The sequence below is a fragment of the Pseudarthrobacter equi genome (genome assembly GCF_900105535.1).
Taxonomy (GTDB): Bacteria; Actinomycetota; Actinomycetes; order Actinomycetales; family Micrococcaceae; genus Arthrobacter; species Arthrobacter equi.
Genome location: NZ_LT629779.1, coordinates 1244085 through 1301755 on the forward strand (window position 1 = coordinate 1244085; position 57671 = coordinate 1301755).

At 64.7% G+C, this 57671-nt stretch carries 41 protein-coding genes, 1 tRNA gene, 3 rRNA genes and 1 riboswitch (1 of these 46 only partly in view); of the genes, 32 read left to right on the forward strand and 13 right to left on the reverse strand.

Annotation, left to right across the window (positions count from 1 at the left end; genetic code table 11):
* From treS to BLT71_RS05730, 7 genes are all read left to right on the forward strand, one after another.
* Positions 1–822, forward strand: partial view of a maltose alpha-D-glucosyltransferase gene (gene treS / locus BLT71_RS05700; protein WP_091718340.1) — the final stretch only. 975 nt of this gene lie to the left of the window's left edge; 822 of the gene's 1797 nt are visible here — the last part of the coding sequence; the start codon falls outside the window, past its left edge; its stop codon occupies positions 820–822.
* A 1-nt stretch (position 823) separates the two neighbouring features.
* Positions 824–4543 carry a 1,4-alpha-glucan branching enzyme gene (locus BLT71_RS05705; protein ID WP_091718342.1) on the forward strand — a complete coding sequence of 1240 codons (3720 nt, stop codon included), beginning with the start codon at positions 824–826 and terminating at the stop codon, positions 4541–4543.
* Positions 4544–5034: 491 nt separating this feature from the next.
* Positions 5035–6555 (forward strand): 16S ribosomal RNA (locus BLT71_RS05710).
* Between the two features lie 489 nt (positions 6556–7044).
* A 23S ribosomal RNA gene (locus BLT71_RS05715) occupies positions 7045–10172 on the forward strand.
* Positions 10173–10347: 175 nt separating this feature from the next.
* A 5S ribosomal RNA gene (rrf, locus tag BLT71_RS05720) occupies positions 10348–10464 on the forward strand.
* Together the 16S, 23S and 5S rRNA genes form the textbook arrangement of a ribosomal RNA operon.
* A 631-nt stretch (positions 10465–11095) precedes the next feature.
* Entirely contained in the window at positions 11096–11587 is a 492-nt protein-coding gene (locus BLT71_RS05725; protein WP_091718344.1) for an SRPBCC family protein, read from the forward strand.
* 62 nt (positions 11588–11649) lie between these two features.
* On the forward strand, positions 11650–13020 hold the full coding sequence (locus tag BLT71_RS05730) for an FAD-binding oxidoreductase (RefSeq protein ID WP_091718346.1): 1371 nt from the start codon (positions 11650–11652) through the stop codon (positions 13018–13020).
* A gap of 3 nt (positions 13021–13023) precedes the next feature.
* Here BLT71_RS05730 and BLT71_RS05735 read toward each other — a convergent pair whose 3' ends face one another.
* The 4 genes from BLT71_RS05735 to BLT71_RS05750 form a co-directional block, all read right to left on the reverse strand.
* Positions 13024–14442, reverse strand: a complete 1419-nt coding sequence (locus BLT71_RS05735) for a DUF4032 domain-containing protein (protein ID WP_091718348.1) — start codon at positions 14440–14442, stop codon at positions 13024–13026.
* Positions 14443–14566: 124 nt separating this feature from the next.
* Positions 14567–15649, reverse strand: a complete 1083-nt coding sequence (locus BLT71_RS05740; protein WP_091718350.1) for an ABC transporter ATP-binding protein — start codon at positions 15647–15649, stop codon at positions 14567–14569.
* A 220-nt stretch (positions 15650–15869) separates the two neighbouring features.
* Positions 15870–16700, reverse strand: a complete 831-nt coding sequence (gene otsB, locus BLT71_RS05745; RefSeq protein WP_091718352.1) for a trehalose-phosphatase — start codon at positions 16698–16700, stop codon at positions 15870–15872.
* Positions 16690–18192, reverse strand: coding sequence for an alpha,alpha-trehalose-phosphate synthase (UDP-forming) (locus tag BLT71_RS05750; protein WP_091718354.1), 1503 nt, complete (start codon positions 18190–18192; stop codon positions 16690–16692). Before BLT71_RS05750 ends, otsB begins: the two co-directional genes overlap by 11 nt.
* A gap of 179 nt (positions 18193–18371) precedes the next feature.
* On the opposite strand from BLT71_RS05750, the gene BLT71_RS05755 reads away from it, so the two are divergent.
* The 5 genes from BLT71_RS05755 (at position 18372) to BLT71_RS05775 (ending at position 23632) form a co-directional block, all read left to right on the forward strand.
* Positions 18372–19247 carry a DsbA family protein gene (locus tag BLT71_RS05755; protein ID WP_091718356.1) on the forward strand — a complete coding sequence of 292 codons (876 nt, stop codon included), beginning with the start codon at positions 18372–18374 and terminating at the stop codon, positions 19245–19247.
* A gap of 187 nt (positions 19248–19434) precedes the next feature.
* Positions 19435–19511, forward strand: a tRNA-Thr gene (locus BLT71_RS05760).
* A 115-nt stretch (positions 19512–19626) separates the two neighbouring features.
* Positions 19627–20049, forward strand: coding sequence for a ChaB family protein (locus BLT71_RS05765; protein ID WP_091723843.1), 423 nt, complete (start codon positions 19627–19629; stop codon positions 20047–20049).
* 137 nt (positions 20050–20186) lie between these two features.
* On the forward strand, positions 20187–22355 hold the full coding sequence (locus BLT71_RS05770) for an elongation factor G-like protein EF-G2 (protein ID WP_091718357.1): 2169 nt from the start codon (positions 20187–20189) through the stop codon (positions 22353–22355).
* An 11-nt stretch (positions 22356–22366) separates the two neighbouring features.
* A complete protein-coding gene (locus BLT71_RS05775; RefSeq protein ID WP_091718359.1) occupies positions 22367–23632 on the forward strand; it encodes an MFS transporter in 1266 nt (421 codons plus the stop codon).
* Between the two features lie 86 nt (positions 23633–23718).
* On the opposite strand, the gene mmsB is transcribed toward BLT71_RS05775, so the two are convergent.
* The 3 genes from mmsB to chvE form a co-directional block, all read right to left on the reverse strand.
* Complete coding sequence (gene mmsB, locus BLT71_RS05780) at positions 23719–24999, reverse strand: multiple monosaccharide ABC transporter permease (protein WP_091718372.1); 1281 nt, start codon at positions 24997–24999, stop codon at positions 23719–23721.
* 4 nt (positions 25000–25003) lie between these two features.
* Positions 25004–26533: a multiple monosaccharide ABC transporter ATP-binding protein gene (mmsA, locus tag BLT71_RS05785; protein WP_091718374.1), complete on the reverse strand. Its 1530-nt coding sequence runs from the start codon at positions 26531–26533 to the stop codon at positions 25004–25006.
* A 109-nt stretch (positions 26534–26642) separates the two neighbouring features.
* Positions 26643–27773, reverse strand: coding sequence for a multiple monosaccharide ABC transporter substrate-binding protein (gene chvE, locus BLT71_RS05790; protein WP_172829911.1), 1131 nt, complete (start codon positions 27771–27773; stop codon positions 26643–26645).
* A gap of 399 nt (positions 27774–28172) precedes the next feature.
* Here chvE and BLT71_RS05795 point away from each other — a divergent pair, with 399 nt between their 5' ends.
* From BLT71_RS05795 to BLT71_RS05820, 6 genes are all read left to right on the forward strand, one after another.
* A complete protein-coding gene (locus BLT71_RS05795; protein WP_091718376.1) occupies positions 28173–28889 on the forward strand; it encodes an L-ribulose-5-phosphate 4-epimerase in 717 nt (238 codons plus the stop codon).
* Between the two features lie 35 nt (positions 28890–28924).
* Positions 28925–30445 (forward strand): L-arabinose isomerase, encoded by a 1521-nt coding sequence (gene araA / locus BLT71_RS05800; protein ID WP_091718378.1) that lies wholly within the window; start codon positions 28925–28927, stop codon positions 30443–30445.
* Positions 30446–30484: 39 nt separating this feature from the next.
* On the forward strand, positions 30485–31513 hold the full coding sequence (locus tag BLT71_RS05805) for a LacI family DNA-binding transcriptional regulator (protein WP_091723846.1): 1029 nt from the start codon (positions 30485–30487) through the stop codon (positions 31511–31513).
* A 92-nt stretch (positions 31514–31605) separates the two neighbouring features.
* Positions 31606–31797 (forward strand): hypothetical protein, encoded by a 192-nt coding sequence (locus BLT71_RS05810; RefSeq protein WP_091718380.1) that lies wholly within the window; start codon positions 31606–31608, stop codon positions 31795–31797.
* A 104-nt stretch (positions 31798–31901) separates the two neighbouring features.
* Positions 31902–32204, forward strand: a complete 303-nt coding sequence (locus tag BLT71_RS05815) for a DUF4193 domain-containing protein (protein WP_056078542.1) — start codon at positions 31902–31904, stop codon at positions 32202–32204.
* Positions 32205–32477: 273 nt separating this feature from the next.
* Positions 32478–33029 (forward strand): AMIN-like domain-containing (lipo)protein, encoded by a 552-nt coding sequence (locus BLT71_RS05820; protein ID WP_091718382.1) that lies wholly within the window; start codon positions 32478–32480, stop codon positions 33027–33029.
* 80 nt (positions 33030–33109) lie between these two features.
* On the opposite strand, the gene BLT71_RS05825 is transcribed toward BLT71_RS05820, so the two are convergent.
* The gene (locus BLT71_RS05825) at positions 33110–34663 is read right to left on the reverse strand and encodes an APC family permease (RefSeq protein WP_091718384.1); all 1554 of its coding nucleotides are present in this window, start codon (positions 34661–34663) and stop codon (positions 33110–33112) included.
* Positions 34664–34885: 222 nt separating this feature from the next.
* Here BLT71_RS05825 and BLT71_RS05830 point away from each other — a divergent pair, with 222 nt between their 5' ends.
* Complete coding sequence (locus BLT71_RS05830; RefSeq protein ID WP_091718386.1) at positions 34886–35365, forward strand: Dps family protein; 480 nt, start codon at positions 34886–34888, stop codon at positions 35363–35365.
* 110 nt (positions 35366–35475) lie between these two features.
* On the opposite strand, the gene BLT71_RS05835 is transcribed toward BLT71_RS05830, so the two are convergent.
* Positions 35476–37035: an MFS transporter gene (locus BLT71_RS05835; RefSeq protein WP_091718388.1), complete on the reverse strand. Its 1560-nt coding sequence runs from the start codon at positions 37033–37035 to the stop codon at positions 35476–35478.
* Between the two features lie 85 nt (positions 37036–37120).
* Here BLT71_RS05835 and BLT71_RS05840 point away from each other — a divergent pair, with 85 nt between their 5' ends.
* From BLT71_RS05840 to BLT71_RS05855, 4 genes are all read left to right on the forward strand, one after another.
* Positions 37121–37657 carry a TetR/AcrR family transcriptional regulator gene (locus BLT71_RS05840; protein ID WP_091718390.1) on the forward strand — a complete coding sequence of 179 codons (537 nt, stop codon included), beginning with the start codon at positions 37121–37123 and terminating at the stop codon, positions 37655–37657.
* A gap of 96 nt (positions 37658–37753) precedes the next feature.
* Positions 37754–37850: riboswitch (glycine riboswitch) on the forward strand.
* A 187-nt stretch (positions 37851–38037) separates the two neighbouring features.
* Positions 38038–40917, forward strand: a complete 2880-nt coding sequence (gcvP, locus tag BLT71_RS05845; protein ID WP_091718392.1) for an aminomethyl-transferring glycine dehydrogenase — start codon at positions 38038–38040, stop codon at positions 40915–40917.
* Positions 40910–42058 carry a glycine cleavage system aminomethyltransferase GcvT gene (gene gcvT / locus BLT71_RS05850; protein WP_091718394.1) on the forward strand — a complete coding sequence of 383 codons (1149 nt, stop codon included), beginning with the start codon at positions 40910–40912 and terminating at the stop codon, positions 42056–42058. The genes gcvP and gcvT overlap by 8 nt, the downstream gene beginning before the upstream one ends.
* Before the next feature lie 6 nt (positions 42059–42064).
* Positions 42065–43522, forward strand: a complete 1458-nt coding sequence (locus BLT71_RS05855) for an L-serine ammonia-lyase (protein ID WP_091718397.1) — start codon at positions 42065–42067, stop codon at positions 43520–43522.
* A gap of 49 nt (positions 43523–43571) precedes the next feature.
* Here the strand turns inward: BLT71_RS05855 and BLT71_RS05860 are convergent, their stop codons facing one another.
* A complete protein-coding gene (locus BLT71_RS05860; protein WP_091718399.1) occupies positions 43572–44117 on the reverse strand; it encodes a TspO/MBR family protein in 546 nt (181 codons plus the stop codon).
* A 217-nt stretch (positions 44118–44334) separates the two neighbouring features.
* Here BLT71_RS05860 and BLT71_RS05865 point away from each other — a divergent pair, with 217 nt between their 5' ends.
* The 3 genes from BLT71_RS05865 (at position 44335) to BLT71_RS05875 (ending at position 48418) form a co-directional block, all read left to right on the forward strand.
* Positions 44335–45408 (forward strand): lipid II:glycine glycyltransferase FemX, encoded by a 1074-nt coding sequence (locus BLT71_RS05865; RefSeq protein WP_091718402.1) that lies wholly within the window; start codon positions 44335–44337, stop codon positions 45406–45408.
* 108 nt (positions 45409–45516) lie between these two features.
* On the forward strand, positions 45517–46830 hold the full coding sequence (locus BLT71_RS05870; RefSeq protein ID WP_091718404.1) for a peptidoglycan bridge formation glycyltransferase FemA/FemB family protein: 1314 nt from the start codon (positions 45517–45519) through the stop codon (positions 46828–46830).
* 52 nt (positions 46831–46882) lie between these two features.
* Positions 46883–48418, forward strand: a complete 1536-nt coding sequence (locus tag BLT71_RS05875; RefSeq protein ID WP_231994461.1) for a threonine/serine exporter family protein — start codon at positions 46883–46885, stop codon at positions 48416–48418.
* A gap of 81 nt (positions 48419–48499) precedes the next feature.
* On the opposite strand, the gene BLT71_RS05880 is transcribed toward BLT71_RS05875, so the two are convergent.
* Positions 48500–49339, reverse strand: a complete 840-nt coding sequence (locus BLT71_RS05880) for a siderophore-interacting protein (RefSeq protein WP_091718406.1) — start codon at positions 49337–49339, stop codon at positions 48500–48502.
* Between the two features lie 14 nt (positions 49340–49353).
* On the reverse strand, positions 49354–50124 hold the full coding sequence (locus BLT71_RS05885; protein ID WP_091718408.1) for a uracil-DNA glycosylase: 771 nt from the start codon (positions 50122–50124) through the stop codon (positions 49354–49356).
* A 132-nt stretch (positions 50125–50256) separates the two neighbouring features.
* Here BLT71_RS05885 and BLT71_RS05890 point away from each other — a divergent pair, with 132 nt between their 5' ends.
* From BLT71_RS05890 to groL, 5 genes are all read left to right on the forward strand, one after another.
* Positions 50257–50610, forward strand: coding sequence for a DUF3263 domain-containing protein (locus BLT71_RS05890; RefSeq protein ID WP_091718410.1), 354 nt, complete (start codon positions 50257–50259; stop codon positions 50608–50610).
* 45 nt (positions 50611–50655) lie between these two features.
* Complete coding sequence (locus BLT71_RS05895) at positions 50656–51300, forward strand: LytR C-terminal domain-containing protein (RefSeq protein WP_091718413.1); 645 nt, start codon at positions 50656–50658, stop codon at positions 51298–51300.
* Positions 51301–51486: 186 nt separating this feature from the next.
* Positions 51487–51693 (forward strand): cold-shock protein, encoded by a 207-nt coding sequence (locus tag BLT71_RS05900; RefSeq protein WP_015936110.1) that lies wholly within the window; start codon positions 51487–51489, stop codon positions 51691–51693.
* A complete protein-coding gene (locus BLT71_RS05905; RefSeq protein ID WP_091718415.1) occupies positions 51693–52964 on the forward strand; it encodes an ABC transporter substrate-binding protein in 1272 nt (423 codons plus the stop codon). Before BLT71_RS05900 ends, BLT71_RS05905 begins: the two co-directional genes overlap by 1 nt.
* A gap of 289 nt (positions 52965–53253) precedes the next feature.
* Positions 53254–54882, forward strand: coding sequence for a chaperonin GroEL (gene groL, locus BLT71_RS05910; RefSeq protein ID WP_091718417.1), 1629 nt, complete (start codon positions 53254–53256; stop codon positions 54880–54882).
* Positions 54883–54971: 89 nt separating this feature from the next.
* Here groL and BLT71_RS05915 read toward each other — a convergent pair whose 3' ends face one another.
* The gene (locus tag BLT71_RS05915; protein WP_091718419.1) at positions 54972–56282 is read right to left on the reverse strand and encodes an ABC transporter substrate-binding protein; all 1311 of its coding nucleotides are present in this window, start codon (positions 56280–56282) and stop codon (positions 54972–54974) included.
* Positions 56283–56537: 255 nt separating this feature from the next.
* Here BLT71_RS05915 and BLT71_RS05920 point away from each other — a divergent pair, with 255 nt between their 5' ends.
* Positions 56538–57671: a ribonuclease HI family protein gene (locus BLT71_RS05920; RefSeq protein ID WP_091718421.1), complete on the forward strand. Its 1134-nt coding sequence runs from the start codon at positions 56538–56540 to the stop codon at positions 57669–57671.

Here is a 57671-nt window from a genome sequence, read left to right on the forward strand (position 1 = left end):
GCCCAGTGGGGCACCTTCCTGCGCAACCACGATGAACTGACGCTCGAAATGGTCACCGCTGACGAGCGCGCTGCGATGCTCGGCTGGTACGCGCCGGACCCGCGCATGCGCGCCAACATCGGTATCCGCCGTCGGCTGGCCCCGTTGCTGGACAACTCGCGGGCTGAGATTGAGCTGATCAACGCCCTGCTGCTGTCTCTGCCGGGCAGCCCGTTCCTGTACTACGGGGACGAGATCGGCATGGGCGACAACATCTGGCTTGAGGACCGTGACGCCGTCCGCACACCGATGCAGTGGAACCCCGACCGCAACGCGGGCTTCTCGCACGCGGACCCGGGAAAGCTCTACCTGCCGCCCATCCAGTCGCTGGTCTACAACTACAGCATGGCCAACGTGGAGGCCGAGGCCGCGCACTCCGGATCGCTGCTTCGCTGGACCCGCCAGATCCTCAGCGTCCGCCGGAACCACCCGGCTTTCGGCCTCGGCGCCTTCAAACATGTCGAAGCCGACCACGACGCCGTCCTGGCCTACCTCCGGGAATTGCCGGAGGGTAACTCCGCAGGATTGAACGGCGAAACGGTCCTCTGCGCCTTCAACCTCTCGCAGCATCCCGTGGCCGCCACGCTGCGGGTGCCCGAATACGCCGGCCGGGGACTGCGTGATGTCTTCGGCGGCCAGGTCTTTCCGGGGATCAACGACGACGGGACACTGACGCTGACCCTCGGCAGCCACGATTTCTTCTGGCTCCGGCTCCGGTCGGCGACGTCCAGTCCGTCGTCGCCCTATACACAGGCACTGCCCATCCTGTCGATAGAGAATTGATATGAACCAGCCAATACTTACTCCCGCCCTGACCACGCTCCTCAAGGAATGGCTTCCGAAGCAGCGATGGTTCCCGGTCAACAGCCCCGACTTCGAGATGTCGCAGGCAGGCAGCCTGGGCATCGAGGACCCTTCGGGGCATGCTGGGCTCGCGGTGTTCCTGCTCAAGATCACCACCGGCCCGTCCGACGGCGGCGGCCGCACCTTGGTGGTGCAGGTTCCGTTGAGCTTCCGGGCGGCACCTGCGGCCGGCATGGAACGTGCGCTGGTGGGACAGGCCGCCGGAACAGACCCGTCGAGGACCTGGGTTTACGACGCCCTCCACGACCCCGACTTTATCGGCGGCTGGCTGGAACTCATCCGGCACGAAGCCGCGGCACGCATCGGGGTGGCCACGGGCTTCAAGGCATCCGGAAACTACAGGCTCCCCACCGCCCACGGAGTGGTCAAGGTGCTGTCCGGCGAGCAGTCCAACACCTCGGTGATTGTTGACGACGGCGAGTCCGCGGCCATCGTGAAGTTCTTCCGGACACTGTCCGCCGGAACCAACCCCGAAGTTGAAGTGGGCGCTGCCCTCACCGCCGCCGGCACCTCGGAGGTCCCCGCCACACTGGGCTGGGTCCGGGGAGAATGGCTGGAGAACGGCACCAAGGCAGGCGGGACCGCGAGGGGCACCCGCCCGGTGCAGGGCGAGCTGGCAGTGGCGCACGAATTTCTCGCCGGCGGACTGGATGCCTGGCGGCTCGCCGTGGATGCAGCACGCGCAGGCAGGGACTTCACCGCCGAGGCACGCGCCCTCGGCGCCGCCACCGCCACCGTCCACCGCCGGCTCGCCGAAACGCTCGGCCGCTCAGAAGCGGCCGGGTCCGGCCAGGACATCGCGGCAGGAGTAGCCCGGCGTATCCGCACGGCCTGGGCCGAGGCCGGTCCCGCCGTCGGCCCCTATGACGAAGCACTGGGTGCCCTTCTTGACGGGCTCGACGGCACCAGCGCAGGTCCGCTGCAGCGGATCCACGGTGACCTGCACCTGGGCCAGATCCTGCAGGTGCCCGCAGCAGGCCGAACTGAAACGCTCACCGCCACTGAAGCGGAGCCCCGCTGGGCCATCCTCGATTTCGAGGGCGAGCCACTGCGACCCATCGACGAGCGGAACGGCCCCGACGTGCCCTTGCGGGACGTCGCCGGCATGCTGCGCTCCTTCGACTACGCGGCCGGAGCCGCCCAGCGCGAGCAGGAAGGCGCCCACGTACCAGCGTCCTGGGTTGACGACTGCGCCGACGCGTTCCTCGGAGGCTACGCGAGTGTCACTCCCGGCACCGTGGACCGGACGTCACCGCTGTTTGTGGCATTGTGGCTGGACAAGGCGCTGTACGAAGTTGTTTATGAAATGCGTAACAGGCCCGACTGGCTGGCGATTCCAGTAAGCGCCTCCAGACGGCTCCTGGGCGGTAACGGCGCCGGCGACACCGCCGGCGCAGCATCGGAAGGTAACGAAATGACAGGCACAGCACGAACAGGACGGCCGGGGGCTCCGCTCCCGGTGGACGACGGCACCCTGGGCAAGATTGCCAACGGTGAACACCACGCGCCGCACTCCGTACTGGGGGCGCACCTGGATGACTACGGTCACGTCACCGTCCGCACGGTCAAGCACCTGGCGGAAGCCGTCAGCGTCATCACCGCTGCAGGGGAAGTGCCGATGCAGCACGAGGCCCATGGGGCCTGGGTGGCTGTACTTGAACCGAGCGAGCACGGGCACGTCCCGGACTACCGCCTGTCCGTCACGTACCCCGGGGCCGACCCCGTCACGGTGGACGAGCCCTACCGGTACCTGCCCACAGTGGGGGAGGTGGACCTCCACCTCATCGGGGAAGGCCGCCACGAAAAGCTCTGGCAGGTCCTGGGCGCACACGTCCAGCATTACAAGTCCTCGCTGGGGGATGTGGACGGTGTTTCCTTCGCCGTGTGGGCCCCCAATGCCCAGGCCGTCCGCGTAAAGGGCGACTTCAATGGCTGGGACGGACGCGAACACTCGCTCCGCTCACTGGGCTCCTCCGGTGTCTGGGAACTCTTCATCCCCGGGGTTGTAGCAGGGGCGTGCTACAAGTTCGAGATCCGCACCAAGGCTGGCTACTGGGTTGAAAAAGCGGACCCGATGGCTTTCGGAACCGAGGTCCCGCCGCTCACGGCATCCCGCGTGGTGGAACCGTCCTACGCCTTCAAGGACGACGAATGGATGCAGGCCCGGGCCGAGCGCGACCCGCATAACTCGGCCATGAGCGTCTACGAGGTCCACCTCGGATCCTGGCGCCTGGGGCTTGGATACCGTGAGCTGGCCAAGGAGCTCGTGGACTACGTCAAGTGGCTGGGCTTCACGCACGTGGAATTCATGCCGGTTGCCGAGCACCCCTTCGGCGGTTCCTGGGGCTACCAGGTCACCTCCTACTTTGCCCCGACCTCCCGGTTCGGCCACCCCGACGAATTCCGCTACCTGGTGGACACCCTGCACCAGGCCGGCATCGGTGTCCTGCTGGACTGGGTCCCTGCCCACTTCCCCAAGGATGCATGGGCGCTGGCGCAGTTCGACGGCCAGCCCCTGTACGAGCACGCCGACCCCACCCTGGGCGAACACCCCGACTGGGGAACGCTGATCTTCGACTTCGGCCGGACCGAGGTGCGCAACTTCCTGGTGGCGAACGCACTGTACTGGCTGGACGAGTTCCACATCGACGGCCTGCGCGTGGATGCCGTGGCGTCCATGCTCTACCTGGACTACTCCCGTGAGGAGGGGCAGTGGCGGCCCAACCGGTTCGGCGGGCGGGAAAACCTTGAAGCGATCTCCTTCCTCCAGGAAGTCAATGCCACGGTCTACAAGACCCACCCTGGTGCTGTCATGATCGCCGAGGAGTCCACGGCGTTCCCCGGCGTGACCGCACCCACCAGCCACGGCGGACTGGGATTCGGCCTGAAATGGAACATGGGCTGGATGCACGATTCCCTCAAGTACGCCTCCGAGGACCCGGTCAACCGCAAATGGCACCACGGCGGCCTGACGTTCTCGCTGGTTTATGCCTTCACGGAAAACTTCCTGCTGCCCATCAGCCACGATGAAGTTGTGCACGGCAAGGGCTCGATGCTTCGCAAGATGCCGGGGGACCGTTGGCAGCAGCTGGCGAACCTGCGCGCTTTCCTCGCCTACCAGTGGGCACACCCTGGTAAGCAGCTCATCTTTATGGGCACCGAGTTTGGCCAGGAAGCGGAGTGGTCGGAGCAGCACGGACTGGACTGGTGGCTCGCTGAGATCCCCGCCCATAAGGGGATCCAGTTGCTGACCAAGGACCTGAACGAGCTCTACACGTCCACGCCATCCCTGTACGCCCGAGACAACGAACCCGCCGGGTTCCAGTGGATCAACGGTGGCGACGCTGACCGGAACGTTCTCTCCTTCATCCGCCGTGATGCGGACGGCAACCCGGTGGTTTGCGCCATCAACTTCTCCGGAGCGCCGCACGCCGGCTACACCTTGGGTGTTCCCCAAGCAGGTGCCTGGAGCGAAGTGCTCAACACGGACCACACCACGTACGGAGGCTCCGGCGTCCTGAACACCGGAGAGCTGAAGGCCACGGATGAAGGACAGGACGGGCAGCCGGCAACGCTGACCGTCACTCTTCCTCCGCTCGGTGCATCCTTCTTCACTCCGGGCGCGCCAGCCGCTCCGTAGGCGTTTCGGCCCAACAGCCCGCTGCTGTTTAGGCGCACGACAGGAGGCCCAGAATCCCCGAGATTCCGGGCCTCCTGTCGTATGCAGGCTGCATGAAGGGAGACCCAACGGTGGCCGGGTTGGCCTTCCCGGCAAAGGGGTGGTAGAGTTTATTTCCGCGCTGCTCCACGGAGTCAGACGGAAAACCGACCACCAAGCCTCATGGCGATGAAGGTCGGGAAACGCCGGTTTGACAAGTAGGAAGCAGCCGGGTAAGTTTGGAAAGTTGCTCCGGAGCGATCTTGAACTGGAAATGTTTGGGTGGTGCCGGGTGTGTCTGTTGTTTGAGAACTCAATAGTGTGCCAAGTTTGTTGATACCAATTTTTTATTGAATTGGTTGATTGTGCTGTGCCGCCACCCCGTGGTGTGCATGGTGTTTTTAGCTGGTTTCAAATTTTGTGCAGCCTGGTTCCGCGTTATTTCCGTGGTGCTTGGTTGTGTCTGTTTTACTTCAACGGAGAGTTTGATCCTGGCTCAGGATGAACGCTGGCGGCGTGCTTAACACATGCAAGTCGAACGATGAACCTCACTTGTGGGGGGATTAGTGGCGAACGGGTGAGTAACACGTGAGTAACCTGCCCTTGACTCTGGGATAAGCCTGGGAAACTGGGTCTAATACCGGATATGACCTTCCATCGCATGGTGGTTGGTGGAAAGCTTTTGCGGTTTTGGATGGACTCGCGGCCTATCAGCTTGTTGGTGGGGTAATGGCCTACCAAGGCGACGACGGGTAGCCGGCCTGAGAGGGTGACCGGCCACACTGGGACTGAGACACGGCCCAGACTCCTACGGGAGGCAGCAGTGGGGAATATTGCACAATGGGCGGAAGCCTGATGCAGCGACGCCGCGTGAGGGATGACGGCCTTCGGGTTGTAAACCTCTTTCAGTAGGGAAGAAGCGTAAGTGACGGTACCTGCAGAAGAAGCGCCGGCTAACTACGTGCCAGCAGCCGCGGTAATACGTAGGGCGCAAGCGTTATCCGGAATTATTGGGCGTAAAGAGCTCGTAGGCGGTTTGTCGCGTCTGCCGTGAAAGTCCGGGGCTCAACTCCGGATCTGCGGTGGGTACGGGCAGACTAGAGTGATGTAGGGGAGACTGGAATTCCTGGTGTAGCGGTGAAATGCGCAGATATCAGGAGGAACACCGATGGCGAAGGCAGGTCTCTGGGCATTAACTGACGCTGAGGAGCGAAAGCATGGGGAGCGAACAGGATTAGATACCCTGGTAGTCCATGCCGTAAACGTTGGGCACTAGGTGTGGGGGACATTCCACGTTTTCCGCGCCGTAGCTAACGCATTAAGTGCCCCGCCTGGGGAGTACGGCCGCAAGGCTAAAACTCAAAGGAATTGACGGGGGCCCGCACAAGCGGCGGAGCATGCGGATTAATTCGATGCAACGCGAAGAACCTTACCAAGGCTTGACATGAACCGGAAACGCCTGGAAACAGGTGCCCCACTTGTGGTCGGTTTACAGGTGGTGCATGGTTGTCGTCAGCTCGTGTCGTGAGATGTTGGGTTAAGTCCCGCAACGAGCGCAACCCTCGTTCTATGTTGCCAGCACGTGATGGTGGGGACTCATAGGAGACTGCCGGGGTCAACTCGGAGGAAGGTGGGGACGACGTCAAATCATCATGCCCCTTATGTCTTGGGCTTCACGCATGCTACAATGGCCGGTACAAAGGGTTGCGATACTGTGAGGTGGAGCTAATCCCAAAAAGCCGGTCTCAGTTCGGATTGGGGTCTGCAACTCGACCCCATGAAGTCGGAGTCGCTAGTAATCGCAGATCAGCAACGCTGCGGTGAATACGTTCCCGGGCCTTGTACACACCGCCCGTCAAGTCACGAAAGTTGGTAACACCCGAAGCCGGTGGCCTAACCCTTTTGGGGGGGAGCCGTCGAAGGTGGGACTGGCGATTGGGACTAAGTCGTAACAAGGTAGCCGTACCGGAAGGTGCGGCTGGATCACCTCCTTTCTAAGGAGCACCTATAACCGCTCATGCCGACGCTTGTTGGTGGTGGGGGTTGTCAGGAGTAATGCCCGTTGCACGGACGAATGTTTCGTGGCGGGTGCTCAAGGGTGGAATATCAACGAATAGGTGCCTGGTGGCACGGACTGTTTGCTAGTACGGACTGATCCCTTTGTGGGGGTGGTCCTGGAACGTGGGTGGTTTGGTCTGCTGGGTAGTGTTTGGCACACTGTTGGGTCCTGAGGCAACAGGACCGGGGAGGGCCCTTGGGGTTCTTGTCGGTACTTTGTTTCTGGTTTCCCTGCTGCACCGATCATGCACGTGTTGTGTGTGGGGTGTGTGGTGTGGGGTTGTTGTTTGAGAACTACATAGTGGACGCGAGCATCTTGTATAAGAAGCAATTTCCAAGATAAATGAACCTGGATCTGGTTCGTGCGCCTTTGGGTGTGCGGGACAGTTTTCGTGGTTCTCTCGAAATTAGTTTTTGATCTTTGTGGTCAAGTTTTTAAGAGCACACGGTGGATGCCTTGGCATTAGGAGCCGAAGAAGGACGTAGGAATCTGCGATAAGCCTGGGGGAGTCGATAACCGGACTGTGATCCCAGGGTGTCCGAATGGGGAAACCCCGCCAGGAGCGCGAGTTACCTGGTGACCCGCATCTGAACACATAGGGTGCGTGGAGGGAACGCGGGGAAGTGAAACATCTCAGTACCCGCAGGAAGAGAAAACAATAGTGATTCCGTTAGTAGTGGCGAGCGAACGCGGATCAGGCTAAACCGTTCCATGTGTGATAGCCGGCGGGCGTTGCATGGTCGGGGTTGTGGGACATTACGTGTCAGTTCTGCCGGGCTGACGGGGTGTGGGTGTGCGTATAGGTGAACGGTCTTGAAAGGCCGGCCAGAGAGGGTGTTAGTCCCGTAACTGTAATGCGTTGCACCGCCTTGTTGATGTATCCCAAGTAGTACGGGGCCCGAGAAATCCCGTGCGAATCTGTCAGGACCACCTGATAAGCCTAAATACTCCCTAATGACCGATAGCGGACCAGTACCGTGAGGGAAAGGTGAAAAGTACCCCGGGAGGGGAGTGAAACAGTACCTGAAACCGTGTGCTTACAATCCGTCGGAGCAACCTTAGTAGTTGTGACGGCGTGCCTTTTGAAGAATGAGCCTGCGAGTTAGTGTTACGTCGCGAGGTTAACCCGTGTGGGGCAGCCGTAGCGAAAGCGAGTCTGAATAGGGCGTTTGAGTGGCGTGATCTAGACCCGAAGCGAAGTGATCTACCCATGGCCAGGTTGAAGCGACGGTAAGACGTCGTGGAGGACCGAACCCACTTCAGTTGAAAATGGAGGGGATGAGCTGTGGGTAGGGGTGAAAGGCCAATCAAACTTCGTGATAGCTGGTTCTCCCCGAAATGCATTTAGGTGCAGCGTTGCGTGTTTCTTACCGGAGGTAGAGCTACTGGATGGCTAATGGGCCCTACAAGGTTACTGACGTCAGCCAAACTCCGAATGCCGGTAAGTGAGAGCGTAGCAGTGAGACTGTGGGGGATAAGCTTCATAGTCGAGAGGGAAACAGCCCAGACCACCAACTAAGGCCCCTAAGCGTGTGCTAAGTGGGAAAGGATGTGGAGTTGCGAAGACAACCAGGAGGTTGGCTTAGAAGCAGCCACCCTTAAAAGAGTGCGTAATAGCTCACTGGTCAAGTGATTCCGCGCCGACAATGTAGCGGGGCTCAAGTACACCGCCGAAGTTGTGGCATTCAAATATTAGCTAAGCCCTTGTGGTTCAGGCGTTTGGATGGGTAGGGGAGCGTCGTGTGGGCAGTGAAGTCGCGGTGGAAACCAGCGGTGGAGCCTACACGAGTGAGAATGCAGGCATGAGTAGCGAAAGACGGGTGAGAAACCCGTCCGCCGAATGATCAAGGGTTCCAGGGTCAAGCTAATCTGCCCTGGGTAAGTCGGGACCTAAGGCGAGGCCGACAGGCGTAGTCGATGGACAACGGGTTGATATTCCCGTACCGGCGAAAAACCGCCCATGTTGAACAGGGGATACTAACTGCCCGAGACCTGCCCGATCACCCTTGTGGTGTGAGGGTTTTGGTGGAGCGCAGGACCTGATCCTGGGAGGCAAGCGTATTAACAGGTGTGACGCAGGAAGGTAGCCGAGCCGGGCGATGGTTGTCCCGGTCTAAGGATGTAGGGCGAGTGGTAGGCAAATCCGCCACTCATGATGCCTGAGATCTGATGGGACCCCCGTTTGGGGGGATTTGGTGATCCTATGCTGCCGAGAAAAGCATCGACGCGAGGTTTTAGCCGCCCGTACCCCAAACCGACACAGGTGATCAGGTAGAGAATACTAAGGCGATCGAGAGAATTATGGTTAAGGAACTCGGCAAAATGCCCCCGTAACTTCGGGAGAAGGGGGGCCCCAACCTTGATACACCCTTGCGGTGTGGAGGGGATCGGGGCCGCAGAGACCAGGGGGAAGCGACTGTTTACTAAAAACACAGGTCCGTGCGAAGTCGCAAGACGATGTATACGGACTGACTCCTGCCCGGTGCTGGAAGGTTAAGAGGACCGGTTAGCCGTAAGGCGAAGCTGAGAATTTAAGCCCCAGTAAACGGCGGTGGTAACTATAACCATCCTAAGGTAGCGAAATTCCTTGTCGGGTAAGTTCCGACCTGCACGAATGGAGTAACGACTTCCCCGCTGTCTCAACCATAAACTCGGCGAAATTGCAGTACGAGTAAAGATGCTCGTTACGCGCAGCAGGACGGAAAGACCCCGAGACCTTTACTATAGTTTGGTATTGGTGTTCGGAGTGGCTTGTGTAGGATAGGTGGGAGACGTTGAAGCCCGGACGCCAGTTCGGGTGGAGTCATCGTTGAAATACCACTCTGGTCACTTTGGACATCTAACTTCGGCCCGTAATCCGGGTCAGGGACAGTGCCTGATGGGTAGTTTAACTGGGGCGGTTGCCTCCTAAAAAGTAACGGAGGCGCCCAAAGGTTCCCTCAGCCTGGTTGGCAATCAGGTGTCGAGTGTAAGTGCACAAGGGAGCTTGACTGTGAGAGAGACATCTCGAGCAGGGACGAAAGTCGGGACTAGTGATCCGGCGGTACATTGTGGAATGGCCGTCGCTCAACGGATAAAAGGTACCTCGGGGATAACAGGCTGATCTTGCCCAAGAGTCCATATCGACGGCATGGTTTGGCACCTCGATGTCGGCTCGTCGCATCCTGGGGCTGGAGTAGGTCCCAAGGGTTGGGCTGTTCGCCCATTAAAGCGGTACGCGAGCTGGGTTTAGAACGTCGTGAGACAGTTCGGTCCCTATCCGCTGCGCGCGCAGGAAATTTGAGAAGGGCTGTCCTTAGTACGAGAGGACCGGGACGGACGAACCTCTGGTGTGTCAGTTGTACTGCCAAGTGCACCGCTGATTAGCTACGTTCGGATGGGATAACCGCTGAAAGCATCTAAGCGGGAAGCTCGCTTCGAGATGAGATTTCCATACACATTTATGTGTGAGAGGCCCCCAGCCAGACCACTGGGTTGATAGGCCGGATGTGGAAGCGAGGACTAACGACTCGTGAAGCTGACCGGTACTAATAGGCCAACAACTTACACCACACAGATAAATACATAACTCTGCTTGCGTCCACTATGTGGTTCCCAACCAACAACCCTTTGTTGGCGGAACCAAACCACAATTGAATACAACACCACACACCTGCCCCAGGGCAGGAATGTTGTAACCACAAATTTCCCACACCACCCCCACGGGGTTGGTGACGGGTAGAAGGGTTACGGCGGTCATAGCGTGGGGGAAACGCCCGGTCCCATTCCGAACCCGGAAGCTAAGACCCACAGCGCCGATGGTACTGCACCCGGGAGGGTGTGGGAGAGTAGGACACCGCCGGACAAACATTGAGTAGGGCCCTGACACACACCATGTCAGGGCCCTACCACTTTAACCACCACACACCACACACCCACCACCCAAACCTGGACGCCGTCCTTACATAAACCCCCGCCCAGTCGTCGCGGCACCCACCCCGATGCGGGCTCACTTTGGCGGCTCTGGTCCGAACGCCCGCCCACTCGCGGCGGCTCCCACCAGACCCCCGCTCAGTCGTGGCGGCTTATGCCCGGACCCCCGCCCACTCGTGGCGGCTCCCACCCTGACCCCAGCTCAGTTCTGGCGGTTCCCACCAGACCCCCGCTCAGTCGTGGCGGCTTATGCCCGGACCCCCGCCCACTCGTGGCGGCTCCCACCCTGACCCCAGCTCAGTTCTGGCGGTTCCCACCCGGACCCCCGCTCACTACAGCTGAAAGCGCGTCGGAAGGGGAACCACCACGAGTGAGCGCTCGTCACAGGGACAGCCACCACAAGTGAGCGCGCGTGCGAAGCGTAACCACCACAAGTGAGCGCGCATCCGACGAATACCCGCCACAAGTGAGCGCGCGTCGCAGGAGGGCGGGATAGAGCAGGGCAGAGGGGGACAACAGGGCGGTGGGGGAGCGGGCTGCTGTTCAGCGTAAAGTTGATCAGCATGAGCAGCCTCTTCAGCCACAGCCAGGAACCGTCCGGGATCAGCGGGGAAACCCCTTCTGAGGTACTGGATGCAGTGGTCAGTTCCATTGTGGTTCCTGGTGGGGTGGCCCATGCGTTCGCTGGCTTTACCGACCACACCCACCTGTGGTGGCCGCTCGAGGAGCACGGTATCTATGGGGCCGGCTCCTATGTGGAGTTCGAAGAGAACCTGATCCTTGAAACGGCAGACGACGGCCGGACGAGCATCTGGGGGACCCTCGACGACTGGCAGCCCCCATTCTCGTTCCACGCCACGTGGCACCCAGGTACAACGGCCCTCTGGTCTACGGAACTTCGCGTCGTGTTCCAGCCCGTCGATGCTGGCACCGAGGTGCGCGTTCTCCACGACGGGTGGGAGGGCGCCGAAGATCCTGGCCCCACCCGTGCGCAGTACGCGGACGACTGGCCCGGCATCCTCGCGCGCTTTGCCCGCTTCATGGGAGCCGAGTAACCGGCGTTCTGCAGCGCCCCTAGACTGGAGAAGACATGGGGGCGACGGCAGCTGGAGGCTTGATGGTGAACGTACTGGATGCATTGACGGAGAGCGTCAAAGCCGGGCAGGTTGTCACGGCGGACGCGTATCTCCACCGGTACGCAGTGGACCAAGCACCGGTTACCGACTTCCAACTGCCGCTGGCCGTGGTGTTCCCCGAGTCTGTGACCGACGTGCAGTCGGTGATAGGAGCCTGCGCGGCTGCCGGCATCACCGTGGTGCCTCGTGGTGCGGGGACCGGAGTCTCAGGTGGCGCCCATGCCACCCGGAACTGCGTTATCCTCTCCCTGGAACGCATGAACCGCATCCTGTCCATCAATCCCGACGATGAGACGGCAACCGTGGAACCCGGCGTGGTGAACGCAGACCTGAATGATGCCGTGGCCCCGCACGGACTGATGTACGCCCCTGACCCGGCCAGCTTCCGCAGCTCGACCATAGGCGGCAACGTCGCCACCAACGCGGGTGGACTGCGCTGCGCCAAGTACGGTGTCACCAGGGACTCGGTGCTCGCCCTGGACGTGGTGCTCGCCGACGGGTCCCTGATTCACACAGGCCATCAGACCTTCAAGGGAGTGGCTGGCTACGACCTCACCGGGCTGTTCGTCGGTTCTGAAGGCACCCTGGGCATCGTTGTAGGCATCACCGTACGGTTGAAATACCTTCCCCGCGACGTTCACACCATCGCTGCCTTCTACCCCGGCTTCCGCGCAGCCGCTGCGGGCGTCCTGGCGGTGGGCAGGGCCCGGGTCCAGCCAGCCATCATGGAACTGCTCGACGGCGGGACGCTGGCGCAGCTGGACGAGCTGCACGGTTCAGACCTTACTGCCAGGGGACGCGCGCTCCTCCTGGTGCAGACCGACGGCTTCGGTGCGGCCGCGGAAGCGGAAGTGGTGCGCGGGGTACTCCGTGCAGGCGGAGCTACCGTCACGACGGAAGCCAGCGCCGAAGCGGAGCGGCTGGTAGAGCTGCGCCGGCACAGCCGGGGCGCCGAAGTTGATGATGAGTACCGGGTGGGCGAGGATGTGGCCGTGCCCCGCTCGCGCCTGGTGGATTATGTCGCCGCGTTGGAATCCATGGCAGCTGAACACCAGGTCAAGCTGAAGGTGGTGGCCCACGCCGGTGACGGCAACCTGCATCCCACTTTCTGGATCGATCGACAGGGTACCGGCGTTGACCCGGTGGCCATGGAGCGGCTCCAGCGCGCCCTGGATGACTCCATCACTGCGGCTCTCTCCATGGGCGGTACCATCACCGGCGAGCACGGCGTGGGCCAGTACAAGCTGCGGTGGCTCGGCCAGGAACAGCCGGAGCCCGTCCGGGAGATACAGCGCCGGATCAAGGACCTGTTCGACCCGGCCGGGATCCTGAACCCAGGGAAGGCGATCTAGGGGCTAGTCGTCCGAGTCCGGGTACTCGTCAGCGGACTCGTCGCCGCCGTAACGGGATTCTTCGGTTTCCACCTCAAGGATCTTCAGGAGCTCGGTGTCCGGGTTCAGCATGATGGCTGCCTCGTCACGGCGGTGCCGGAGGATCGAGTCGATGTACGACTGGACGGCCTCGGCCAGGGGGATGTGGCGTTCCTGCTTCTCTGACATGTACCAGCGGTGCTCCAGCACTTCATGCACCGCCTCTGCCGGTTCCAGCTTTCCGGACAGGTCGCGCGGGATCGACCGGACGATCGGTTCGAAGATCTGGCTCACCCAAAGGTGTGCGCTGTACTCCTCGTCCATCTCCGGGTTGTTGTCCGCCCGGAACGAATCCATGTCGTTCAGGAGGCGGCGGGCCTGGTTCTCCTGGGCGTCCAGGCCGGTCAGCCGCAGGAGCCTGCGCTGATGGTGCCCCGCGTCCACCACCTTGGGCTGCAGCTGAATGGTGGAACCGTTCTGCGTGGTTTTGATGGCATATTCCTCGACGTCGAAGCCGAGTTCGTTGAGCCTGCGGATGCGCGCGCCCACCCGCCAGCGTTCCCCGAGTTCGAAGGATTCCTTTTCGGTCAGCTCCGCCCACAGCCGCCGGTAGCTGTCCATGATCAGTTCACTGGTGGCGACAGGGTCCACCTTTTCCTCGATCAGGCCGCCGTCCAGCAGGTCCATGAGTTCCCCGGCGATATTGACCCGGGCAATTTCGAGATCGTATTCCCGCTGGCCGAGGGACAGGTCCGGGTACAGCTCGCCCGTCTCCGCGTCGACCAAATAGGCGGCAAAGGCTCCCGCGTCGCGCCGGAACAGGGTGTTGGACAGCGAAACGTCACCCCAGTAGAAGCCAATAAGGTGCAGCCTGACCAGCAGCAGGGCCTGGGCATCAATGAGGCGCGTCAGCGTGTCCTTACGCAGCATCTGCGAGAACAGCGCACGGTACGGCATCGAAAACTTCAGGTGCCGGGTAACCAGCACAGGGTTGAGCGGACGGCCGTCCAGTGTGGTCCGGCCGGTGATCACCGCAACGGGCTCCACGCAGGGCACATCCAGCCGGGCCAGCTTCCGCAGCATGTGGTACTCGTGGCGCGCAACATGCTCGGAGGTTTCCTTGATGGCAATCACCGATCCGCCCAGGTGCGCAAAGCGCACAATGTGGCGGGAAATGCCCCGGGGGAGGGCGGCGAGGTTCTCGGCTGGCCAGTCCTCCAGTGCGATGTGCCATGGCAGGTCCAGCAGCTCAGGATCGGCGGCCGCCGCGGTAATGTTCAGCGAGCTTGCGACCGAGGCGGCCTTGTTGTCGTCGGCGCTGGCGGCGGTGAACCGCGGCAGTTTTCCGATCTGACCGTAGTCGGTGGGTTCGTCGTGCCACTGGGCGCTGTGTTCCTCGGTCATGGACTCAATTCTTCCGTACATGGGCGTGCCCGGCTAATCCTTCGCGGGACGGTTAACGGCCGACGGCGGCCCGCACCATTGCGAATGGGTGCGGGCCGCCGTGGGTTGTTAGGAGCCGGTGGGACTAGTCGCCCAGGCGCAGGCCGGTCTTGGTGTCGAACAGGTGCACGTGGCCCGACTGCGGACGGACGTAGATGGACTCGCCCTTCATCGGAGGACGGCGACCGTCGACGCGTGCCACGATGTCGTGGTCCTTGCCGTCGAGGGTGGAATGGCCGTAGACGTAAGCGTCGGCGCCGAGCTCTTCGACAACGTCGACCTCGACCTTAAGGCCCTCACCGTGGGGAGCGGTCTCCAGGTCCTCGGGGCGGCTTCCGACGGTGACCGTGGAGCCGTGTGCTTCTTCGAGGACGTCGCGCGGCACGGGGTAGACGGTGCCACCGAACTGCACACCGCCGTCGACCACGGGAAGTTCCAGCAGGTTCATGGCGGGGGAACCGATGAAGCCGGCAACGAAGACGTTCTTCGGGCGGTCGTACAGGTTGCGCGGGGTGTCCACCTGCTGCAGCAGGCCGTCCTTGAGGACCGCAACGCGGTCACCCATGGTCATGGCCTCGACCTGGTCGTGGGTGACGTAGACCGTGGTGACGCCCAGGCGGCGGGTCAGGGAGGCGATCTGAGTGCGGGTCTGGACGCGGAGCTTGGCGTCAAGGTTGGACAGCGGCTCATCCATGAGGAAGACCTGCGGGTTACGCACGATTGCGCGGCCCATGGCAACACGCTGGCGCTGGCCGCCGGAGAGTGCCTTCGGCTTGCGGTCCAGGTACTGCTCGAGGTCAAGGAGCTTGGCGGCTTCGCGGACACGCTCTGCGCGCTCTTCCTTGGAGATGCCGGCGATCTTCAGTGCGAAGCCCATGTTGTCCGCCACAGTCATGTGCGGGTACAGGGCGTAGTTCTGGAAGACCATTGCGATGTCGCGGTCCTTCGGGGGGACATCGGTGACGTCGCGGTCACCGATCAGGATGCGGCCTGCATTGACGTCCTCGAGGCCTGCGAGCATGCGCAGGGAGGTGGACTTACCGCAACCGGAGGGTCCAACGAGGACCAGGAATTCGCCATCGGCGATGTCGATGTTGAGCTTATCGACGGCGGGCTTATCTGTGCCCGGGTACAGACGCGTAGCGTTATCAAAAGTAACTGTAGCCACAGTTATCAATCCCTTCACCGGCAGGTACGTGCCGGACGATCCGTTGTGAATGGTTCATGTTTGTTCAGTTTTGTGTTGCATGATGCATTCCGGCAGAGCCGGAGCGCATCGAGTGACGCCGCACGGTTCTTGTGCGCCACATCACAAGAAAGAGTATGGCAGAACCTTCGCTCTTTATCGCAAATGTTACGAACGTCACACGATAGGCGTTGCCGATCGATTAGCCCGCAGGCGTTCCGTCGCCTTCGCCCACGGCGGAGCTCCGAGCCGCAAGCAGTGCCTCAAGCAGCTCTGCCACATGGATCGGAGCCTCTACCCGGTACTGCGCCTGGGTGAAGTCCAGGCCTACCTTGACCCCCACATCCCCCGGTCCAAGCCGGGCGAAGGCGTCTTCGTCCGTGGTGTCGTCCCCCGCGAACAGTATGGCGGTCGCTCCCGCCGCCTGGCGAAGGAACGCGACTGCTTCGCCCTTGGAGGCGTGCACCACGGAAGTTTCCAGAACCCGCTTGCCGTTCTTCAGGAACACGCCCTTGCGGTCCTCAAGCAGTGAGCGTGCGGCGGCGACGGCGTCCTCGGCGACGTCATCCGCAGCCTGCCGCGTGTGCAGCACCACGCCTGCCGGCTTGTCCTCGAGCATTGTTCCGGGGGCTTCCCCGGCGATCCCGGCGAGGATGCCCCGGACCTCGGCCAGCAGCGTCCGCTGGTCTTCGTCCAGTTCGAGGCCTGCGGACTCCGGGCCCAGCCAGGCTTCGGCGCCGTGGCTGCCGATGAGCAGCGACTCGGCCGGCGGCGAGGCCACGCCGCGCAGCGAGGCGAGGGCGCGCCCCGAGATGAGTGCCGTCGTCGTGCGCGGAAGCGCCGCCAGCCCGGCAAAGGCGGCGGCCGCGCGGGGGAGCGGCCGTGCATCGTCCGCATGCGGCACGATCGGTGCCATGGTGCCGTCGAAGTCCATGGCCACCAGGAGTTGGTCAGTGGCGGCGATGTTCCGTACGGCTTCCCGCAGTTCGGGTGTCAGGGCGAGCGGCGCTGCAGTACCTGGTTCAGGAGTCATCGCGGACCACCTTCTCGTTCAGGGCCCGCAGGAAGTCGGCCGACCATAGGTCCACATCGTGTTCCAGGATCTGTTTGCGCATGGCGCGCATGCGGCGCCCGGCTTCGCGCGGAGTCATCTCGACGGCGTTCATGATGGTGTTCTTCAGTCCGGCGATGTCGTGCGGGTTGATCAGCAGCGCCTGCTTGAGTTGGTCCGCCGCGCCGGCGAATTCGCTGAGGACCAGGGCGCCGTCGTTGTTGTTGCGGGCGGTGACGTATTCCTTGGCCACCAGGTTCATGCCGTCCCTGAGGGCGGTGACCAGCATGACGTCGGCTGCAAGGTACAGGGCCACCATTTCCTCCACCGGGTAGCTGTGGTGCAGGTAGCGGACGGCGGTGTTCTGGATGGTGTCGTAGGTGCCGTTGATGTGGCCCACGGTGCCTTCCACTTCCTCGCGGAGCAGGCGGTACTGCTCAACCCGTTCCCGGCTGGGGGAGGCCACCTGGATAAGGGTCGCGTCTCCCACGGACAGCCGGCCGTCCGCCAAGAGCTCCTCGAAGGCCTTGAGCCGGTGCCGGATGCCCTTGGTGTAGTCCAGCCGGTCCACGCCCAAGAGGATGGTTTTTGGGTTGCCCAGGTCCTGGCGGATCTGCCGTGCCCGCTCGATGATGTCCGGCCTGGCAGCAAGTTCGCTGATCTGCTTGACGTCGATGGAGATGGGAAACGCCTGTGCACGGGCGATATGGGTGATCTGGCCGTCGTGGCCCTTGACGTGCACCTGCTGCTGCTTGACGCTGGCGCCAAGGAAGCGCCGGGCCGAGCGCATGAAGTTACCGGCGTCGCTGACCCGCTGGAAGCCCACCAGGTCCGCGCCGAGCAGTCCGTCGATGATGGCGTGCCGCCACGGCAGCTGGGCGAAGATCTCCGGCGGGGGAAACGGGATGTGGTTGAAGAACCCGATGCGGAGGTCCGGCCGTGCCTGGCGGAGCATACGCGGAACAAGCTGCAGCTGGTAGTCCTGGACCCAGACGGTGGCGCCCTGGTCCGCATGGTGCACGACGGCGTCCGCGAACCTTTGGTTGACCTTGCGGTAGGAATCCCACCAGGTGCGGTGGAACTCGGGCGGCGCGATGACGTCGTGGTACAGCGGCCACAGCGTCGCGTTCGAGAAGCCCTCGTAGTACAGTTCGACGTCTTCGGTGCTGAGCTGGACCGGAACGAGGTCCATGCCGCCGTGGCTGAACGGCTTCACCGTCTCGTCGGGAGCGCCGTGCCAACCCACCCAGGCGCCGTCCGTCTTGGTCATCATCGGTGCCAGTGCGGTCACCAGGCCGCCCGGGGAGCGGCGCCAGCCGGACCCGTCGTCACCGCTGTCGCCCGGGGCGACGCGGTCAACGGGCAGCCTGTTGGAGACCACCATGAAGTCGTACTTCGTGGCCTGGCCGTGGCCGGATGCGGCCTTTCCTGACGGCTCTGCTGTGGCAGGTTTTTCCTGGACGGGTGTTTGCATTGCGGCCCCCTGGGGTTGCTTGTGCCTCTAAGCCACCCTAGCCGTGCGGAATCATCCGTGCTATTCGTCCGTTGGTCAACCCGGGCGGATAGTTGAAGGGGCAAGCTCTCAGCTTTCTCCCCTAAAATGGTGGAAGTGCCACGAAGTGGTCCCTCCACGTCGACCGACCCAAGGAACACATGAGCCCCGGAAACGAAGTACGTAAGTCGAAAGCTGAGCGAACCGCGGAGGCGCGGGAAAAAGCGCGCCAGATCCGTGAGGCCCAGCTGAAGAAGGACAAGCGCAACAAGCTTCTGATCGGCTGGGGCATCGTGGTGGCCGTGGTCGCCATCCTGGTGGTTGTGGGACTGGTGGTCACCACCAGCATCAAGCAGAACACCCCCATCGCGGACCAGGGACCTGTACCCGCGAACGGCAACGCCAACGGCGGCGTGACGCTGGTTGCCAACACCGGCGTGAAATCAACGGACTCCGCAACGGTGGACATGGCCAAGGTACCGGCCAAGCCGGACACGCAGCCGAACCCCGTCGTTGCCCCGGGCGCTGAAGCCGAGGCCGGCCAGCCCGTGAAGGTTGTGGCGTACATCGACTTCATCTGCCCTGTCTGCAAGCGGTTCGAGAGCACCTACAACGAGGCCCTCACCGGCCTGCGCAACGACGGAAAGATCAGCCTGGAATACCGGCCGCTGGGCTTCCTGGACCGCCAGTCCAGCACCAACTATTCATCCCGGGCAGCCAACGCGGCAGCGTGTGTAGCCGACAAGGCGCCGGAGAAGTACGCCGAATATGTCGACACCCTCTTCGCCAACCAACCTGCCGAAGGCAGCGCCGGCCTCTCCGATGACAAGCTCAAGTCATTGGCCAGCGACATTGGTGCAGACATCAACAGCTGCGTTGACGACAAAACGTTCCGCCCGTACGTCAAGTACTCCACCCAGCTCGCATCCAACATCGGTATCACCGGTACGCCCACCATCTTCGTGGACGGCAAGCAGTGGGACGGCAGCTCGGACCTGAACGCCGAGATCCAGACAGCCATTGCAGCGAAGGGCTAAGACCCCTTAGCGTCCGCCGGCCCGCTTCCGGAATTTCCGGGAGCGGGCCGGCTGCATTAAGGGCCGGCGGTCGGCTTCGTCCCCGGCCGCGTGACAAGGGTCCCAGCCCGCGAGCCTGCCGTTTTTACCACCGGCAGCACTTGGGCTACGCTTATCTGGCGCCGTCAGGCGCCGCCCGCAAGGGCACGCCTCCTTAGCTCAGTTGGCCAGAGCACCGCTCTTGTAAAGCGGGGGTCGTCGGTTCGAATCCGACAGGGGGCTCCACTCATGCACGGGACGCCGGTTTCCCGGCTTTTCCTCCTTTCACCGCCCCGCCTTTCCAGGGTTAAGCTGATGTCATCCGAATGATCAGCCTGCTGATGAATGGAGGATGGCTGCCATGCCCAAGACCGGCAAGAACCACCATGCCCGCAAGGACGAACTTCCCTCGACCCTGCAGCGTTCCGACCAAAAGGCCCAGGACACTTTCGCCAAGACGTACGACTCCGCCATAGAGTCCTACGACGACGAACGCCGGGCAGCGCGGACGGCCTACTCTTCCCTGAAGCACAGCTACGAGAAGGTGGGCGACCACTGGGAAGCCAAGGACAAGAAGGGGCCGTCGGACAAACGGGCGGAAGAGAAGGGCGCCGGATCCTCCACGCCCACGGCAGGAGGCGTGGATGCCAACGCCTCGAAGGAACATCTTTACGAACTGGCCCGGAAACTGGACGTCAAGGGCCGCTCCAGGATGGACAAGAAGCAGCTGGTCCAGGCAGTGCAGAAAGCCAACGACGCCGCCACGCGCAAGGCCAGGTCCTAGTTCCTCCGGCAGGGGAGGGACAGCGGACGGCATCCTGGCCGCAGCGCCGTCCGGGCCCTTGCCCTAACGCCTCCCAGGGTGTCGAATTTGAGGACACGCTAGGACGGGTTGCACGGCAAAGATGCCAGGAGGTTCCCATGTCGGTGAAGAGTGCCAAAGACACGGCCAGGGCTGCAGGCGGCCGGAATGGGACCGAACCACGCCGAACCGATTCTGCCGCCCGCATCGCGGCGCTGGAACCGGCCAGCATCCGGAACATCGCCCTGATCGGGCACTCCGGGGCCGGCAAGACCCTGCTGATTGAAGCACTTCTTGCTGCCAACGGCATGATCACCCGCAAAGGCTCCATAGCCGAGGGGACCACGGTAGGCGACTCCGATCCCGCTGCGGTCCACCAGCAACGGTCCGTCACGCTCTCCCTGGTGCCCCTCCTGCTGGACGAAACCAAGGTCAACCTGCTGGACACACCCGGCTACCCCGACTTCATCGGGGAAATGCGGGCGGGCCTCCGCGCAGCGGACGCCGCCCTTTTTGTTGTTTCAGCCGTCGACGGAATTGATGCCACCACCACCGCGCTGTGGTCGGAGTGCGCGCACCGAAGGCTTCCGCGCGCAGTGGTGATCACCCGGCTGGACCACCCGAGGGCGGATTACGACGGCGTCCTCGCGGAGTGCCGGAAGGCATTCGGCGACGCCGTCCTCCCGCTCTACGTCCCGGTTGGTTCCGGCGGCGAACGTACCGGCCTGCTGGGACTGCTGTCCGGAACGGTCACGGACTACACCCCGGGGGAAAGCCCTTCCGACCGGGACGCACCCGCCGATGACACAGCGGCTGCGGCCGAGGCCCGCGGAGAGCTCATCGAGGGCATCATCGCCGAAAGCGAAGACGAAACCCTGATGGAGCGCTACCTGTCCGGCGAGGACATCGATACAGGCGTGCTGATCGAAGACCTGGAGACCGCCGTGGCCCGTGGTTCGTTCCATCCGGTCATCCCCACTTCCGCGGTCACCGGCCTGGGAACGTCGGAACTGCTGGACATGCTGGTGCGCGCGTTTCCCCCGCCCACTGAGGCGGGCGTTCCGGAGGCGACAGACCTGGAGGGCCGGCACGGCAGGTCCCTGGGCTGCGACCCGTCGGGGCCGTTGGCCGCCGAAGTGGTGCGAACCTCCAACGATCCCTTCCTGGGCCGGATCTGCCTGGTGCGCGTGTTCTCGGGAACCCTGCGCGAGGACTCGCCGGTGCACGTCGGCGGGCACGGCCTGGCGGACCGGGGGCACCAGGACCACGACACCGATGAACGCGTCACGCACCTGTACTCGCCGCTGGGAGCCACCCTGCGGCCGGTGCCGTACTGCGTGGCGGGGGACCTGTGCGCCCTGGCCAAGCTGGGGAGCGCCGAAACCGGTGACACCATCTCATCCCGGGACGATCCGCTCATGCTCGCCACCTGGGAGATGCCCGAACCGCTCCTTCCCGTGGCCGTGGAAGCCGATTCCCGCAGCGACGAGGATGCCCTGGCCCGGAGCCTGGGGAAAATCGCCGCCGGTGACCCCACTATGCGGGTGGAACGCAACGCTGAAACGCACCAGCTGGTCCTGTGGTGCATGGGGGAGGCGCATGCCGACGTCGTGATGGACAGGCTCCGTGAGCAGGGCGTGAAGCTGCACCCCGTGGACGTGGTGACACCGCTGCGGGAAACCTTCGCGGGCCCGGCCACCGGGCACGGACGCCACGTCAAGCAATCCGGGGGCCACGGGCAGTACGCCGTGTGCGACATCGAAGTGGAGCCGCTGGACCGGGGCGCCGGCTTCGAATTCGTGGACAAGACGGTGGGCGGTGTCATCCCGGGGACGTTTATCCCTTCCGTGGAGAAGGGGGTCCGTGCGCAGATGGAGAAGGGTGTATCCGCAGGGTTCCCCGTGGTGGACGTGCGCGTGCGGCTGGTGGGCGGCAAGGCCCACAGCGTCGATTCGTCCGACGCCGCGTTCCAGGCTGCCGGTGCCCTGGCCCTGCGGGAGGCGGCTGCGGCAGGCAGGATCCAGCTCCTTGAGCCGGTCTCGGCCGTCAGCATCACCGTGGCGGACGAGCACGTGGGACCCGTCATGAGCGACCTCTCCGGCCGCCGGGGCCGGCTGACCGGCACGACGTCGTCGGGCGGGGGACTCACTGACATCAGCGCCGAAGTGCCGGACCAGGAACTGCTGCGCTACGCCGTCGAACTCCGCGCCCTCACCGCCGGTACGGGCCGTTTCAGCCGCAGCTACCTGCGCCACGACCCCGTGCCGCCCGGCTTCAGCCCCACCTGAACCGGGCCCTGATGAATCCGGCCGCCCGCAAGATCCAGAGCGTCTACCTGGTGCTGACGCTCGGGAACACCCTTGCGGCGTCCTTCATCTGGGGGATCAACACGCTGTTCCTGCTCGACGCCGGCCTGAGCAACCTGGAAGCCTTCGCCGCCAACGCTTTCTTCACTGCAGGCATGGTGCTGTTCGAGGTCCCCACCGGGGTAGTGGCAGACAGCTGGGGCCGCCGCGCTTCGTTCCTCCTGGGAACCGTGACTCTCGCCGGCTCCACGTTCCTCTACTACCTGCTGTGGCAGTACTCAGCGCCGTTCTGGTGGTGGGCCGCAGTCTCCGTGCTGCTCGGCCTGGGATTCACCTTCTTCTCCGGCGCGGTGGAAGCCTGGCTGGTGGATGCGCTGCAGTACTCCGGCTACGACGGCACCCTCGAGGTGGTGCTGGGCCGGGGCCAGATGGTGTCCGGGGTCGCGATGCTGGCGGGATCCGTTGCCGGCGGCGTCATCGCGCAGGCCACCAACCTGGGCGTGCCCTTCCTGCTGCGGGTAGCAGTGCTGATGGCCATGTTCGTTGTGGCCTTCCTGCTCATGCACGACGTCGGATTCACCCCTGAGCGCTCGGCCCGCCCCCTCGCCGCCACCCGCGCCGTCCTCAAGGCTTCCGTGGACGGCGGGCTCCGCCATCCGCCCGTCCGGTACATCATGCTGGCCGCCCCGTTCACGCAGGGCGTGGGCATCTACGTGTTCTACGCCCTGCAGCCGTACCTCCTGCAGCTCTTCGGGGATCCCCGCGCCTACGCCGTGGCCGGGCTTGCCGCTGCCATTGTGGCCGGGGCCGACGTGGTGGGCGGATGGATGGCGCCGCGGGTCAGGAAACTGGTCCACCGGCGGACCACGGTGCTGATCGTCAGCAACGTGGCCAGCGCACTGATCCTCGTGGCGCTCTTGTTCACCACCACGTTCTGGCTGGCCCTGGCGCTGCTCATGCTGTGGGGGATGGTGGGTTCGGCTGGTATCCCGGTCCGCCAGGCGTACCTGAATGACATGATCCCCTCCAAGCAGCGGGCAACGGTGCTCAGCTTCGACTCCCTCATGGGTTCCAGCGGTGGAGTGGTGGTACAGCCCTCGCTGGGACGGGCCGCGGACCTTTACGGGTACCCGGCCTCCCTCGCCGTGAGCGGGGCCGTGCAGCTGCTGGCCGCACCCTTCATCCTGATGAGCCGGCGCCAGCGCTCGCCGGCAGACACCGCCACGGAGCTGGCTGCCCCTGAGGAATCGACGGGGTGAGCCGGTGCCGCACGGAAAAGCCCCCGTTGCCTGGACATGGTCCAGGTCAACGGGGGCCTTCCTTTCGTACAGGTCTGCAGCGAGTGCTACTGGAGGCCTGCCTTCACAGTTTCGTTGGAAGCCGGAGCCGGCTTTTCCTCTGCGGGCGGCGGACTGGTCTTCAGCTTGAAGCGCTTTCCAATGCCGCCGCCGCCACCGCTGCGGTTCTTGTTGAAGATGTCGAACCCGACGGCGACAAGAAGCACCAGGCCCTTGATGAGCTGCTGGTAGTCGGTGCCAAGGCCCAGGATGGACATGCCGTTGTTCAGGACGCCCATGATCAGGCCACCGATCATGGCCCCGGCCACGGTTCCGATACCGCCGGTGACAGCGGCGCCGCCAATAAATGCTGCGGCGATGGAGTCGAGTTCGAAGCCGGTTCCGCCGGCCGGCTGTGCCGAGTTGAGGCGGGCAGTGAAGACGAGGCCGGCCAGTGCGGCAAGAACACCCATGTTCACGAAGAGGCGGAAGGTAACGGCTTTGGTCTTGATGCCGGAAAGCTCAGCCGCGTGAAGGTTCCCGCCGATGGCGTAGGTGTGCCGCCCGAAGACGCTGTTGTTCATGAGGGCGGTGTAGGCGATCACCAGTGCGGCCAGGACCACCAGGACGATCGGCGTGCCCCGGTAGGACGCCAGCAGGAAGGTGATGATGAGCATGAGCAGCGCAGTGAACGCGGTCTTGATGATGAACCAGACCAGGGGTTCGCTCTCGAGATCGAACTTCCGGCGGATCCTGCGCTCCTTGAAAGCCTGGATCAGCAGGGCAACAGTGGCACCGACACCCAGGATGACGGTGAGCCATTCGAGCACGGAGGTACCCCCGGAGATGTCCGGAAGGAAGCCTCCGCCCAGGGCCCGCAGCTCCGCGGGGAAGGGGGTGATCTGCTGGTTCCTCAGGGTGATGAGGGTCAGCCCCCTGAAGATCAGCATGCCCGCCAGCGTGACGATGAAGGCCGGAATCCCCACGTAGGCGATCCAGTATCCCTGCCAGGCGCCCACCAAGGCGCCAACCAGGAGGCAGGCGGGGATGGCGGCCCACCATGGCCAGCCCCAGTGCACGATCATGACGCCTGCGACGGCGCCGATGAATCCGGCCACCGAGCCCACGGAAAGGTCGATGTGTCCGGCGATGATCACCATCACCATGCCGATGGCAAGGATGAGGATGTAGCTGTTCTGGACCACCAGGTTGGTGACGTTCTGGGGTTGCAGCAGGATCCCGCCTGTAAGCCCCTGGAAGAGCAGGACGATCAGGATCAGGGCAACGAAAATGCCAACCTGGCGGAGGCGGCTTGTGAGGAATCCGAGCGATTCTCGTAGGGCGGACATTTCGCTATTCCTTCTCTTTGGTCATGTAGTGCATCAGGGTTTCCTGGGTCGCTTCTGCAATGGGCACTTCGCCGGTGATATGGCCGGCCGCGAGGGTATAGATGCGGTCGCAGATGCCCAGCAGTTCGGGAAGTTCTGAGGAAATCACAATGACTGCTTTTCCTTCGGCCGCGAGTTTGGCAATGATCGTGTAGATCTCGTACTTGGCGCCGACGTCGATCCCGCGGGTAGGTTCATCGAGGATGAGCACATCGGGGTCGGAGAACATCCATTTGCTCAGCACTACCTTCTGCTGGTTTCCACCGGACAGCTTGCCGGTGATGGCGGCCACGGAGGGAGCCTTGATGTTCATGCTCTTGCGGTAGCCGTTGGCCACCACGGTCTCCTGGTTCTTGTCCACGAAGCCGCGCTTGGCGAGCTTGCGCAGTGCAGCCAGGGAGATGTTCCGTTTGATGTCCTCGATGAGGTTCAGACCGTAGTGCTTCCGGTCCTCGGTGGCGTACGCGATGCCGTGCCGGATGGCGTCAGACACCGTGGAGGTGTTGATTTCCTCGCCGTATTTGTAGACCTTGCCGGAGACGGTGGTTCCATAGGTCCGGCCGAAGACGCTCATGGCAAGTTCGGTGCGGCCGGCGCCCATGAGGCCCGCCAGCCCTACCACTTCGCCCTTCCTGACGTGCAGATTTGCGTTGCGGACCACCATGCGGCTGTGATCCTGGGGGTGGCGAACGGACCAGTCCTCGATCCTCAGGACCTCGTCGCCGATGTTGGGCTCACGTTCCGGGTACAGGCTCTCCAGGTCACGGCCCACCATGCCGCGGATAATCCGCTCCTGGGTGATCTGGCCTTCGTCGAGCCGCAGGGTTTCGATGGTCTTACCGTCCCGGATGATGGTAACGGCGTCAGCCACTTTCCGGATCTCGTTGAGTTTGTGGCTGATGATGATGCTGGTGACGCCCTGGCCCTTCAAGTGGAGGATCAAGTCCAGCAGATGGCCGGAATCCTCGTCGTTGAGAGCGGCGGTGGGCTCGTCAAGGATCAGCAGCTTCACTTCCTTGGAGAGGGCCTTGGCGATTTCAACCAGCTGCTGCTTGCCAACGCTGATGTGCTGCACGGGGGTGACAGGATTTTCGTCCAGGCCCACACGGGCCAGCAGCTTTGCTGCCTCAAGGTTGGTCTTGCGCCAATCCACCCAGCCGTTGGTGGCCTGTTCGTTACCCAGGTAGATGTTCTCGGCTATGGACAGGAACGGGCTCAGGGCCAGTTCCTGGTGGATGATGACAATTCCGCGCTTCTCGCTGTCCGAGATGCTGGAGAAGTTGCAGGGTTCGTTTTCGAAGAGGATCTCCCCGTCGAAGGTGTTGTGAGGATAGACGCCGGACAACACTTTCATGAGCGTTGACTTCCCGGCTCCGTTTTCACCGCAGATGGCGTGGACCTCGCCACGGTTCACGTCCAGGGTGACGTCCTGCAGCGCTTTCACGCCCGGGAACGTCTTGGTGATTCCTCGCATTTGAAGAATGGGTGTGTTCATCGTCAATTCCCACTGACTGGTCGAAAGGTTGGCCGTCCTGCTGCTGCAGAAGGCTGCGGGAGGAAGCTGTGGCCGGACTCCGGGTCCGGCCACAGCCGCCGGACGCTGACTACTTGACGTCGGAGTCCTTGTAGTAACCCGAGTCGATCAGTTCCTTCTTGTAGTTGTCCTTGGTGATGATGACGGACTTCAGCAGGAAGGCAGGGACCACCTTGACCTTGTTGTCGTAGGTCTTGGTGTCGTTGGTTTCCGGCTCCTGGCCCTTGAGGACGGCGTCGACCATCTTGACGGCCTGGGCGCCGAGCTGCCGCGTGTCCTTGAAGATTGTGGAGTACTGCTCACCGGCGACGATGGACTTCACGGAACCCTTTTCGGCGTCCTGGCCGGTGACTACGGGGAGGCTTCCCTTGGCGTAGCCGCCGGTGCTGGTGAGGGCCGAGATGATGCCGATGGACAGGCCGTCGTAAGGGGACAGGACGCCGTTCAGCTTGGTGCCGGAGCTGTAGGCGGAGGTGATGATGTCCTCCATGCGCTTCTGGGCAACGGGCGCCTGCCAGCGGAGGATCGCTGCCTGCTCAAACTTGGTCTGGCCGCTGGGGACCTTGAGGGTGCCTGCATCCAGGTACGGCTTGAGGGTGTCCATGGCGCCGGTCCAGAAGAAGTTGGCGTTGTTGTCGTCGGGGCTGCCCGCGAAAAGCTCGATGTTGAACGGACCCTTGCCGTCCACCTTCTTGCCGCTGGCATCGACCAGGCCCAGGCCGGTCAGCAGCGAAGTGGCCTGCTGGACGCCGACAGTGTAGTTGTCGAACGTGGTGTAGTAGTCCACGTTGGGCGTGCCGTTGATAAGGCGGTCATACGCGATGACCTTGACGTTCTGCTCCTTGGCCTTGGCCAGGACGTCGGTCAGGGTAGTGCCGTCAATGGCGGCAACGATCAGGGCCTTGGCGCCCTTGGTCAGCATGTTTTCGATCTGCGACACCTGGGTGGGGATGTCGTCATTGGCAAACTGGAGGTCCGTCTTGTAGCCGAGGTCCTTCAGGGACTTTTCGACGTTGGCGCCATCTGCAATCCAGCGTTCGGAGGTCTGCGTAGGCATCGAGATGCCGACCAGTGAATCACTGGGGTTGGCCGCAGCACCGCTGGATTCGCTGGTTCCGCCGCGGGAGCCGCAACCGGTAGCACCCACCGTCAGGGCGAGGACAAGGGCCACCGCGCCCATCAGTTTTTTGATTCTCACCATTATCTCCTTCCGCGGCAGCACTGCCACGAAGTGTTGTTGGATCAGGCAGCACCCGTGCTGCCGGTCCTGGCCACATTGTTGATGTGTCGGTTCAATATAGACCCATTTGTGAACGCTAACAAGAGACCGGAGCGGGAATTTCGGAAACCTTTCGGCTCCGTTGACTTCTACTTTGTTAGCGTTCACACTTGCTGCAACACTTAGCACTACCCGACCCCCTACAGAACCCGGTAATGAGGCGCTGCCTCCCGGACGGAGGCACCACATGCCAGATTCGTTGTTCCCTTCCAGCCCCGGGCCCGGCCACCGCGATGACGGGACGATCTCCGGCGTCCGGCGCCCAATCCCGGGGACCACGCCGTCGGCCGCTGTGTCCGAAGCTCCCGTGGAGATGTCCGCATGAGCGCCGGAGCAGGAATCCTGGAGACCATTGCCCGGGTCCGGCAGGAAGTGTGCTCGCTGCATGCCGAACTGACCCGGTATGAACTGGTGGTGTGGACCGCCGGCAACGTCTCGGCCCGCGTGCCCGGAACGGACCTTATGGTCATCAAGCCCTCCGGCGTCGCCTACCAGGACCTGACCCCGGAGCAGATGATCGTCACTGACCTGCACGGCACTCCCGTACGGGGCACCAATGTCGGGGCCGGAGGCACCGTCGATTGGGGCAATCCGCCGTTGTCGCCCTCGTCCGACACGGCGGCGCACGCCTACGTGTACCGGCACATGCCTGAAGTGGGCGGCGTGGTGCACACGCACTCCACCTACGCCACCGCCTGGGCTGCACGGGGTGAGGCCATTCCGTGCGTGTTGACCATGATGGGTGATGAATTCGGCGGATCCATCCCGGTGGGACCGTTCGCCCTGATCGGTGACGACTCGATCGGCCACGGCATCGTGGAGACGCTGAAGAACTCCAATTCCCCGGCAGTCCTCATGCAGAACCACGGCCCGTTCACTATCGGCAAGGACGCCAAGTCTGCGGTGAAGGCTGCTGTGATGTGCGAGGAAGTGGCCCGCACGGTGCACATCGCCCGGCAGCTCGGTGACCCGTTGCCCATCGACCAGGGCCACATCGACTCCCTTTACGCCCGCTACCAGAACGTCTACGGCCAGTAACGCCTGTAGCCGCCAAGAACTTTCCAGGAGAACCCATGAGTACCGCAGCAAACACTTCCCTTGACGGCTATGAGGTCTGGTTCCTCACCGGCAGCCAGCACCTGTACGGCGAGGAGGTCCTCAAGCAGGTGGCCGCCCAGTCGCAGGAGATCGCCAACCGGCTCAACGCCTCCTCCGAGGTCCCGGTACGGATCGTGTGGAAGCCGGTCCTGACCGATTCCGATGCCATCCGCCGCACCGCGCTGGAGGCCAACTCGGACGATTCGGTCATCGGCGTGACGGCGTGGATGCACACGTTCAGCCCGGCCAAGATGTGGATCCAGGGCCTGGACCTGCTCCGCAAGCCGCTGTTGCACCTGCACACGCAGGCCAACCGTGACCTGCCCTGGGCGGATATCGACTTTGATTTCATGAACCTGAACCAGGCCGCACACGGCGACCGCGAGTTCGGCTACATCCAGTCCCGGCTGGGCATCGCCCGGAAGACCGTCGTCGGGCACGTCTCCAACCCCGAGGTGGCGCGGCAGGTGGGTTCGTGGCAGCGCGCCGCCGCGGGCTGGGCCGCTGTCCGGACCCTGAAGCTGACCCGCTTCGGCGACAACATGCGCAACGTTGCCGTCACCGAAGGTGACAAGACGGAGGCCGAGCTGCGTTTCGGCGTCGCGGTCAACACCTGGTCCGTGAACGAACTCGCCGACGCCGTGCACGGCGCTCCGGAGTCCGACGTCGACGCCCTCGTTGCCGAGTACGAGGACCTTTACGAGGTGGTGCCGGAGCTCCGCAAAGGCGCGGACCGGCACGACTCGCTGAGGTACGGCGCCCGCATCGAACTCGGCCTGCGCAGTTTCCTCGAAGCCAACGGGTCCGCCGCGTTCACCACCTCCTTCGAGGACCTTGGCGCACTGCGCCAGCTCCCGGGCCTGGCCGTGCAGCGGCTGATGGCTGCCGGCTACGGCTTCGGTGCCGAAGGCGACTGGAAAACGGCCATCCTGGTCCGCGCCGCGAAGGTGATGGGCGGGGACCTGCCCGGCGGTGCGTCCCTGATGGAGGACTACACGTACCACCTGGAACCCGGCGCGGAGAAGATCCTCGGCGCGCACATGCTGGAAGTGTGCCCCTCCCTGACTGCGTCGAAGCCGCGGCTGGAAATCCACCCGCTCGGCATCGGCGGCAAGGAAGACCCCGTGCGGCTGGTCTTCGACGCCGACGCCTCCCCGGGCGTCGTCGTCGCGCTGTCCGACATGCGGGACCGTTTCCGCCTGGTGGCCAACGCCGTGGACGTGGTCCCGCTGGACCAGCCGCTGCCCAACCTGCCGGTGGCCCGCGCGCTCTGGGAGCCCAAGCCGGACTTCGCCACGTCCGCCGCCGCCTGGCTCACCGCCGGCGCCGCACACCACACGGTCCTGTCCACCCAGGTGGGCATGGACGTGTTCGAGGACTTCGCCGAGATCGCCAAGACTGAACTGCTCACCATCGACGAAGACACCACCATCCGCCAGTTGAAGAAGGACCTGAACTGGAACGCCGCCTACTACAAACTGGCCGGCGGGATCTGATCCGGTGGCACGGCTCAGGTGCCGGCCCCGGTGGCTGCCATGGACACGGACCCAGTGACGGACAACAGGCCACGCCGGTTGCCCAGGCTCGAGGACGTGGCGGAACTGGCCGGGGTCTCGCACCAGACCGTGTCACGGGTGGTCAACAACCACCCGAGCGTCAGCCCCGGGACCCGGGGAAAGGTGGAGGCGGCGATCGCCACACTCGGCTACCGCCGCAACACCGCCGCCCGGAGCCTGGTCACCCGGCGTTCACAGACCATCGGTGTTTTGGGCAGTGAGCTTTCGCAGTACGGCCCCGCCAACACCATGTTGGGGGTGGAGCGCGCAGCACGGGACGCAGGATACTTCGTCAGTGTGGCTGCGCTGCGGGAGGTCAGCCGGGACGCGATCCTGGACGCAGTCCGGCACTTCCTGGACCAGTCCGTGGACGGAATCGTGGTAATCGTTCCGCACCTGGAGACGCTGGCCGCACTGGCAGAACTGCCCATCGGAGTGCCGGTAGTGGCCGTTGGGTCCAACGGAAATGACGCTGTAGGCGGGGTCAAGGTGGACCAGCGCCGCGGGGCGGAGCTGGCCGTGGAACACCTCATTGGGCAGGGCCATGTGCGGATCGGGCACATCGCGGGGCCGCAGGACTGGATAGATGCCGTGGCCCGCGCCGACGGTTGGCGTGCCGCCCTGGAAGCCGCTGGACTCGCCGCGGACCTGATTGTGGAGGGTGACTGGAGCGCAGGCAGCGGCTACAAAATTGGCTGGCAACTGGCGGCAAACTCCCGTGCCACGGCGCTCTTTGTAGGCAACGACCAGATGGCCCTCGGGCTCCTGCGGGCGCTGAACGAGGCGGGCATCAGGGTGCCGCAGGACGTATCCGTGGTGGGCTTCGACGACCAGCCTGAGGCCGGCTACTTTTGTCCGCCATTGACGGTCATCCGGCAGGACTTTGAAGAACTCGGCCGGCGGTGCATGGACATGATGCTCGCGGAGCTCGGCGGCACGCCGGGTCCCCGGACGCTGGTGGTGGAGCCGGAACTTGTCCTGCGCAGCAGTACGGCGCCGCCCGGCTGAGGGCAAGTTCCAGGCCCAGGGCGGTTCCGGATTTAACCAGGCAGAGATGCCGGGGAAACGCGCCCACAACATCCGCCACCTATGTTTCAGGAATGACAGAGAGCATTCCCGGCAGGTTCCGCCAATGGTTTACCGCCGCCTTCGCCTTCACCTCCCCGGAACAGGCCGCTGACGCCATGGCCGAGGCATCCCGCTGGGGCTGGCTTCCTGCCTTGAGCGGCGTGGCAGTGGGCGCCGACCATGCCCGCGCTTGGCACGATGAATCGGCTGCCGGCGCCGGCTGACCGGCCGGTTGAACACACTATTGCGCCTGTAACGGGGTCATGCCCTAAACTGCTGCACTGAGGTGCCTGAAATGGCGCTGTGCAGCAACGAAAGTGAACACGCTATGGCTACCGATTACGATGCTCCACGCAAGCAGGAAGAAGAGTCTCCCGCTGACTCGCTTGAGGCCCTCCAGGCGTCCCGCGGCGGCAACGCGCAGACCGCCGTCATCGATCTCGAAGAGAATGACACCGCTGAAGGCATTGACCTGCCCGGCGCCGACCTCTCCAACGAGGAACTGACAGTTGTTGTGGTCCCGGAGCAGTCCGATGAATTCACGTGCTCCTCGTGCTTCCTGGTCCGCCACCGGTCCCAGGTTGCCCTCGAAAAGAACGGCCTCAAGTACTGCCGCGACTGCGAAGGCTGACCTTCCACCAGGTTTCAGCGTCGGCTGCCCCACGGGGGTAACCGGCGCTTTTTTGTACCCCGCGGGCAACCGTTATGGGCGGTAACGGGCAGGTGCAGGAACGGTGCCGAAGGAGTTAAGAGTGGCCCCGAAAAGGCCCCTGTTTTATGCGGCCTTAATGCGGCGGGCGTCAGGTTAACGGTTCCGCCCCGAAGCGGCCACAGGCCTCGTTTCGCCGTTCCTGCCGTCCTAATCTGGAGCTATCCAATCGCTCCTTCCTTGGGTGGCACCACAATGAAAAAACTCTCCATCTGGTTCACGGCCATCCTTGTGGCCGTCGGACTGGGATTGCTGGTTCCGGGGCCCGCCTCGGCAACCGCCTCGTATTGCGGGCTCACCTGGGGCTCGCTAATGAAGACGGACGGCTCCATGAGCGGCGCGCCCGTCACCAATGTCCGCACCGGACAGCACTATTGCTTCGACCGGCTGGTGGTTGACCTGGGCAGCGGCCCGGCTCCCGGCTACTCCGTCCGCTACGTTGGGCAAATCACCCAGGACGGTTCCGGCAAACCGGTCGACGTCCGGGGCGGCGCCCGCTTGCAGGTGGTTGTCCGGGCACCGGCCTACGACGATAGCGGCCACGCCACGTACAAGCCCGCTGACCAGCTGGAGCTCGCCAACGTCTCCGGTTACCAGACCTTCCGCCAGGTGGTCTGGGCAGGAAGCTTTGAGGGCCAGAGCACGCTCGGTGTGGGCGTCCGCGCCCGTCTTCCGTTCCGTGTCTTCACGCTGGACGGGCCGGGCTCAGGCTCCCGGCTGGTGGTGGATGTGGCGCACTTCTGGTGACAGCCGCCGTCGTCAAAATAGAAAAGGTGCCGTCCCCGCGTTGGCGGGAACGGCACCTTTTCTGTTCTGTGCAGGCGTCTTTACTCCGGGACCACCAGGGCCGGGGTGTCTTTCCGGAGCGTTTCGCCGCGGAAGAAGGCGGGGCGTACCCGGGCCATGATCAGCATGAACACCGCGCCGAGCGCCAGGATGCCGACGCCGAGGATGAACACCAGTCCCACACCGAAGATTTCGGAGCCGCTGCCGAACTCGGGGGCGAGGCTGTCCACGGCGGTCTGGAAGAACACGACGAACAGGCCCACGCCGCCCAGCACCGGGCACAGCAGCCGCAACAGGAAATGGCGGGCGCTGGTGAAGAGGCTGTGCCGGAAGTACCAGGCGCAGGCAAGTGCCGTCAGGCCGTAGTAGAAGCAGATCATCAGGCCCAGGGCCAGGATGGTGTCATTGAGGACGTTCTCGCTGACCACATGCATCACGGCGTAGAACCCCGCGGACATGACGCCGGCAGCGACGGTGGCGAAGCCCGGCGTCGCGAACTTCCGGCTGACCCGGCTGAAGGGTTCAGGCAGGGCACCGTAGTGGGCCATCGCCAGGAGGCTGCGGGACGGGGACATGAAGGTGGACTGCAGGGACGCGGCCGAGCTGGAGAGCACTGCCAGGGACATCAGGATGGCGAACGGGCCCATGATGGGGGAGGCCAGCGCGGTGAAGATGTTCTCGTGGTTCTCTGCGTTGTTCAGCCCGTTGCCGGTATCGCCGACGCCGGCGAACATCATGGTGGCGATGCTCACCAGCAGGTAGATGGCCAGGACAATGACGGCGGTCAGGGTGCCGGCCACGCCGGCCGTTTTCTTGCCGTTGGCTGTTTCCTCGTTCACCGTGAGGCAGACGTCCCAGCCCCAGTACACGAAGATGGAGAGGGAAATTCCTGCGGCCACCTGGCCGAAGGTCTCGATCCTGGTGACGTCGAACCATTCCCAGCTGAAGGGGATGGCGGTCTCCGAGGTGGACCAGTTGGCGAAGGCCATGGCGACGAACAGGCCGAGTACCAGCAGTTGGAATCCCACCAGGCCGTACTGCACCACCTTGGTGGTGTGCAGGCCGCGGTAGCTGACCCAGACAGCGAGGGCGACGAACACCAGGCAGGTCAGGACGTTCAGGGCCTTGTTGTCCGCGAGGTCCGCGAGTTCCGGTGAGCCGGTGAGCTGGGACAGGAAGAGGTAGAAGAAGTCGACGGCCACGCCGGCGAGGTTGGACAGCACGATGATGTTGGCTGCCAGGAGCCCCCACCCGCCCATCCAGCCGACCCAAGGGCCAAACGCCTTGCTGACCCAGGTGAAAGTGGTGCCGCTGTCCGGTGAATCGGCGTTGAGTTCCCGGTAGGCCAGCGAGACCAGGATCATCGGGATGAAACCGATCAGGAAAATCACGGGCAGCTGGAGTCCGGCTTCATTGACGGTGGGTCCCAGCGCGCTGGTCAGGGTGTAGGCGGGGGCGATCGTGGAAATTCCCAGGACCACGACGGCGAGGAGCCCCAGCTGCCCGCCCTTCAGTCCCTTGGCGGTAATGTCGCCGCTGCCGGGCAATTGCTGGCCCCGCGCGGCGGTGGGGCTGGTGCGGAGTGCTTCTGTCATGGCACCGCTTTCTGGAAGCTTATGACCGGGGTCACTATATGAATGGCGTTCATTTAGTATGGAGCTGTGACCGCCGTCGCGCAAAAGGGAATATGAATCACGTTCGTTTATGACTGGGCGGCAGAATTAGTAAGCTCACTGAGAAATATCCGCCCAGGCCCGTGCCGGGTGGCCCGGGCGCTGATAGTTTCGAAGTTACTGGACCAATCGAGGAGGACTCCCATGAAAGCTTCACCGACCCTGACCAACAACCTGCAGGCCGTACTCGCCGACCTGATCGAGCTGCACATCCAGGGCAAGCAGGCGCACTGGAACATTGTGGGCACCAATTTCCGGGACCTCCACCTGCAGCTGGATGAGATCGTTGACGCCGCCCGCCAGTTCGCCGATGACACCGCCGAGCGCATGCGGGCCCTCCACGCGCTGCCTGATGGCCGCAGCTCCACTGTGTCGAAGTCGACCGCCCTGGCGGAGTTTCCCGAGGGCCTGATCAGCACCAAGGACGCCATCGAGCGGATCGTTGCAGCCATGGAGGCAGCGGTGGGCACCATGCGCAAGGTCCATGACGAGGTGGATGAGGAGGATCCCACCAGCGCAGACCTGCTGCACGAGTTCATTGCCAAGCTGGAGCAGTTCGCTTGGATGGTGAACGCCGAGACGATGAAGCCGACCGCCAGCGTCACCGCGCCTGACGAAAAGTAGGAGCGGACTGCCACCACAGCACGGATGAGGCGCCCGGTACCGGAGGTTGGACTCCGGCGCCGGGCGCCTTTGCCGTTGAGGCCTATGCGCTGACGCGTGCCGAGGTGCTGCTACACGGCCTTAGGTACTTTGCGAAGTACGACGGCGGCGCAGACTGCCGCGGTTGCCATCAGGACCAGCCCAATCGCCGCCGTCACATGCACGCCGGAATCGAAGGCGGCAGCCGCGGACTGGCGGACGGTTTCGGCCAGCGGGGCCGGCAGCGCGGCCGCGAGGTCCATGGCGCCTGCCAGTGTTTCGCCGGCGCTGTGGCGGGCCGCTTCCGGGGCGGTGCTGACCACGGCTGCCGGGAGGTGCAGGTTGTGCTGGTAGGAGGCCGTGAGGATGGAGCCCAGTACGGCCGTCCCCAGCAGCGCCCCCACCTCGTACCCGGTCTCCGAGATGGCGGCCGCGGCACCTGACTTGTGCGCCGGCGCCGCACCGAGGATGAGGTCGTTGGAGATGGTTTCAGCCGTCCCCACGCCCAGCGCCAGGATCAGCAACGCTGCCAGCAGCAGTGTGGGCCCGCCGTCGTGGTTCCCGAACGTCACCAGGCTGTATCCCGCGGCGCTGAACGCAAGGCCCGTTCCCACCACGAAGCCGGGGCGCACCTTCCGGACCAGCGGCACCACCACCAGTCCTGCCACCACCGTGGCAATAAGGGCCGGGATCATGGCAACGCCCGCGGCAGACGGCGTCATGCCTTCGAGCAGCTGCAGGTGCTGGGCCAGGAAGAGGATGAAGCCGTTGAAGGAGAACAGGGCCAGGACGTTGGCGGTGATGGCCATGCTGAACACCCGGTTGCGGAAAAGCGACATGTCCAGCAGGGGGTGCGGCAGCCGGAGCTGCCGCCGGACGAACACCACTGCCATGGCCAGGCCGAAAGCCATGGCGCCAAGGCCGTTGCCGGACAAGCCTTCCGTGGCAACTTCCTTGATGCCGTATACCAGCGGCACCATCACCAGCAGGGACAGCGCAATGCTGGGAATGTCCACCTTCCCCGGTTCCGGATTCTTCGATTCCGGGATCAGCGCCGGACCCAGGGCGATCAGCGGCACCATGAGCGGCACTGCGACCAGGAAGACTGCGCCCCACCAGTAGTGCTCCACCAGCCAGCCGCCGAAGATCGGACCCAGGGCGGCCCCGCCGGAGAACCCGGCGGCCCAGATGGCCACCGCCAGCCGGCGACGGTTGGGCTCCGCGAAGATGTTGCGGATGAGCGAGAGGGTTGAGGGCATCAGCATGGCGCCAAAGAAGCCCAGGGCGGCGCGCCCTGCGATGAGCCATTCCGCCGTTGGCGCGAACGCTGTGGCGGCCGAGAGCGCCGCAAAGCCCAGGCTGCCGGTGAGGAGCAGCCGCCGCCGGCCGATCCTGTCACCGAAGCTGCCCATGCACACCAGCAGCCCCGCCAGGACCAGCGGGTAGGCGTCCACGATCCAGAGCAGCTGTACCCCGGAAGGGTTCAGGGACTGGGCTATCGCGGGCAGGGCGAAGGTCAGTGCCGTGTTGTCCACGGCCACCAGCAGTACGGGGAACATCAGCAGCGCAAGGGCCAGCCAGTCGCGCCACGGTGCCCGTGGGGCAGCAGGTCCCTGAAGCTGGGGTTCAGCGCGGTGCGTCGACGTGGTCATAGATTAACTATACCGTCCAGACGGTACAGTTTGGAGCGGTGGTTGAGTTGAGCCTCCGGCACCCCGGGAGGGCATGATGGATGGCATGCCCCGAAAGCCAGTCGCCCGCGAAGCTGTCCTTGACGCCTTCGCCACCCTGTTGATTGAGGTGGGGGAGCGCGCCGCCACCCTGGACGCCGTAGCCCGAAAGGCCGGCGTTTCCAAGGGCGGTCTCCTCTACCACTTTCCCAACAAGGAAGCCCTGATTCAGGCGCTCCTGGACCAGCTGGACGCGCTCGCCGGAGAAGACGCCGATGCCATGGCCGCCGCCCCGGAAGGTGCGGCCGCCTACTTCATCAGGTCCTCGGTGTGGGGAGACACCCCCTTGGACCGGGCCATCGTCGCCGCCACCCGGCTGGCGGAGGTGGCGCATGAAGAAACCCGCCGCCGTTTCGCTGCGATCCAGCGGCGGTGGCTCGACGAAATCGCCGCCGATGTGGGGCCGGCCCTGTCCAAGGCCGTGCTGTATATGGGGGACGGCCTCTACTTCAACGCCATGCTCTCCGTCGGCCCGGTCCCCGAAGGCGGCGCAGCTGCGGACGTGGACGAATTGCTGGCAGCACTGGAGAGGCTCCGGCGGTAGCAGGACATTTGCCCCGGGGGCCGTGGCGTAGGAGAATTAAGCGTTGTGGGAGCTGTCACCTGACGGCCCCGCGTACACATCCAACTGAATAGCCTTTGATCTGCGGCGGGAGAGTCCTGCCACAACGTCGGCAGGCGCCGTAGGAGCAAATCCTCCCCAGGAATCTCGCAGGCCCCTGTACCGCCGCGGCGAGGCACCTCTGGAAAGCAGCAGGCCGTCCAGGCACCCGTGATCGGGTGCCGGACCGTTGTGCTCACCGACGGTGCAAGCGGGTCCTGTCCATGCAGGCGCCGCGGAAACTCTCAGGTCCAATACAGAGCGGGGAGGGACCCGAATCGCTGTGGCGTACCCTGCGCCGCCTGAGTATCTGGAGTTCCCCCGTGACGGTTAGTTCAGCCTCCACCACTTTCGTCGACCGCCATATCGGCGCCCGGCGCCAGGACCACGTCGACACCATGCTCAAGGCTGTGGGCTACGACAGCGTTGACTCCCTGGTCGATACCGCCGTTCCCCAGGTCATCCGCCAGGAGACGGCACTGAAGCTGCAGGACGCCCTCAGCGAGGTTGAGGTCCTGACCGAGCTGCGCCGGCTGGCGGGCAGGAACAGGACCGCCGTCCAGCTGATCGGCCAAGGCTACTACGACACCATCACCCCGGCCGTGATCCGGCGCAACATCCTTGAGGCGCCGGCCTGGTACACCGCCTACACGCCGTACCAGCCAGAGATCTCGCAGGGCCGGCTGGAGGCGCTGCTGAACTTCCAGACCATGGTGCAGGACCTGGTGGGCCTGCCGATTGCCAACGCGTCCCTGCTGGACGAAGCGACGGCTGTGGCGGAAGCAGTCCTGCTGATGCGCCGCGCCAACAAGGCCAAGCCTGCCGCAGACGGCAAGACCGTCCTGGACATCGACGTGCTGCCGCAGACCATCGCCATCGTCAAGGGCCGGGCCGAGGCGCTCGGCTTCGAGGTGGAGGTAGCTGACCTCTCCCAGGGTCTGCCAGAGGGTGACATCAACGGCATCGTGCTCCAGCAGCCCGGCGCCTCCGGCCGCGTCTTCAACCAGGCTGAAGCCATCGCCGCCGCCAAGGAGCGCGGAGCGCTGGTCACTGTGGCCGCCGATCTCCTGGCGCTGACGCTGATCACTCCTCCGGGCGAGCAGGGCGCGGACATCGCTGTCGGCTCCACACAGCGTTTCGGCGTGCCGCTGTTCTTCGGTGGCCCGCACGCTGCCTACATGGCCGTCCGCAAGGGACTGGAGCGTTCGTTGCCCGGCCGCCTGGTGGGCGTCTCGAAGGACGACGCCGGCGTTCCCGCCTACCGCCTGGCCCTGCAGACCCGCGAGCAGCACATCCGCCGCGAGAAGGCCACGTCCAACATCTGCACCGCGCAGGCGCTGCTGGCCATCGTGTCCTCCATGTACGCCGTGTACCACGGCCCGGACGGCCTGAAAGCGATCGCGGAAACAACGCACGGCCACGCCCGCACCCTGGCGGCCTCCCTCGCGGCCGCCGGTGTGGATGTCCTCCATAAGAGCTTCTTCGACACCGTCACCGTTCGAGTGCCCGGCCGCGCTGCCGGCATTATTGCCGATGCTGAAGCGCGCGGCATTAACCTGCGCTCCATCGACGCAGATACCGTGGGCATCTCCCTGGATGAAACCACCACGGCGGCCGTCGTCGCCAATGTCGCGGACATCTTTGGTGCCTCCGTAGGGGCCGCTGAAGGCTTCGGGCTGGAGGCCGCCGTCGAACGTTCCTCCGGTTACCTGGAGCACCCGGTGTTCAACACCCACCGGTCCGAAACGCAGTTGCTGCGTTACATCCGCCGCCTGTCCGACCGTGACCTGGCGCTGGACAGGACCATGATCCCGCTGGGTTCGTGCACCATGAAGCTGAACGCCACCGCCGAGATGGAAGCGATCTCCTGGCCGGAGTTCGCCTCCATCCACCCGTTCGCCCCGGACTCCCAGACCGAAGGCTGGCGTGAGCTGATCACCGGGCTGGAAGCTGACCTGACCGAGATCACCGGGTACGACCAGGTGTCCATCCAGCCCAACGCCGGTTCCCAAGGCGAACTCGCCGGCCTGCTGGCGATCCGCGGCTACCACCACTCCCGCGGCGATCAGCAGCGCAACGTCTGCCTGATCCCCGCCTCGGCGCACGGCACCAATGCCGCGTCCGCGGTCCTGGCCGGCATGAAGGTGGTTGTTGTGGCCACGGCAGCCGACGGCACCATCAACCACGATGACCTGACGGCCAAGATCGAGACCCACAAGGACGTCCTGTCCTGCATCATGATCACCTACCCGTCCACCCATGGCGTCTATGACGGGGATGTCCGTGAGGTCTGCGATGCCGTGCACGCGGCCGGCGGCCAGGTCTACATTGACGGCGCGAACCTGAATGCGCTCGTGGGCCTGGCGCAGCCGGGTAAGTTCGGCGGCGACGTGTCCCACCTGAACCTGCACAAGACGTTCTGCATCCCGCACGGCGGCGGCGGGCCTGGCGTCGGCCCGGTCGCGGCGAAGGCGCACCTGGCACCGTTTATGCCCGGCGATGCCAACAAGGCCGCCCATGAAGAGGGTCACGGGGTCGCGATTTCCGCTTCCCGGTTCGGTTCGGCCGGTGTCCTGCCGATCTCCTGGGCGTACGTGAAGCTCATGGGCGGGGAAGGCCTGACCGAGGCCACCAAGTCCGCGCTGCTGGCCGCGAACTACGTTGCTGCCCGGCTGCACGAGTTCTACCCCGTGCTCTACACCGGTGAAGGCGGGCTCGTGGCGCACGAGTGCATCCTGGACCTTCGCGAACTCACCGCCCGCAGCGGGGTGACCGCTGAGGACGTGGCCAAGCGCCTGATCGACTTCGGCTTCCACGCCCCCACCCTGGCCTTCCCGGTGGCCGGGACCCTGATGGTCGAACCCACCGAGTCCGAGGACCTGGCCGAGATCGACCGCTTCATCGACGCCATGATCACCATCCGCAAGGAAATCGACCAGGTGGCCAACGGCGACTTTGCTGTTGCAGACTCACCCCTCCGGCGTGCACCCCACACGGCTGCCGCCGTCGTGAGCTCCGACTGGGACCGTGCCTACCCGCGCGAGCAGGCCGCATTCCCGGCACACCACAAGCAGGACAAGTACTTCCCGCCCGTGGGACGCATCGACGGCGCAGCCGGCGACCGCAACCTCATCTGCTCCTGCCCGCCTCTCGAAGCGTTCGAGGACAACACCGACGTCGAAAACCAGGCCTCCCATGACTGAGAACCACACCGCCCTTTACGGCGAGCACCAGAAGCTTGGCGCCTCCTTCACCGATTTCGGTGGTTGGCAGATGCCCTTGAAGTACAGCTCTGAGCTTGCCGAGCACCACGCCGTGCGCAACGGTGCGGGCCTGTTCGACCTCTCCCACATGGGCGAAGTCTGGGTCACCGGCCCGGACGCCGCAGCGTTCCTGGACTACGCCCTGGCGGGAAAGATCTCGGCCATGCCGGTGGGCAAGGCCAAGTACTCGCTGATCTGCACTCCGGACGGCGGCATCATCGACGACCTCATTACCTACCGCCGCCCTTCCCCGGCAGCGGGCGGTGACCGCTTCCTGGTGGTCCCCAACGCAGGCAACGCCAAAGTAGTTGCCGAGGCCCTGCAGCAACGTTCGGCCGGCTTCGACGTCACTGTGGAGGACGCCTCGGCAGAAACGTCGCTGATCGCAGTCCAGGGACCCAAGGCGCAGGACCTCCTGCTCCGGCTGGTCCCCGCGGCCCAGCATGCAGACGTTACCGGGCTGAAGTACTACGCCGCGGTGGAAGTCCCGTTCCTGGTCAACGGAGCCGGACTCACCCTCCTGCTGGCCCGCACTGGCTACACCGGCGAAGACGGCTTTGAGATCTTCGTGCCCAACGATGACGCCGTCGGACTCTGGCAGGCACTCCTCGCGGTGGCCGACGACGGGGAGCTCACCCCGGCGGGCCTCGCATGCCGGGATTCGCTCCGCCTGGAAGCCGGGATGCCCCTGTACGGCAACGAACTCTCCCTGCAGGGCGACCCGTACTCCGCCGGACTCGGTCCCGTCGTCGCGCTGTCCAAGGAAGGCGACTTCGTGGGCAAGGCAGCGCTGGCAGAAAAGAAGGAGGCCGGCGCGGGATCGACCACCGGCCGCCGCCTGGTGGGCCTGAAGGGCCTGGGCCGCCGTGCCGGCCGTGCCCACTACCCGGTCCTCAAGGACGGGGCAGTGGTTGGCGAAGTCACCTCCGGACAGCCTTCACCCACCCTCGGCTACCCGGTGGCGCTGGCCTACGTCGACGTCGAACACGCCGCCCCCGGAACAGCCCTCGACGTCGACCTGCGCGGCAAGGCCGAACCGTTCGAAGTGGTCGAGCTGCCGTTCTACAAGCGCACCAAGTAGGACGTCATGGCTGTTGGTGTTTTTGATCTGTTTTCGATCGGTATTGGGCCTTCGTCGTCTCATACTGTGGGGCCGATGCGGGCTGCTGCGGTGTTTGCGGAGGAGTTGCGGGGTGCCGGGGTGTTGTCCCGGGTGGCTTCGTTGCGGGTGGATCTGTATGGGTCGTTGGCTGCGACGGGGCATGGGCACGGGACGATGACGGCGGTCCTGCTGGGTTTGGAAGGGTTTCACCCCGAACTGATCCTGCCTGCTGAGGTGGAGGAGCGGCTTGCCGCGATCGCTGAGACCGGGACGCTGAACCTGGCCGGGGCTGGCGGCGGGGATGGCGTGAAGCTGCCGTATGGGGTGAAGGACATGGTGTTGCGGCCGTTGACGGTGTTGCCGCGGCATACGAACGGGATGACGTTCACCGTTTCGGACGCGGACGGGGCGGTGCTGCACGCGGCGACGTTCTTCTCCGTTGGCGGCGGGTTCATTGTCCGTGAGGGCGAGGAGGACGCGGCGCAGCAGGAGTTGGATGAGTCCAAGAAGGAGCTGCCGCTGCCGTTCCGGACCGCCGCGGAACTCCTGAAGCACTGCGCGGACACCGGGTTGGGGATCAGTGATGTGATGCTGGTCAACGAAAAGTCCTCCCGGACCGAGGAGGAGATCCGGGCGGGGCTGCTGCACATCTGGTCCGTGATGGAGGCATGCGTCGCGACCTCGCTGAAGCGTGAGGGGGTGCTGCCGGGCGGGTTGAAGGTCCGCCGCCGCGCCCCGGACTGGTTCGACCGGCTGAAGAAGGAATGCGCCCGTCCGGGCGTGGACAGCCAGGACCTGGACTTTACGGACCAGGATTTCCATGACCCGAGGTACTGGCAGGAGTGGGTGAACCTGGTGGCCTTGGCCGTGAACGAGGAGAACGCCTCCGGCGGGCGTGTGGTCACGGCCCCCACGAACGGGGCGGCCGGGATCATTCCCGCGGTCCTGTATTACGCGCTGCATTTCGCCCCGGGCATGGACCAGGCCACGCAGGAGGACCGCGACGGTGTGGTGGCCAGGTTCCTGCTCGCCGCCGGTGCCGTGGGGGTGCTTTACAAGGAACAGGCGTCCATTTCCGGTGCCGAGGTGGGCTGCCAGGGCGAGGTCGGTTCGGCGTCGTCGATGGCGGCGGCGGGACTGGCTGAGGTCATGGGCGGCACCCCGGCGCAGGTGGAGAACGCCGCGGAAATCGCGATGGAACACAACCTGGGCCTGACGTGTGATCCGATCGGCGGGCTGGTGCAGGTCCCGTGCATCGAGCGGAACGCGATCGCCGCGGCGAAGGCCATCAACGCGGCGAAGATGGCGCTCTGGGGCGACGGCACCCACCGGGTCTCCCTCGACGAAGTCATCATCACCATGCGCGAAACCGGCAAGGACATGTCCTCCAAATACAAGGAAACCGCCATGGGCGGCCTCGCCGTCAACGTCGTCGAATGCTGACAACCAGCCCGGTCCGTCATGGCCCGGGCCTGCTACGGCTCGGCGGACGCTAGTTGTTGATGGCGGCCCACACGTTCAGTGTTGAGGCGTACACCAGCCACGCCACGTAGGGCAGCAGCAACAACCCGGCAGTTCGGCTGATGGGGCCGAAATACAGGATGGTGACGACGACGGCGACGATCAGCGCAAGGATGATCACCAGGGCCAGCCACAGCGCCGGCGTTCCCAGCGTGGGGTAGAGCCCGAAAAACATCGGGGTCCAGGCGAGGTTCAGGACCAGTTGGACGGCGTAGGCAATCATGGCCGGACGCGTGCGCCCGGTGCGTTTGCGCCACACCAGCCAGGCGGCCACGGCCATGGCCGTGTACAACAGGGTCCACACGGGGCCGAAGACAAAGTTCGGCGGCGTCCAAGGGGCCTTCTCGGCAGTGGCATACCAGCCGTCGACGTTGCTGGTGGAAGCGAGTCCGCCAAGGCCCGCCACCAGGAAGGATGCCACCAGGAAACCCGCCAGTGCGGCCACCTGGACCGCCGGCCGGTACGGACGGAACTTTCGCTCCGACGGCAAGGTGGACTGTCCCGTGTTTGGCTCCATCTCACCACCCTTGCGAATGGCCGTTCGCGAGTCAAGGCAGGCGCGCGGAGGCGTCCCGGGCCTGCCGGACGGCCGCCTGGCAGACCCCCGGGCGGGTCCCCGGGGCACGGCCCGTGCCGCCCAAGGCTTTAGACTTGAGGCTGCATGTCCGCGCAGGAACGGCAACAGCAGCACCGAGAACAGCACCGAGCATCAACCCCGATTGGACACGGCCCCCTTGCCAGAATTCACCGCACGTTTTGCCACAGCCGAGGAAATTGAAAACTGGGACAAGCACGTCACGGCCAACCCCAACGGCGGCAACATGCTGCAGTCGGCGGCCTACGCCTCCGTGAAGAACGGCAGCGGCTGGAAGGTCCGCTTCCTGGTGCTGGAAGGCGGCGAGACCGCCAGCTACAACCTGGTCCTGGAGAAGGCCGTCCCGCTGCTGGGACGGCTCTGGTACCTCATCAAGGGCCCGGACCTCGCCGAAGCCGGCCACCTCAAAGCGGCGTTGGAGTCCTGTGCCGCCCTGGTGCGGGAGCGGAAGCTCAACGTGTTCACCATCAAGATCGAACCGGACATCGTGGATTCCGATGCTGCCCGCGCCACGCTGGCGGCGGCCGGCCTGGCCAAGGCCCCCAACATCCAGTCCAACGACTCCACGGCGCTGCTGGACATCTCCGGCACTGACGAGGAAGTCCTCAAGGCCATCTCCTCCCGCGCCCGCAACGCCGTCCGGCGAGCCGAACGGGAAGGCTGCGAGGTAGTCCGCCGGGAACCAGGGCCGGAAACCTACCGTGCCCTCTACGACCTCATGGCCGACACCGTAAAGGCCAAGGGATCCATGCCCTTGCGAACTTACGAGTACTACGCGCAGTTCTGGGACGAATTCTGCAACCGCGGCCAGGGCAACTTCTTCTTCACCTACGAAGACGGAAAGCCCAGCGTCGGCGCGTTCGTCATCAACTACGGTGCCAAGGCAACCTACAAGGACGGCGGTTCCACGCAAAACCGTAAACAGTACGGCGACTCCCACCTGGTCCAGTGGTCCGCCATCCGGAGGATGCAGGAACTGGGCTGCACCGAATACGACTTCTGCGGCACGCCTCCCGCATCCCGGATCAAGGACAAGAGCCACAACCTGTACGGCATGGGGATGTTCAAGACCAGCTTCACCAAGACCGTCACGGACTTTGTGGGGTGCCACGACTACGTTCTTTCACCCCTCCGGCACCGGTTGTGGGTCAAGGGCGGTGAGCGGGTGTTCCGCCGCATTGAAACGGCGCGCACCGGCCAGCAGTTCTACTGACCACGACCCGCCGGTCCGCTGCCCGGTAACCCCACGGCACGGAAGACCACGCTCCCGCCCCAGCACCTGCCAGGCAGGCCCGCGACAAGTTCCAGAGAAGGTAATCCCTTGAACCAGGTTTCCACCACCACCGCTCCCGAATACACGGTCCTCAGCGACGACGAGTTTGAGGCCTTCGCCGTCAAGCATCCGCAAAACAGCTTCCTGCAGTCGGCCGATTTCAGCCGCTTCCAGCGCGCCCGCGGACAGCAGGTGGAACTGTTCGGTATCCGCCGCAACGGAGAACTCGTGGCCGCGGGGAAACTGAACTTCACCACCACCCGGCTCGGGTACACCATGTGCGAATGCGCCAAGGGACCCCTGATGGACTACACGGACCCTGCCCTGGTGCGTGACGTCGTCGTACTTCTCCGCAAGCGCGCGGCCGAGCGAAAAGCTGCCGAACTGCGGATCTCACCGAACCTGAAGTACATTGCCCGCGACGAGGACGGGGCCGAGCACCCGGAAACCACGGACAACCGGCCGCTGGTGGCGCGGCTCGGCGGCCTCGGATTCCGGCACCAGGGCCTGGAGATGAACTTCGTGAACGTCAACTGGATGTTCGTCAAGAACCTCCAGGGCATCGCGGACCCGGAAGAGCTGATCATGGGCACCAGCTACCGCACCCGAAAAGCCATCCGCAAGGCCGAAAAGAACGGTGTGTTCCTGGAGCAGGCCACGCTGGAAACACTGGACGACTTTTACGGCGCGCTGAGCCGGGCCGGGGACGAGAAGGGCTTCGTCTACCGGGAACGGGAGTACTACGAGAACCTGCTCCGCACCACCTCGCCAGAGTTCACCAAGCTCATGATGGCCAAGATCGACATCCCGGCCTACCGCAAGTCCATCACCGAACGGCTCGACGCCGAATCGGCCACGGCCGCCGAACTTCGGCGCGAGGTCGAGGAGACGGGCAGCAAGAAGAAGGCCAACCGGCTCAAAGTGGTCCAGGATTTGGTGGACAGCTACGAGCGCAGCCTCAAGGACATCGAACGCTTCCCGGACTCGGTGGGTGTGGCCACCGTGGCCGCCATCCACTTCGTCTGCTACGGCGATGAAGTGGTGTGCGTCATCGGCGGCACCGTGCAGGACTACATCTACTTCAACGGCGCCACCTCGCTGTACTGGGGCATGATGCTGCACGCCCTTGAGAAGGGATACCCGAGGTACAACTTCTACGGAACCTTCGGCATCTCCGGGCAGGACCAGGAAGGCCACGGCGGCTACGAATTCAAGAAGGGCTTCGGCGGTGAAGTGGTCCAACTCGTGGGCGACTTTGTGATGCCCGTCCGTCCCGCCGCCTTCCACGCCAACAGGCTGGCCAGGTCCGCCGCCGGCGCTGCCCGCACCCTGCTGGGCAAGCTTCCGATTAAGCGCGCCTGACCCACATATCCGCACCAGCGCACCACACCAGCGCACCAGGGAGGAGGAGATCATGGCCGACCGGCGCGATCATCCCAAAGCTCAACCAACCGGCGCCAAGGACCGTCCGCCCACGGGGCCGGCCCGGGCGCTGCCCCGCACCGAAGCCCTGCCCAAAACCGAACCGCTGACGGCCGCCCAGGTCCGCCAGAACGCTGCGGCGAAGAAGATGCTGCGCCGGCTCGTCCAGGGCGAGAACCCTCCCACCGCGCCGATGAGCATCGTGGACAGGCTGACCGGCAGCCCGTACGCCAACCCCACCATCCAGGTCAGCGGCGTGGATGCGTCCGCCCGCAAGACCCTGGACTTTGTCCTCCACCTCGCTGAAACCATGTTCCGCTACGGCGCCGGCGCCCTCGAAGTGGAGACCAGCATTATCGCCGTCACGGCCGCGCTGGGTCTGAAGTACGTCGAGGTGGACATCACCAACCAGTCCGTCGGCATCAACTACGCCCCCAAGGACCAGCCGCCCATCGCACTGCTGCGCGTGGTCCGGTCCTGGACCAACAACTACGCCGGCCTGGCCAGGGTGCACCAGCTGGTCACCGACATCGTGGCCGGGGGAGTGGGCCGCGACGAGGCCATCAGGCGGCTCAACGAAATCATTACCAGCCCCAAGCCGTTCCCGCGGTGGATGGTTACCTCGGCCTTCGGTGTCTTCGCGGCCGTGTTCGTCGGCGTGCTTGGCGGCGGCCCGGTATCGTCCGCCATCGCCTTCGCAGCCAACATCGGCATCAGCCTCCTGGCCCGCCAGCTGGGACGCTGGCGCGTCCCTGACTTCTTCATCACGGCGAGCTGTTCCTTCGTGGTCACCCAGCTGGCGCTGCTGCTCTGGCAGTTCGGCCTCACCAAGTCACCGGCCATCGTGGTGGTGGGCGGCATCCTCCTGCTGCTGCCCACAGGCCGCCTGGTGTCCTCGGTGCAGGATGCCATTAACGGCTTCCCCGTCACGGCGGCCGGACGGTTCCTTTCAACGCTCCTGACGTTCGGCGCCATCGTGGCGGGCATCGCCGTCGCCTTCGTGGTGGGCGAGCTGACCGGGGCGCAGCGGATCGACGTCACCGAAACGTTCCCGCCCGCCTACGACCTGTGGGTCCTCATCATCTTCGTGGCGGTGGCCGTCATGGCCATCGGCATCACCGAGCAGACCAGCTGGCAGCTGCTGCTGCCCACCGCGGCCGTGGGAGTCATCGGCTACCTGGTGCTGCTGGGCGGCGGCCTGCTGGGCATCGGTGACCGGTTCGCGCCCGCCCTGGCGGCCGTGGTGATCGGCCTGCTGGCCCGGGTGCTGGCGCTGCGCATGGGGGCCCCGCAGCTGGTGGTGGCAGTCCCCGCAGCGCTGATCCTGCTGCCGGGCCTGACGATCTTCCGGTCCATGTACGTGCTCACCATAGAGGACTCGGAAATCCTGCTCGGTGCCGGCGGGATGCTCAGCGCCGGGGCCATCGTCCTGGGCACTGCGGGCGGCATCGTCCTTGGCGACACCCTGGCCCGCCCGTTCACCCGCAGCCTGGCCAGCAACGAACGCCGGCGCGCCCGGCGCCGTTAGGCTCCGGACAGACCAGAAAAGCGCGCCCCGGGCTCCTGCCCGGGGCGCGCTTTTGTTTCCCGGTTCGCGCCGGATGTGCCGCTAGATCTTTCCCACAGGGAGCTTCTTTTCCGCCTGGAAGACATCCTCGACCCGGCCCTGGGCCCAGTAGCCGGACAGCGAGACCTGGCTGCGCTCAAGTCCGCGCTGGGCGAAGAAGACATCCCGCAGCGCCTTCATGTAGCCGCGCTCTCCATGGGCAAAGACGTCCACGGTCCCGGAAGGCCATTCCGCGCCGGCCACGGCGTCCACGAGCAAGCGGCTGGCGCCGGCCGGTTCCCCGTTGCGGGCCAGCCACTGGACCCGTACTCCGGCCGGGGCGGAAACGGGCTGGATGTCCGCCTCGGTATCCACTTCAAGGAACGCCAGCCCCGTGGCGTCCGCAGGCAGGGCTTCCAGGCTCGCTGCGATGGCCGGCAATGCGGCTTCGTCACCGGCGAACAGGTACCAGTCGGCGTCCGGGTTGGGGTTGTATGCGCCACCGGGGCCGGTGAACGTCAGGGTGTCGCCGGGTTCCGCAGCAGCCGCCCACGGCCCGGCCAGCCCCTCATCCCCGTGGACTACGAAGTCGATGGAAAGCTCGCGCGCCCCAGGATCAACCCGGCGGATGGTGTAGGTGCGGGTGGTGGGCCACTGCTCCCGCGGCATGGTTTCGCGGATGGTGGCCAGGTCAAAGGAGGCGGGATACTCCACACCGGGCTGCGGGAAGATGATCTTGATGTACCGGTCAGCAAAGCTGTTGTTCACGAAATCGGCGAAGCCGTCACCACCGGCCACAATCCGCACCATATGGGGGGACAGTGACTCCCTCCTGAGCACCGTGAGGGTGACCTGGGGGCGGCTCTTTTTCGGGGTGCCGGCAGCGGCGGGAACAGTGCTCATAAGGCAAGCCTAAGCTAGGGCAAAGGCGGGAGTTCCCAGGTTACGGCCTCGGCCCCCTGCTCCTGCAGCAGCCGGTTCACCCCGCTGAAGGGCCGGGAACCGAAGAAGCCCCTGGACGCCGACAGGGGGCTGGGATGCGCGCTGGACACCGCCGGCCGGCCTCCCAGCAGCGGGCGCATCGATTCGGCGTCCTTGCCCCACAGCACCGCAACCAGCGGCAGGGGCGACCCGTCTGCAGACGTGCGGGCCGCGAGGGCGGTGACGGCCGCCGTCGTAATCCTCTCCCAGCCCTTGCCCCGGTGCGATCCGGCCGCCCCGGCGCGGACACTCATGACCCGGTTCAGGAGCAGCACGCCCTGGCCGGCCCAGGCGGAGAGGTCGCCATGGATCCGCGGCGGCAGGCCAAGATCGGCTTCCAGTTCCCGGTAGATGTTGGCAAGGCTGCGGGGGATGGGCCGCACCTGCCCGTCCACGGCGAAGGAGAGGCCGACGGCGTGTCCCGGCGTGGGGTAGGGGTCCTGCCCGACGATCAGTACTTTGACGTCCGCCAAGGGTTGGCGGAAGGCACGCAGGACGTTCGACGGCGCCGGGAGGACGTGGTGCCCGGCGGCTTCCTCCGTTCCCAGGAACGCGAGCACCTGCCGGAGTTCGGCTTCCACGCCGGCAAGGGCGGCCGCCCAGTCCGGGGCAACAAGCTGCTCCAGCGGCTGCCGCGCAAGGTCAGCGAAGCCGCCGCCGGGAAGGGGCTCAGGTTCCAGTTCGAACAACGCATCTGATTCAGCCACCGTCCCATTCTTGCAGGGCGCCTTACGTGCGGAACGGGGCCGGTGGCCGGAGCGGGATGCCAAATGACAAGGCTGTTATTCGTCCGTAGCATGGGGGTGAGACATTTTCCGTAACCAGCGAAGGAGTGCGCCGTGGCTGAACCGGCCCGGGAACATCTGACCGGTTACCCGCCGGAGGGCGGCGGGGGAGACGGCGAGGCCAACTCACTGTTGGCGGACTTCACCCTCAAGGATTCTCCGCTGACCGAGCGTGAGCAGCAGATCCTTGCCCTGGAGCGGCAGTGGTGGAAGTACGCCGGAGCCAAGGAACAGGCCGTCAGGGAACTTTTTGACCTCTCCGCAACGCACTACTACCAGGTGTTGAATGCCCTGATCGACAGGGAAGATGCGCTGGCCCACGATCCCATGCTGGTTAAGCGATTGCGTAGACTACGTACGTCGCGCCACCGTGCACGCACCGCGCGGCGCCTGGGATCCGACGCCTAGGACGCCCCGCCTTTTCAGCAGCCACCAGCAAGGATCCATCCCACCATGACCAAATACGCCCGCGATGAATTCGACAAGGTCCCGGAGACGGCGTCGCGACAAGGTGTCCACCGGACGGCCACCGCACCGTCCCGCGTGCGGCTGTGGCCCATCCTTGCCGTTGGCATTGCTGCCCTGGCCATCGGCCTGGTGTCCTTCCTGATCCTTCCCAAGCTGGGCCTTGGCGGTACCGAAAGCCAGGCCTCGGCTGTCGTGTCCGAGGCGCCGCTGGCTGACACAGGCGCCACGCCTTCCGCCGCTGCGGACAAGGCGTCCGAACCGTCGGCAACGGCCCAGCCCTCCACGGATCCCAGCGCCGAAAGCACCACTGAGCCGGAACCCGGGCCCAGCGCCACAGAGTCTGCCGGGCCGGAACTGGACAAGACCCAGCCGGTAGCCGTTTACAACGCTGCCGGAACATCCGGACTCGCCAGCCGGGTGGGCGGAACGGTGAAGGCGGCAGGCTGGACGCTGGGGCAGGTGGGCAACTGGGCCGGCGCCCCGCAGCAGGGCTCCACGGTGTACTACTCCGGAGCGGACCAGGCAGCCAATGCGCGCGAGCTGGCCAACCTGCTGGGCGTGCCCACCGTAGTGGCAAGCACCGATTTCCAGGTGCCGTTGGTGGTCGTCCTGGGTCCGGGCTACCGCTAATCCTGGACAAAGTGCCGGCGGTCACGCCTGAATAACGTTTACCGCCGCTCCTGCCGGCCCGCCTGCAGGACTGGGCAGCCTTTGGCTAGAGTGAAATCCAGGCCTCTGCCCGGTCCCTGCAATGCACGTCAACGCCGCGGCACCGCAGCAGGGGTCCTCCGGTCTCAACGGAAAGAGTGGGTCATCATGGCACTGGGAACCGTCAAATGGTTCAACGCCGAAAAGGGCTACGGCTTCATCACCGTGGACGGCTCCGGGGACGATATCTTCGTGCACTGGTCGGCCATCCAGGGCGAAGGCTACCGGGCGCTCGATGAGGGCCAGCGGGTGGAACTTGAAGTCGGGGAGGGCGAAAAAGGCCCGCAGGCCGAAAGCGTCCGGCCCGCCGAGTGATGCATCCTTCCCGCCCGGCGGCCCGCCGTCGACCGGTGCTTGCCGCATCACTTGCTGCCGTCCTAGCCCTCAGCGCCTGCTCCGGAGTCACCGGCAATGCCCGCGTGGACACCGTTGAAGCATCCGGGGACGGTGTCCTCCGTGTAGGGCTGATCCTGGACAACGCCGGGGACAGCAGCTTCCTCAATACCTCCCAGCTCGCTGCGGCCCAGCTCGCCGTACGGGAAATCAATGCCGCGGGCGGCCACAAGGGCAGGCCCGTGGAACTCCTTCCCGTCCAGGCCGGCGGGGACACTGCCGCGCAGGCGCACGCGCTGGTCTCCGACAAGGCGGACGTGGTGATCGGCCCCACCGATTCAAGCCACGCCACCGAGGCCATCGATGTCCTGTCCCGGGCGCGGACACCGTTGATATCGCCCGCCAACACCGCCGCAGGCCTCAGCAGCGCCGAGTCGGGCGGCTACTACTTCCGGACCACGGCCGCGGACGTTGCGCAGGGACCCGTCCTGGCCAAGCTCGCCAAGGACGGGGGCGCCAAAACCATCGCCATCCTCCACCAGGAGGGTACCTACGGCAAGGAAGTTGCTGCCGCAGTCGCCGACGCCGCCTCAGGGGCCGGGCTGCAGGTCCTGGACAACGCCGGGTTCGCTGCCGGCGAGGCCGGGGACGCCGCCCGGAAAGCCGGGGCCGCGAAGCCGGATGCCGTCGTCGTGGTTGCCCGCGAAGGGTCGCAGGGGGCACTGGCTGAGCTCAATAACGCGGGGGTCTCCGGGGCCAGCCTGCTGCTGAGCGATGGAGCATTCGCGCGCTACGGATCGAAACTGGGCACCAAGGCGCTGGACGGCGCCAGGGCCGTTGTGTCCGGTCAGCTTCCCAGCGCCGCCTTCCAGGCCCGCCTGTTGGGTGTGGACGACGGACTGAAGGATGTCTCGTATGCCGCGGAAACGTTCGATGCGGTGACTCTTGCCGCCCTGGCGGCGGCGCGTGCGCAGGATGACGCCGGCCCCTCCATTGCTGCCAACCTCGTGGCAGTCTCCGGCGGGACCGCCACGGAATCCCAAGCCACGGCAGCGGCGGCCTGCACCACCTACAAGGACTGCCTGCCCGGCCTCGCCTCAGGGGGCGGCATCAACTACGACGGCGAGTCAGGTCCCATCGCGTTCGACACCAACGGGGACATCACCTCCGCCACCTTTACGGTCTTCACCTATGGCAGCGACAACATTCCGACGGCCACCGGACACGAAACCGCCGGCCGCAACGGCAGCTGATCGCCCTCGGCGAATACGGGCCCCAAACGCGTCCCTGGGGGTCTCTTTCGCTTGCACTCTCACCGGGGGAGTGCTAATTATTGAGTTAGCACTCTGACGCACCGACTGCTAAAGGCAACGCCCGGTTCAGCCGGCGGCGCCCGGCACCGGCCGAGGAGCGAAGAAACACCTTACTGGAGTGAGGTTCCCACGCGGAGGCATACAGAGGCCGCCGTTCAGGAACCGTCCGTCGCGGGCACTGCAGCTGAGGTTCATTCTTAACGACTGTCCCGAAAGGACTATTGCCGTTATGGCCAAGATCATTGCATTTGATGAAGAGGCACGCCGCGGCCTTGAGCGGGGCCTGAACATCCTCGCCGACGCCGTTAAGGTCACCCTCGGCCCGCGTGGACGTAACGTCGTCCTCGAAAAGAAGTGGGGCGCCCCCACGATCACCAACGATGGTGTTTCCATCGCCAAGGAGATCGAGCTGGACGATCCCTACGAGAAGATCGGCGCCGAGCTGGTCAAGGAAGTTGCCAAGAAGACTGACGACGTCGCAGGCGACGGCACCACCACGGCTACCGTGCTGGCCCAGGCCCTCGTCAAGGAAGGCCTGCGCAACGTTGCAGCCGGCGCCGACCCGCTGTCACTCAAGCGAGGCATCGAAAAGGCCGTCGACGCCGTCACCGCCGAACTGCTGAACTCCGCCAAGGAAATCGAAACCAAGGAAGAGATCGCCGCCACGGCCTCCATCTCTGCCGGTGACGATGAAATTGGTGCCCTCATTGCCGAAGCCCTGGACAAGGTCGGCAAGGAAGGCGTCATCACCGTCGAGGAATCCAACACCTTCGGCCTGGAGCTGGAACTCACCGAAGGCATGCGCTTCGACAAGGGTTACATCTCCGCTTACTTCGTCACCGACGCCGAGCGCCAGGAAACGGTCCTCGAGGATCCGTACATCCTGATCGTCAACTCCAAGATCTCCAACGTCAAGGAACTGGTTGCTGTCCTGGAAAAGGTCATGCAGTCCAACAAGCCGCTGCTGATCATCGCTGAGGACATCGAGGGCGAGGCCCTGGCCACGCTGATCGTCAACAAGATCCGCGGCACCTTCAAGTCCGTAGCCGTCAAGGCTCCCGGCTTCGGCGACCGCCGCAAGGCCCAGCTCGCAGACATCGCCGTCCTCACCGGCGGCCAGGTCATCTCCGAGGAAGTCGGCCTGAAGCTGGAGACTGCCGGCCTGGAACTCCTGGGCAAGGCACGCAAGGTTGTCGTCACCAAGGACGAGACCACCATCGTCGAGGGTGCAGGCGACGCCGACCAGATCGCCGGCCGCGTTTCCCAGATCCGCGCCGAGATCGAGAACTCCGACTCCGACTACGACCGCGAGAAGCTGCAGGAGCGCCTGGCCAAGCTGGCCGGCGGCGTTGCAGTCATCAAGGCCGGTGCCGCCACGGAGGTTGAGCTCAAGGAGCGCAAGCACCGCATCGAAGACGCAGTGCGCAACGCCAAGGCTGCCGTTGAAGAGGGTATCGTCGCCGGTGGCGGCGTGGCCCTCATCCAGGCCGGTGCCAAGGCATTCGCCAACCTGCAGCTCTCCGGCGACGAAGCAACCGGCGCCAACATCGTCCGCGTTGCCATCGACGCCCCGCTGAAGCAGATCGCCTTCAACGCCGGCCTCGAGCCCGGCGTTGTGGTTGACAAGGTCCGCGGCCTGCCCGCAGGCCACGGCCTGAACGCAGCAACCGGCGAGTACGTCGACCTGCTGGCAGCCGGCGTCAACGACCCCGTCAAGGTGACCCGCTCTGCCCTGCAGAACGCGGCATCCATTGCCGGCCTGTTCCTCACCACCGAGGCTGTTGTTGCCGACAAGCCCGAGAAGAACGCTGCCCCCGTTGGCGGCGGCGACGAGATGGGCGGCATGGGCGGCTTCTAAGCCTCCCCGCCGGGACCTGTCCCGCTGAAACACGAATGCGGCCCCCTCTTCTGAGGGGGCCGCATTTTCCGTTTCCTGTGCTGCCGGAATTACTTCTTCGCGCTGGCGAGCATTCCTTCGACTTCCTTCTTGAAGGCGTCGGCGGCCGCCTGCGGAGTCAGCCGGTCATACAGCACTTCGTCGGTGTAGCGCTTGATCACGTTCTGCACGCTGCCCGCACCCACCGGCGGAACAGGGGGTGCTTCCTTGATGTCCGGAGCGATGTCCTTGAGGAAGGACACCACGGTGGTGTCGGCTGGCTTCAGGCTGGGCGTGATGCTTTCCACGATCGCAGCGTTGGTGGGCACACCGCGGTCCGTCATCAGGATGGCCCCCGCTTCCGGGCTGTTGGTGAGGTAGTCGATGAAGGCGGCCGCTTCCTTGGGATGCTTGGAGCGGGACGAAGCGGACCAGAACATGGTGGGCTTGTAGTACATGCCGTTCTTGGCTGACGCGCCGTCCTGGCTGGGCGCACGGAGCATCTTGATGGGGCTGGCCGTGGTGGACTCCAGGGAGCCGAGCTGGTTGGTCCACCACCAGGCCATGCCCACGCGGTTGGTGCCGAAGAGGCTTTCTTCGAGGCCCGCACCGGAGTCTTCCGTTGCTACCGTGGCCGGAGGGCTGGCCTTTGAATCCCGCTGCTCCTTCAGCCGCTCCCAGAACGATGCTGCGGTAGCGGTATCGAAGTCCAGCTTCCCGTCCTGCGAGTACAGGTTCTGGCCATGCTGGCGCAGCCAGATGATGAGGTCCGCCTCATTGCTGCCATAGGCCGCGCCGTACGTCTTACCGTCGCCGGAGGCGCTGATCTTGGCTGCAATGTCCAGGAACTCGTCCCAGGTCCACTTTGTATCGTCCGGGACCGGGACGTTGGCAGCCTCGAAGACCTTGGTGTTCGCCATGATGACGTAGGCGTTCTGCCCGGTGCTGAGGCCGTATTGGGCGCCATCATACTGTCCGGAGGCGAGGGCCTCCTTGTCCAGCTTGGACGTATCGACTCCCTCCTGCTTCGACAGGTCAAGGAGTGCGCCCCGCCCGCCGTACTCCGCGATGTACTTCTGGTCCATCTGGATAACGTCCGGCGCATCATTGGCAGCGGTCTTGGTGGCCAGCTTGTCCCAATAGCCGCCCCATTCGCCGGGCTCTGACTCGATCTTGATGTTGGGGTGGCTGGCTTCGAAGGCGTCAATGACCTTCTCCGTCTGGGCGTTGAGGTATTCGTTGCCCCACCAGGCAAACCGCAGTGTGACCTGGTCGCCGCTGCCTGAACTGCCCGAGGCGCCGCAGCCTGTTGCCAGCAGCGTAATTGCCAAAGCTGCACCTCCCAGCTGGAACCTCCGGCGGCTTACGGTTGGAATCGTCATCGATGTGCCTTCCTGAAATCTTTGCGCTTTCCCCGGGCGTTGCGCCGGCATCCGTGCCGTTCCGCCAGAGTGAGAAAGCGTTTTCTCATTCGATACAGTGATTGTGTCCTTGTTGGTCACGGGCAGTCAATAGTTTTGGGTAAACGTTTTCCCAAATTGTTTCCGTCATCCTGTTGGGCTTTCCGCTTTCCACACGGTCCCGGCTGTTCCCGGCGGCGTTCAGGCATTGTCGGGCCGGTCTGGCAGGATGGACCGGTGACGATTACTGCAGCGGCTGACGGTTCGGCCTTGGGAAACCCTGGCCCTGCCGGATGGGCCTGGTACGTGAATGAGGAGTGCTGGCGGGCGGGCGGGTGGCCCCACGGAACCAACAACCAGGGCGAGTTGATGGCAGTGCTGGACCTGCTGCGCGCAACCGCGCACGTCCGGCAGGAGGATCTCCACATCCTGTGCGACAGCCAGTACGTCATCAACTCGATCACCAAGTGGATGCCCGGCTGGAAGCGGAAGGGCTGGCGCAAGGCAGACGGCAAGCCGGTCCTCAACGTTGAGCTCCTCAAGGAACTCGACCGTGAGCTTGCAGGGCGCAAATACACCTTCGAGTGGGTAAAAGGACATGCCGGCCACGACCTCAACGAGGCAGCCGACGAGCGGGCCAGGGCGGCAGCAACGGCTTACCAGCAGGGGGTTGCTGCCCGATCCGGGCCGGGATTCCCGGGCCACCAGCACGAAGCCGGAGGCGGCGCGACAGCGCAGGCCGGCACGCAGACTGCCACCGCACGGGTTGCCGCAGAGCAGACGTCCGATCAGCGCGCAGCATCGCAGCGCTCGGCGGCGCAACCTGCCACATCGGAGCGTGCAGCATCGCAGCATTCAGCACCGCAGCGCTCGGCAGCGTCCCCAGCTGCCGCACGGCCTGCCGCCAAGGCCGAGCCGGACCTGTTCACAGACCCGGGACTGTTCGGCGACCCGAAGCTTTTCAGCGAACCGGACCTCTTCAGTGAGCTGGGCAGCGAAGCCTTCGACACCGAACCGGCCGCGGCGGAGCCATCGGCTGAAGCGCAGGTGGAGGAACTCGAGCGTGAACTCCTGGGCCCCCTTGTCCGCGGCGACATGGGCCGCACGGCCGTACTGCTGCACCCCGACTTCATGGAGATCGGCAGCTCAGGCCGGGTCTGGACCCGGGATGCCATGATGATGGCCCTGGAGGAGGACCCGGGGGAGCGGACCGACATCGAGATCCTCGGGACCGACCGCATCGGCACCAGCGCTGTACTGCTGACCTACCGAAGCTTCGCCCGCTCCGGCACCACCCTGAGAAGCTCACTGTGGGTCCTCGACGGCGGCCGCTGGCGGCTGCGGTTCCACCAGGGCACGCCGGAGGCATAA

What these genes read in the sequence shown, in the direction of transcription:
- mmsA (WP_091718374.1), bottom strand. Translation starts at nt 26,533, where the DNA reads ATGAACACACCCATTCTTCAAATGCGAGGAATCACCAAGACGTTCCCG.
- groL (WP_091718417.1), top strand. Translation starts at nt 53,254, where the DNA reads ATGGCCAAGATCATTGCATTTGATGAAGAGGCACGCCGCGGCCTTGAG.
- BLT71_RS05755 (WP_091718356.1), top strand. Translation starts at nt 18,372, where the DNA reads ATGAGCCCCGGAAACGAAGTACGTAAGTCGAAAGCTGAGCGAACCGCG.
- BLT71_RS05770 (WP_091718357.1), top strand. Translation starts at nt 20,187, where the DNA reads ATGTCGGTGAAGAGTGCCAAAGACACGGCCAGGGCTGCAGGCGGCCGG.
- BLT71_RS05825 (WP_091718384.1), bottom strand. Translation starts at nt 34,663, where the DNA reads ATGACAGAAGCACTCCGCACCAGCCCCACCGCCGCGCGGGGCCAGCAA.
- gcvT (WP_091718394.1), top strand. Translation starts at nt 40,910, where the DNA reads ATGACTGAGAACCACACCGCCCTTTACGGCGAGCACCAGAAGCTTGGC.
- BLT71_RS05775 (WP_091718359.1), top strand. Translation starts at nt 22,367, where the DNA reads ATGAATCCGGCCGCCCGCAAGATCCAGAGCGTCTACCTGGTGCTGACG.
- BLT71_RS05875 (WP_231994461.1), top strand. Translation starts at nt 46,883, where the DNA reads ATGGCCGACCGGCGCGATCATCCCAAAGCTCAACCAACCGGCGCCAAG.
- BLT71_RS05725 (WP_091718344.1), top strand. Translation starts at nt 11,096, where the DNA reads ATGAGCAGCCTCTTCAGCCACAGCCAGGAACCGTCCGGGATCAGCGGG.
- BLT71_RS05750 (WP_091718354.1), bottom strand. Translation starts at nt 18,192, where the DNA reads ATGCAAACACCCGTCCAGGAAAAACCTGCCACAGCAGAGCCGTCAGGA.
- BLT71_RS05795 (WP_091718376.1), top strand. Translation starts at nt 28,173, where the DNA reads ATGAGCGCCGGAGCAGGAATCCTGGAGACCATTGCCCGGGTCCGGCAG.
- BLT71_RS05820 (WP_091718382.1), top strand. Translation starts at nt 32,478, where the DNA reads ATGAAAAAACTCTCCATCTGGTTCACGGCCATCCTTGTGGCCGTCGGA.
- BLT71_RS05815 (WP_056078542.1), top strand. Translation starts at nt 31,902, where the DNA reads ATGGCTACCGATTACGATGCTCCACGCAAGCAGGAAGAAGAGTCTCCC.
- chvE (WP_172829911.1), bottom strand. Translation starts at nt 27,773, where the DNA reads ATGGTGAGAATCAAAAAACTGATGGGCGCGGTGGCCCTTGTCCTCGCC.
- BLT71_RS05735 (WP_091718348.1), bottom strand. Translation starts at nt 14,442, where the DNA reads ATGACCGAGGAACACAGCGCCCAGTGGCACGACGAACCCACCGACTAC.
- BLT71_RS05730 (WP_091718346.1), top strand. Translation starts at nt 11,650, where the DNA reads ATGGTGAACGTACTGGATGCATTGACGGAGAGCGTCAAAGCCGGGCAG.
- otsB (WP_091718352.1), bottom strand. Translation starts at nt 16,700, where the DNA reads ATGACTCCTGAACCAGGTACTGCAGCGCCGCTCGCCCTGACACCCGAA.
- BLT71_RS05705 (WP_091718342.1), top strand. Translation starts at nt 824, where the DNA reads ATGAACCAGCCAATACTTACTCCCGCCCTGACCACGCTCCTCAAGGAA.
- araA (WP_091718378.1), top strand. Translation starts at nt 28,925, where the DNA reads ATGAGTACCGCAGCAAACACTTCCCTTGACGGCTATGAGGTCTGGTTC.
- BLT71_RS05860 (WP_091718399.1), bottom strand. Translation starts at nt 44,117, where the DNA reads ATGGAGCCAAACACGGGACAGTCCACCTTGCCGTCGGAGCGAAAGTTC.
- BLT71_RS05895 (WP_091718413.1), top strand. Translation starts at nt 50,656, where the DNA reads ATGACCAAATACGCCCGCGATGAATTCGACAAGGTCCCGGAGACGGCG.
- BLT71_RS05840 (WP_091718390.1), top strand. Translation starts at nt 37,121, where the DNA reads ATGCCCCGAAAGCCAGTCGCCCGCGAAGCTGTCCTTGACGCCTTCGCC.
- BLT71_RS05835 (WP_091718388.1), bottom strand. Translation starts at nt 37,035, where the DNA reads ATGACCACGTCGACGCACCGCGCTGAACCCCAGCTTCAGGGACCTGCT.
- BLT71_RS05915 (WP_091718419.1), bottom strand. Translation starts at nt 56,282, where the DNA reads ATGACGATTCCAACCGTAAGCCGCCGGAGGTTCCAGCTGGGAGGTGCA.
- BLT71_RS05810 (WP_091718380.1), top strand. Translation starts at nt 31,606, where the DNA reads ATGACAGAGAGCATTCCCGGCAGGTTCCGCCAATGGTTTACCGCCGCC.
- BLT71_RS05880 (WP_091718406.1), bottom strand. Translation starts at nt 49,339, where the DNA reads ATGAGCACTGTTCCCGCCGCTGCCGGCACCCCGAAAAAGAGCCGCCCC.
- BLT71_RS05905 (WP_091718415.1), top strand. Translation starts at nt 51,693, where the DNA reads ATGCATCCTTCCCGCCCGGCGGCCCGCCGTCGACCGGTGCTTGCCGCA.
- BLT71_RS05765 (WP_091723843.1), top strand. Translation starts at nt 19,627, where the DNA reads ATGCCCAAGACCGGCAAGAACCACCATGCCCGCAAGGACGAACTTCCC.
- BLT71_RS05805 (WP_091723846.1), top strand. Translation starts at nt 30,485, where the DNA reads ATGGACACGGACCCAGTGACGGACAACAGGCCACGCCGGTTGCCCAGG.
- mmsB (WP_091718372.1), bottom strand. Translation starts at nt 24,999, where the DNA reads ATGTCCGCCCTACGAGAATCGCTCGGATTCCTCACAAGCCGCCTCCGC.
- BLT71_RS05830 (WP_091718386.1), top strand. Translation starts at nt 34,886, where the DNA reads ATGAAAGCTTCACCGACCCTGACCAACAACCTGCAGGCCGTACTCGCC.
- BLT71_RS05900 (WP_015936110.1), top strand. Translation starts at nt 51,487, where the DNA reads ATGGCACTGGGAACCGTCAAATGGTTCAACGCCGAAAAGGGCTACGGC.
- BLT71_RS05855 (WP_091718397.1), top strand. Translation starts at nt 42,065, where the DNA reads ATGGCTGTTGGTGTTTTTGATCTGTTTTCGATCGGTATTGGGCCTTCG.